52 protein-coding genes (1 of these 52 running past the window's edge) are annotated in these 57671 nt (G+C 70.8%); 37 read left to right on the top strand and 15 right to left on the bottom strand.

Features of this window, described 5'->3' with window-relative positions; genetic code table 11:
* Nucleotides 1–462 carry the 3' end of a FecCD family ABC transporter permease gene (locus Van01_RS07605; RefSeq protein WP_204002678.1) on the top strand. It extends 642 nt beyond the left edge of the window, so the window shows 462 of its 1104 coding nt (coding positions 643–1104); the start codon falls outside the window, past its left edge; its stop codon occupies nt 460–462.
* Nucleotides 463–482: 20 nt separating this feature from the next.
* On the top strand, nt 483–1343 hold the full coding sequence (locus Van01_RS07600; RefSeq protein WP_204003168.1) for an ABC transporter ATP-binding protein: 861 nt from the start codon (nt 483–485) through the stop codon (nt 1341–1343).
* Between the two features lie 53 nt (nt 1344–1396).
* On the opposite strand, the gene Van01_RS07595 is transcribed toward Van01_RS07600, so the two are convergent.
* Both Van01_RS07595 and Van01_RS07590 read right to left on the bottom strand, forming a co-directional pair.
* Nucleotides 1397–2161, bottom strand: coding sequence for a VOC family protein (locus tag Van01_RS07595; RefSeq protein WP_204003165.1), 765 nt, complete (start codon nt 2159–2161; stop codon nt 1397–1399).
* Between the two features lie 123 nt (nt 2162–2284).
* Complete coding sequence (locus tag Van01_RS07590; protein WP_204002676.1) at nt 2285–4360, bottom strand: HelD family protein; 2076 nt, start codon at nt 4358–4360, stop codon at nt 2285–2287.
* Nucleotides 4361–4533: 173 nt separating this feature from the next.
* Between Van01_RS07590 and Van01_RS07585 the strand changes: the two genes are divergently transcribed.
* The 3 genes from Van01_RS07585 to Van01_RS07575 are packed head-to-tail and all read left to right on the top strand — an operon-like array spanning nt 4534 to nt 7383.
* Complete coding sequence (locus tag Van01_RS07585) at nt 4534–5115, top strand: ArsR/SmtB family transcription factor (RefSeq protein ID WP_204002674.1); 582 nt, start codon at nt 4534–4536, stop codon at nt 5113–5115.
* A 42-nt stretch (nt 5116–5157) separates the two neighbouring features.
* The gene (locus tag Van01_RS07580; RefSeq protein ID WP_204002672.1) at nt 5158–6498 is read left to right on the top strand and encodes an MFS transporter; all 1341 of its coding nucleotides are present in this window, start codon (nt 5158–5160) and stop codon (nt 6496–6498) included.
* A 33-nt stretch (nt 6499–6531) separates the two neighbouring features.
* Nucleotides 6532–7383 carry a menaquinone biosynthetic enzyme MqnA/MqnD family protein gene (locus tag Van01_RS07575; protein WP_204002670.1) on the top strand — a complete coding sequence of 284 codons (852 nt, stop codon included), beginning with the start codon at nt 6532–6534 and terminating at the stop codon, nt 7381–7383.
* A gap of 114 nt (nt 7384–7497) precedes the next feature.
* On the opposite strand, the gene Van01_RS07570 is transcribed toward Van01_RS07575, so the two are convergent.
* On the bottom strand, nt 7498–8442 hold the full coding sequence (locus Van01_RS07570) for a serine hydrolase (protein WP_204002668.1): 945 nt from the start codon (nt 8440–8442) through the stop codon (nt 7498–7500).
* Complete coding sequence (locus Van01_RS07565) at nt 8442–9419, bottom strand: hypothetical protein (RefSeq protein WP_204002666.1); 978 nt, start codon at nt 9417–9419, stop codon at nt 8442–8444. Before Van01_RS07565 ends, Van01_RS07570 begins: the two co-directional genes overlap by 1 nt.
* A 358-nt stretch (nt 9420–9777) precedes the next feature.
* Between Van01_RS07565 and paaA the strand changes: the two genes are divergently transcribed.
* The 25 genes from paaA to Van01_RS07440 all read left to right on the top strand — a co-directional run bounded on the left by paaA (nt 9778) and on the right by Van01_RS07440 (nt 36500).
* Complete coding sequence (gene paaA / locus Van01_RS07560; protein ID WP_204002664.1) at nt 9778–10833, top strand: 1,2-phenylacetyl-CoA epoxidase subunit PaaA; 1056 nt, start codon at nt 9778–9780, stop codon at nt 10831–10833.
* Nucleotides 10830–11117 (top strand): 1,2-phenylacetyl-CoA epoxidase subunit PaaB, encoded by a 288-nt coding sequence (gene paaB / locus Van01_RS07555; protein WP_099847919.1) that lies wholly within the window; start codon nt 10830–10832, stop codon nt 11115–11117. Before paaA ends, paaB begins: the two co-directional genes overlap by 4 nt.
* Nucleotides 11118–11172: 55 nt before the next feature.
* Entirely contained in the window at nt 11173–11898 is a 726-nt protein-coding gene (gene paaC / locus Van01_RS07550; RefSeq protein WP_204002662.1) for a 1,2-phenylacetyl-CoA epoxidase subunit PaaC, read from the top strand.
* A 4-nt stretch (nt 11899–11902) separates the two neighbouring features.
* Nucleotides 11903–12379, top strand: a complete 477-nt coding sequence (paaD, locus tag Van01_RS07545) for a 1,2-phenylacetyl-CoA epoxidase subunit PaaD (RefSeq protein ID WP_204002649.1) — start codon at nt 11903–11905, stop codon at nt 12377–12379.
* Nucleotides 12376–13503 (top strand): 1,2-phenylacetyl-CoA epoxidase subunit PaaE, encoded by a 1128-nt coding sequence (gene paaE, locus Van01_RS07540; RefSeq protein WP_204002647.1) that lies wholly within the window; start codon nt 12376–12378, stop codon nt 13501–13503. Before paaD ends, paaE begins: the two co-directional genes overlap by 4 nt.
* Before the next feature lie 138 nt (nt 13504–13641).
* Entirely contained in the window at nt 13642–14832 is a 1191-nt protein-coding gene (mqnC, locus tag Van01_RS07535; protein WP_204002644.1) for a cyclic dehypoxanthinyl futalosine synthase, read from the top strand.
* 474 nt (nt 14833–15306) lie between these two features.
* On the top strand, nt 15307–16491 hold the full coding sequence (locus Van01_RS07530; protein WP_204002636.1) for a hypothetical protein: 1185 nt from the start codon (nt 15307–15309) through the stop codon (nt 16489–16491).
* A 137-nt stretch (nt 16492–16628) separates the two neighbouring features.
* Complete coding sequence (locus tag Van01_RS07525) at nt 16629–17345, top strand: demethylmenaquinone methyltransferase (protein WP_204002634.1); 717 nt, start codon at nt 16629–16631, stop codon at nt 17343–17345.
* A 51-nt stretch (nt 17346–17396) separates the two neighbouring features.
* The gene (locus tag Van01_RS07520) at nt 17397–17606 is read left to right on the top strand and encodes a hypothetical protein (RefSeq protein WP_204002631.1); all 210 of its coding nucleotides are present in this window, start codon (nt 17397–17399) and stop codon (nt 17604–17606) included.
* 132 nt (nt 17607–17738) lie between these two features.
* Entirely contained in the window at nt 17739–19013 is a 1275-nt protein-coding gene (locus Van01_RS07515; protein ID WP_204002629.1) for a geranylgeranyl reductase family protein, read from the top strand.
* A gap of 108 nt (nt 19014–19121) precedes the next feature.
* On the top strand, nt 19122–19487 hold the full coding sequence (locus Van01_RS07510; RefSeq protein WP_169598979.1) for an NADH-quinone oxidoreductase subunit A: 366 nt from the start codon (nt 19122–19124) through the stop codon (nt 19485–19487).
* 13 nt (nt 19488–19500) lie between these two features.
* Nucleotides 19501–20178, top strand: coding sequence for a NuoB/complex I 20 kDa subunit family protein (locus Van01_RS07505; protein ID WP_204002626.1), 678 nt, complete (start codon nt 19501–19503; stop codon nt 20176–20178).
* A complete protein-coding gene (locus Van01_RS07500; protein ID WP_204002622.1) occupies nt 20175–20906 on the top strand; it encodes an NADH-quinone oxidoreductase subunit C in 732 nt (243 codons plus the stop codon). The genes Van01_RS07505 and Van01_RS07500 overlap by 4 nt, the downstream gene beginning before the upstream one ends.
* Nucleotides 20903–22228 carry an NADH-quinone oxidoreductase subunit D gene (locus tag Van01_RS07495; protein ID WP_204002619.1) on the top strand — a complete coding sequence of 442 codons (1326 nt, stop codon included), beginning with the start codon at nt 20903–20905 and terminating at the stop codon, nt 22226–22228. Before Van01_RS07500 ends, Van01_RS07495 begins: the two co-directional genes overlap by 4 nt.
* A complete protein-coding gene (nuoE, locus tag Van01_RS07490) occupies nt 22225–23262 on the top strand; it encodes an NADH-quinone oxidoreductase subunit NuoE (protein ID WP_204002617.1) in 1038 nt (345 codons plus the stop codon). The genes Van01_RS07495 and nuoE overlap by 4 nt, the downstream gene beginning before the upstream one ends.
* Complete coding sequence (gene nuoF / locus Van01_RS07485; protein ID WP_099847906.1) at nt 23259–24575, top strand: NADH-quinone oxidoreductase subunit NuoF; 1317 nt, start codon at nt 23259–23261, stop codon at nt 24573–24575. The genes nuoE and nuoF overlap by 4 nt, the downstream gene beginning before the upstream one ends.
* Nucleotides 24575–27070, top strand: coding sequence for an NADH-quinone oxidoreductase subunit G (locus tag Van01_RS07480; RefSeq protein WP_204002614.1), 2496 nt, complete (start codon nt 24575–24577; stop codon nt 27068–27070). Before nuoF ends, Van01_RS07480 begins: the two co-directional genes overlap by 1 nt.
* Complete coding sequence (nuoH, locus tag Van01_RS07475) at nt 27067–28413, top strand: NADH-quinone oxidoreductase subunit NuoH (protein ID WP_204002611.1); 1347 nt, start codon at nt 27067–27069, stop codon at nt 28411–28413. The genes Van01_RS07480 and nuoH overlap by 4 nt, the downstream gene beginning before the upstream one ends.
* Before the next feature lies 1 nt (nt 28414).
* Entirely contained in the window at nt 28415–29056 is a 642-nt protein-coding gene (gene nuoI, locus Van01_RS07470) for an NADH-quinone oxidoreductase subunit NuoI (protein ID WP_204002609.1), read from the top strand.
* On the top strand, nt 29053–29823 hold the full coding sequence (locus Van01_RS07465) for an NADH-quinone oxidoreductase subunit J (RefSeq protein WP_204002606.1): 771 nt from the start codon (nt 29053–29055) through the stop codon (nt 29821–29823). The genes nuoI and Van01_RS07465 overlap by 4 nt, the downstream gene beginning before the upstream one ends.
* Entirely contained in the window at nt 29820–30137 is a 318-nt protein-coding gene (gene nuoK / locus Van01_RS07460) for an NADH-quinone oxidoreductase subunit NuoK (protein WP_013731028.1), read from the top strand. Before Van01_RS07465 ends, nuoK begins: the two co-directional genes overlap by 4 nt.
* 24 nt (nt 30138–30161) lie before the next feature.
* Nucleotides 30162–32108 carry an NADH-quinone oxidoreductase subunit L gene (gene nuoL / locus Van01_RS07455; protein ID WP_204003162.1) on the top strand — a complete coding sequence of 649 codons (1947 nt, stop codon included), beginning with the start codon at nt 30162–30164 and terminating at the stop codon, nt 32106–32108.
* Nucleotides 32109–32187: 79 nt separating this feature from the next.
* A complete protein-coding gene (locus Van01_RS07450; protein ID WP_204002603.1) occupies nt 32188–33720 on the top strand; it encodes an NADH-quinone oxidoreductase subunit M in 1533 nt (510 codons plus the stop codon).
* A gap of 52 nt (nt 33721–33772) precedes the next feature.
* Nucleotides 33773–35323, top strand: coding sequence for an NADH-quinone oxidoreductase subunit NuoN (gene nuoN, locus Van01_RS07445; protein WP_204002594.1), 1551 nt, complete (start codon nt 33773–33775; stop codon nt 35321–35323).
* 91 nt (nt 35324–35414) lie between these two features.
* Nucleotides 35415–36500: a polyprenyl synthetase family protein gene (locus tag Van01_RS07440; protein WP_204002592.1), complete on the top strand. Its 1086-nt coding sequence runs from the start codon at nt 35415–35417 to the stop codon at nt 36498–36500.
* Between the two features lie 68 nt (nt 36501–36568).
* Here Van01_RS07440 and Van01_RS07435 read toward each other — a convergent pair whose 3' ends face one another.
* Nucleotides 36569–37759: an MFS transporter gene (locus Van01_RS07435; protein ID WP_204002590.1), complete on the bottom strand. Its 1191-nt coding sequence runs from the start codon at nt 37757–37759 to the stop codon at nt 36569–36571.
* A 154-nt stretch (nt 37760–37913) separates the two neighbouring features.
* On the opposite strand from Van01_RS07435, the gene Van01_RS07430 reads away from it, so the two are divergent.
* Nucleotides 37914–38696 (top strand): IclR family transcriptional regulator, encoded by a 783-nt coding sequence (locus tag Van01_RS07430; protein ID WP_099852452.1) that lies wholly within the window; start codon nt 37914–37916, stop codon nt 38694–38696.
* 79 nt (nt 38697–38775) lie between these two features.
* Here the strand turns inward: Van01_RS07430 and Van01_RS07425 are convergent, their stop codons facing one another.
* The gene (locus Van01_RS07425; RefSeq protein WP_204002587.1) at nt 38776–40899 is read right to left on the bottom strand and encodes a PhoX family protein; all 2124 of its coding nucleotides are present in this window, start codon (nt 40897–40899) and stop codon (nt 38776–38778) included.
* Between the two features lie 246 nt (nt 40900–41145).
* Here Van01_RS07425 and Van01_RS07420 point away from each other — a divergent pair, with 246 nt between their 5' ends.
* Both Van01_RS07420 and Van01_RS07415 read left to right on the top strand, forming a co-directional pair.
* Nucleotides 41146–41640: a sigma-70 family RNA polymerase sigma factor gene (locus Van01_RS07420; protein WP_232511229.1), complete on the top strand. Its 495-nt coding sequence runs from the start codon at nt 41146–41148 to the stop codon at nt 41638–41640.
* Nucleotides 41637–42329 carry an anti-sigma factor family protein gene (locus Van01_RS07415; RefSeq protein ID WP_204002576.1) on the top strand — a complete coding sequence of 231 codons (693 nt, stop codon included), beginning with the start codon at nt 41637–41639 and terminating at the stop codon, nt 42327–42329. The genes Van01_RS07420 and Van01_RS07415 overlap by 4 nt, the downstream gene beginning before the upstream one ends.
* 55 nt (nt 42330–42384) lie before the next feature.
* Here Van01_RS07415 and rarD read toward each other — a convergent pair whose 3' ends face one another.
* From rarD to eccE, 4 genes are all read right to left on the bottom strand, one after another.
* Nucleotides 42385–43323 carry an EamA family transporter RarD gene (gene rarD / locus Van01_RS07410; protein WP_204002573.1) on the bottom strand — a complete coding sequence of 313 codons (939 nt, stop codon included), beginning with the start codon at nt 43321–43323 and terminating at the stop codon, nt 42385–42387.
* Complete coding sequence (locus Van01_RS07405; RefSeq protein ID WP_204002570.1) at nt 43320–43817, bottom strand: GNAT family N-acetyltransferase; 498 nt, start codon at nt 43815–43817, stop codon at nt 43320–43322. Before Van01_RS07405 ends, rarD begins: the two co-directional genes overlap by 4 nt.
* 124 nt (nt 43818–43941) lie before the next feature.
* Entirely contained in the window at nt 43942–44328 is a 387-nt protein-coding gene (locus tag Van01_RS07400; RefSeq protein ID WP_204002568.1) for a phage holin family protein, read from the bottom strand.
* Between the two features lie 45 nt (nt 44329–44373).
* A complete protein-coding gene (gene eccE / locus Van01_RS07395; protein ID WP_204002565.1) occupies nt 44374–46263 on the bottom strand; it encodes a type VII secretion protein EccE in 1890 nt (629 codons plus the stop codon).
* A 192-nt stretch (nt 46264–46455) separates the two neighbouring features.
* Here eccE and Van01_RS07390 point away from each other — a divergent pair, with 192 nt between their 5' ends.
* Nucleotides 46456–46776, top strand: coding sequence for a WXG100 family type VII secretion target (locus tag Van01_RS07390; RefSeq protein ID WP_099852445.1), 321 nt, complete (start codon nt 46456–46458; stop codon nt 46774–46776).
* 26 nt (nt 46777–46802) lie between these two features.
* Nucleotides 46803–47096: a WXG100 family type VII secretion target gene (locus Van01_RS07385; RefSeq protein WP_204002562.1), complete on the top strand. Its 294-nt coding sequence runs from the start codon at nt 46803–46805 to the stop codon at nt 47094–47096.
* 50 nt (nt 47097–47146) lie between these two features.
* Here the strand turns inward: Van01_RS07385 and mycP are convergent, their stop codons facing one another.
* A complete protein-coding gene (gene mycP / locus Van01_RS07380; RefSeq protein WP_373306220.1) occupies nt 47147–48385 on the bottom strand; it encodes a type VII secretion-associated serine protease mycosin in 1239 nt (412 codons plus the stop codon).
* 153 nt (nt 48386–48538) lie between these two features.
* Between mycP and Van01_RS07375 the strand changes: the two genes are divergently transcribed.
* Nucleotides 48539–51484, top strand: a complete 2946-nt coding sequence (locus tag Van01_RS07375) for an SseB family protein (RefSeq protein WP_239098918.1) — start codon at nt 48539–48541, stop codon at nt 51482–51484.
* Nucleotides 51481–51846 carry a UCP033725 family protein gene (locus Van01_RS07370; protein ID WP_099847890.1) on the top strand — a complete coding sequence of 122 codons (366 nt, stop codon included), beginning with the start codon at nt 51481–51483 and terminating at the stop codon, nt 51844–51846. The genes Van01_RS07375 and Van01_RS07370 overlap by 4 nt, the downstream gene beginning before the upstream one ends.
* Nucleotides 51847–51861: 15 nt before the next feature.
* Here Van01_RS07370 and Van01_RS07365 read toward each other — a convergent pair whose 3' ends face one another.
* The 4 genes from Van01_RS07365 to acs all read right to left on the bottom strand — a co-directional run.
* Nucleotides 51862–52794 carry an alpha/beta fold hydrolase gene (locus tag Van01_RS07365; RefSeq protein ID WP_099847889.1) on the bottom strand — a complete coding sequence of 311 codons (933 nt, stop codon included), beginning with the start codon at nt 52792–52794 and terminating at the stop codon, nt 51862–51864.
* 95 nt (nt 52795–52889) lie between these two features.
* On the bottom strand, nt 52890–53372 hold the full coding sequence (locus tag Van01_RS07360; RefSeq protein ID WP_204002559.1) for a hypothetical protein: 483 nt from the start codon (nt 53370–53372) through the stop codon (nt 52890–52892).
* Nucleotides 53373–53482: 110 nt separating this feature from the next.
* Nucleotides 53483–55888 carry an immune inhibitor A domain-containing protein gene (locus Van01_RS07355; protein WP_204003126.1) on the bottom strand — a complete coding sequence of 802 codons (2406 nt, stop codon included), beginning with the start codon at nt 55886–55888 and terminating at the stop codon, nt 53483–53485.
* Between the two features lie 267 nt (nt 55889–56155).
* On the bottom strand, nt 56156–57671 hold a 1516-nt coding region (acs, locus tag Van01_RS07350; RefSeq protein ID WP_204002555.1), incomplete at its 5' end, for an acetate--CoA ligase.

The following is a 57671-nucleotide window of genomic DNA, read 5'->3' as shown; positions in this document are numbered from 1 at the left end:
TGGCTGCTCGGGCGGCTGGCCACCGCCGGCTGGCAGGACGTCCGGCTGGTGCTGCCGTACTTCCTGCTGACCAGCCTGATCATCCTGCTGCACCGGCGGGAGCTGGACGTGCTCTCGGTCGGTGACGACGAGGCGGCCAGCCTCGGCCTGCATCCGCAGCGGTCCCGGTACCTGCTGATCGCCGCCGCCTCGCTGGGCACCGCCGCCGCCGTCTCCGCCTCCGGCCTGATCGGCTTCGTCGGCATCATCGTGCCGCACACCGTACGGATGCTCGCCGGGGCGAGCTACCGGGTGATCCTGCCGCTGTCGATGCTGTTCGGCGGTGCCTTCCTGGCCCTGACCGACGTGGTGGCGCGGACCGCCGCCGCGCCGCAGGAGATCCCGATCGGGGTGGTCACCGCGCTGCTGGGTGGCCCGTTCTTCGTGGTGGTGCTGCGTTCGGCCCGGCGGGTGCTGACATGAGCACGCCTGCGCCGACGTCGCTGCCCGCTCCCGCCGTCGACCTGCGCGACCTGCGGATCAGCCTGGACGGTGCGCCGATTCTGACGGGTGTCGACCTGACTGTCGCCACCGGCGAGTGGGTCACCGTGATCGGTCCCAACGGTGCCGGCAAGTCGACGCTGCTGCGTGCCGTGGGTGGCCTGCTGCCCGCGCCGGACGCGGTGCGGCTCTTCGGTACGCCGATCGGTGAGCTGCGGCGCCGGGAACGGGCCCGGGTGGTGGCTACCGTCGCTCAGTCACCAGTCGTACCGTCCGGCATGGCGGTGCTGGACTACGTGCTGCTCGGTCGTACCCCGTACATTCCGCCGCTGGGTCGGGAGTCCGCCGACGACCTCGCCACTGTGCACGAGGTGCTGGACCGGCTGGACCTCGCCGGCTTCCACGCCCGGGAGCTGGCCACCCTCTCCGGCGGCGAGCGGCAGCGGGTCTTCCTGGCCCGGGCGCTGGCCCAGGGCGCCACCCTGCTGCTGCTCGACGAGCCCACCAGCGCCCTCGACATCGGCCACCAGCAGGAGGTGCTCGAACTCGTCGACCAACTACGCCGGACGCACGGCCTGACGGTGCTGGCCACCATGCACGACCTGTCCATCGCCGGCGAGTACGCCGACCGGATGGTGCTGCTGGCCGACGGCCGCATCGTCGCCACCGGCACCCCCGAGCAGGTGCTCACCGAGGACCTGCTCGCCCGCCACTACCGCGCCCACGTCCGCGTCATCCCCGGCCCCCACGGCCCCCTCGTCCTCCCCACCCGCCCCAACCGCCCCAACCGCCCCAACCGCCCCAACCGCCCCAACCGCGCCGATCATGCAGTTGTGGCACCAGATAAAAGCCGCGAAACATAACAAAGCGGCAACCACAACTGCATGATCGGCGAGGCCGGCGGTGGGGTGGGCTGTCAGGGAGTGAGGGCGATCAGGGAGAAGAGGGCGCCGTGGGGGTCGCGGAGGGCGGTGAGGCGGCCGGCGGGGATGTCGCGCGGGGGGACCAGGATCGTGCCGCCCAGTTCGGCGGCGCGGGCGGCGGTGGCGTCCGCGTCGGCGACCGAGAAGTAGAGCGTCCAGTACGCCGGTGAGTCGGCCGGGAACTCGTCGCTCAGTGGGGGCATCATCCCGGCCACCAGGCGGTCGCCGAGCCGCCATCCGGTGTAGGCGAACTGGCCCATCGGCTCCTCCTCCGGCTGCCAACCGAAGACCAGCTCGTAGAAGACCCGTGCCCCGTCCGGATCGGGTGTGACCAGTTCGGTCCAGCTCATCGCACCGGGCACGTCGAACACCTCGGCACCGGCGAAGGTGATCGGCTGCCAGACGCTGAACGCGGCGCCGGCGGGATCGGTGAAGACCGCCATCCGGCCCCTGTCGAAGACCTCGAACGGCGGCACCACCACCTGCCCACCGGCCCGCTCCACCCGGCCGGCGACCAGATCGGCGTCGTCGGTGGCGACGTACGTCGACCAGATCGGCACCTGGTCCGGCACGGCCGGCGGGCCGGCCCCGGCCACCGCCCGGCCGTCCAGCAGGAAAACCGTGTACCCGCCCGCCTCGGGCTCCGGGTCGACCCGGCCGGTCCAGCCGAACAGTTCCGGGTAGAACCGTCGGGCCGCGTCGAGGCCGGGCGTCGCCAGGTCGGCCCAACAGGGCGTACCCGGCGCGACGCTGACCACGGACACCCCTCCCGACCTGGGCGGCCACCGTCTGGCCGCTCTCCCTGGGATGGTGGCACCGGTCCGCCGCCATCCGCTGTGGAAACGGGCGGAACGTCAACTGAACCGGCGAACCTCGCGAAGTCAGCCCAGCGGTGCCGGCAGCGGCTCCGCATGCAGCACGGACAGCCGGGACACCGCCCGGGTGAGCACCACGTACAGCCGGTGCAGGCCGCGTGGCTCGGCGGCCACGATCGCGGCCGGCTCGACCGCTATGACGTGGTCGTACTCCAGGCCCTTGACCAGGGACGCGGGCATCACCGTGACCCGCGCCCCGGCGGCGGGCCCGTCGGCGGTCGCGGTCTCGATCCCCGCGCCGGCCAGCGCCGCCCGCAGCTCATCCACGGCGGCGTCGGCGGCGATCACGGCGATCGACCCTTCGTGGGTGAGCGCCGCCCGCACCTCGGCCACCGTCGCACCGGCAAGATCGGTCACGGTACGCACCTCGAGCGTGCCGTCACCGCGCAGCGACTCGGCCGGCGGCACGTCGACGGCGAGCGCCGGAAGCAGCCGGTTGGCGAAGGCGAGCACGGCGGCGGGTACCCGGAACCCGATTGTCAACGGCACCACAGTCGCGTCCGGCTTGCCCAGGTGGCGCAGGCTCTCCCGCCAGTCGGTGGCCGCCCACGGCGCGGTGGCCTGGGCCAGGTCGCCGAGGAGGGTGAGCGAGCCGTGCTCGCTGCGTCGGGCGATGACCCGGCACTGCATCGGGGAGAGGTCCTGGGCCTCGTCGATCACCACGTGTCCGTAGCCCGTCGACCGTTCGAGCAGGCCGGCTGCCTCGTCGATGAGCACCGCGTCGGCGGCCGTCCACCTGGTCGCCTTCGCCGTCCGCCCCACTCCCGTACCGGTGCGGGTGCGCCCGGTGCCGGTCCCGGTGAGCAGGCTCTGCTCGTCGGGGGTGAGCAGGCCGTCAGCGGCCCGGGCGAGCCGGTCCGGGTCGGTGTACAGCGCGTGCAGCAGGCCGTCCGGGGTGAGCGCCGGCCAGACGGCGTCCAGGAACCCGGTGACCGGCTTCGACCGGCTCATCCGGCGCAGCCACGCGTCACTCGGCGACTCCGCCCGCCGCGCCTCGGCCTGCCGTTGCAGCAGTCCGACCACCCGGGCCCGGACCCGGTCCCGCCCGACGGCGTACGGCAGCAACTCCGCGCGGGTGTCGCGGACCAGCCGGTGCAGCGGTTCCAGCCCGATCCGCCAGCGGAACGAGCCGTCGGAGACGAGCACCGGCTCCGCCGGCTCGCCGACGTACGCGTCGACGGCCCGGCGCAGCACCTCGGCCATTCGCGCGTCGTGCTTGAGGGTGGCCACGGCCGGCGGGTCCACCGCCCGTACCGGCACCCGGTGGACCAGGTCCTCCACTGTGGCCTGCTCCACCTCGACCTCACCCAGCGCGGGCAGCACCGCCGCGATGTAGCCGAGGAAGGCCCGGTTCGGACCCACGACCAGCACCTTCGACCGCCGCAACCGCTCCCGGTGCAGATAGAGCAGGTACGCCGCGCGGTGCAACCCGACGGCGGTCTTGCCGGTGCCCGGCGCGCCCTGCACACAGATCGAGTCGGCCAGCTCGGCCCGGACGAGTTCGTCCTGTTCGGGCTGGATGGTGGCGACGATGTCGCGCATCGGTCCGACCCGGGGACGTTCGATCTCGGCGGTGAGGATGCGGCTGGCGGTGCCGAGTTCCTCGCCCCGGTCCAGGTGCTCGTCCTCGAAGCTGGTCAGCTTGCCGTCGCCGAAGCCGAACCGGCGGCGCACCGCCAGGCCCTGTGGATCGCGGGCGCTGGCCCGGTAGAAGGCGCGGGAGACCGGGGCCCGCCAGTCCAGCACCAACGGTTCGCCCCGCTCGTCGGTGACATGCCGGCGACCGACGTGGTAGCGGCGGCCGGCGTGTTCGGCGTCCGCGTCGCCGAAGTCGAGCCGTCCGAAGAACAGCGGGGTACGCGGGTCGTCGGCGAGTTCGGCGACCCGCCGGGCCAGGTGCCGGCCGAGCTGTTCGGCGGTGTACGCGTCGCCGGCCACCTTGTCGCCGGTGGCGAAGAGCGCCTCGGCGCGTTCCCGCATCCGGTGCAGCGCCGCCCGCGACCTGGTCAGGTGGGCCCGTTCGGCGGCCAACTCGTCGTCAAGTGGGTGCGGCTGGGGGATTTCTTGGGCGTGCAGGCTCATCCACGGACTCCTCGACACGGGGAAGAAGGCTGCCGCTCGCGTTTCCGACTCGTGGGTCGGCGCGGGGACGTCCGCTGCGGTGCTACTCACCGCGGCCGTCGGCGGAACGAACAGCCTACTCCCGGGTGCGCCGTGGACAACCACTTTTCCCTCCAGCCGGGGATCATGGGGGCATGACGCAGGCGCACTCCGAGCCGCCCCGGGTGACGATCAGCGACCCGCAGACGCTGCGGGCGCTCGCCCACCCGGCCCGGCTCGCGATCATGGAACACCTGGCCACGACCGAGGGCGCGGTGACCGCCACCGAGTGCGCCGAGGTGGCGGGCCTGTCGCCGAGCGCGACCAGCTACCACCTGCGGGCACTTGCCAAGTTCGGGCTGGTGGAACAGGCGCCGAGCCGGGGGGACGCCCGGGAGCGACTGTGGCGTGCCGCGATCCAGTCGTGGACCATCGACGCCGGCCGGGACGCCGACCCGTCGGTACGCGACGCCGAGCAGACCCTGGTCGAGGTGTTCCTGGCTCGGGAGCTGGAGCGCAGCCGGGACTGGCTGCGCCGGGCTCCGGACGAGTCCGAGGAGTGGTATCGCAGCGCGATCCTCAGCGAGTCGTTGCTGCTGCTCACCGCCGAGGAGTTGGCGGAGTTGAACGAGGCGGTGATGGCCCTGCTCCAGCCCTACCGCAAACGCACCCGGACCGACCCGCCGCCGGGCGCGCGTCGGGTGGCCGTCCAGTACCGGGCGGTGCCGCTGGCCTGAACCTGCTTGCGCCAGACAGATGTGAAGCATTACTTTCGAAGCATGTCCTTCATATCTGGCGAATCGCGGTGGGCCGACGTCGCCCTGGCCACCTCCGCCCGTGGATTCGCCACCTGCGGGCAGTTCCTCACGGCCACGACCCTGACGCTGAGCCTGCAGACCTCCGGTGCCGGCGGCAGTGCCGTCGCCGGCATGCTGCTGGCGGCGACCCTGCCGCTGGTGGCGCTCGCCCCGCTGACCGGGCGCCTCGCCGATCGGGTGGACAGCCGGGTGCTGCTGGTCGGCGCCGGGCTGGCCCAGTCGGCGATCTGCCTCGCGCTGGCGTACGCCGGGCACCCGCTGCTGGTGGTGGGTCTGGTCGCGCTGCTCGCCTCCGGTCTCGCCGTCGCCCAACCGGTGCTCGCCGCCCTGGTGCCGGCGATGGTGCGCGCCACGGACCTGCCCAGGGCGACAGCCCTCAACCAGACCGCCGGCATGCTCGGCGTCCTGACCGGGCCGGCCCTGGCCGGGTTCCTGGTGGGCGGATTCGGCACCCGGGTACCGCTGCTGATCGCCGCGGTCGGCTATCTGGCGCTCGTCGTCGCCGGCCTGCTCGTCCGGACCCGCAGAGGCGGCGCGCCGCGCGTGGCGGCGACCGGCGGTGGCCCGTCGATGGGCGCGGACGCCGTGGAGCGGGACGGGGACTGGCGGTTACGGCGGGACCCGTTGCTGGTGGCGATGGTGGCGACCCTGGCCGGCGTCATCGCGGCCATCGGCGCGATTAACGTGATCGAGGTCTTCTACGTACGCGAGACCCTCGGCGCTTCGGCCTCCGTCTACGGCCTGGTGACAGGTGCCTGGACGCTCGGGGTGCTCTGCGGTGCGTGGATCTTCGCCCGGGTGGCCGGGCGGCTCACCGACGACGGGGCCCTGGTCCAGGGCGGCCTGCTGCTGCTCGGCGGCTGCTGCGTGGCGGTGTTGCTCTCGGTGACGGTTCCCACGGCTGCGCTGCTGGTGCCGCTCTGGCTGCTCGGTGGCCTCTGCAACGGCGGCGACAACGTCTTCCACAACCTGGTGGTGGCCCGGCGGGTGCCCGAGGCGGCGCGCGGGCGGGCCTTCGCCGCCGTGGGTGCCTCGGTGCAGGGCGCGGCGATGGTGGGCTACCTGCTCGGCGGCCTGCTGCTGGAGCTGACCGAACCGCGTCCGCTGATCGTCGGCTGCGGGGTGGCCGGGCTGCTGGTGCTGCTCGGCTTCGTGGTGCCGGTCCGCCGCGCGGTGCGGACCGAGCGCTCCCGCGCCGGGCGGATTCCGACACCTGTGGAGCGGGCCGGGCCGGCGGGAGCCGGACCGCCGGAGGCGGGGTCTTCGGGTGCGGGGTTGGCCACTTCGACGGCGTCCGGCTGAGCAGGTCACCGGCGGCGGGGATACGGTCGGGGCATGGTCGAGCGCCTTGCCCGCCCCCGCGTCGGGCACATCCAGTTCCTCAACTGCCTGCCCATCTACTGGGGGCTGATGCGCTCCGGCGCCCTGCTCGACGTCGACCTCCGCAAGGACTCACCGGATCGGCTCAGCGCCCAACTCGTCGCCGGTGACCTGGACATCGGGCCGATCACCTTCGTCGAGTACCTGCGGCACGCCGACGAACTGCTGCTCCTGCCCGACCTGGCCGTCGGCAGCGACGGGCCGGTGCTGTCGGTGAACCTGGTGAGCACCCGGCCGCTCGGCGACCTCGACGGTGCGCGGGTGGCGCTGGGCTCGACCTCACGGACCGGAGTGCTGCTCGCCCAGTTGCTGCTGCGCGAGCGGTACGGGGTGCGCCCCGAGTACTTCCGGTGCCCGCCCGACCTGACCCAGATGCTGCTGGAGGCCGACGCGGCGGTCCTGATCGGCGACGTGGCCCTGCGGGCGATGTACGAGGCACCTCGGCAGGGGTTGACCGTGACCGACCTGGGCCAGGCGTGGCGGGAGTGGACCGGGCTGCCGATGGTCTTCGCCGTCTGGGCGGTCCGCCGCGACTTCGCCGCAGCCCACCCCGGTCTGGTCAAGGAGGTGCATGAGGGGTTCCTACGCTCGCGCGACCTGTGCCTCGCCGAACTGGACCAGGTCGCCGAGTCGGCGGCCCGGTGGGAGCCCTTCGACGCGACCACTCTCGCGGAGTACTTCCGGACCCTGGACTTCTCCCTCGGCGACCGTCAGATCGCCGGCATCCGCGAGTTCGCCCGCCACACCGCCGCCCTGGGCGAAACCCCGCCCCTACCCCCCACCGGCCCCACCTTCTTCACCCGCTGACCCGTCCCCCCACAGCTCCCGCGATCTTGCACTTTCGGTCGCCAAAAAGCGGCTTATGCCGGAAATGCAGCGACAAGAAGTGCAAGATCGCGGGAGCTGTGGGGTGGGGGCGGGTCAGGGGGTTTGGGTCAGGAGGGCTTCGGTGATTTTTTCGCAGTTGTCCATGCCGTACTCGTAGCCCTTGTTGATCGGGTACTGGAGCATCACGCCCATCGTCCAGGTGTCGCCGATCGCCAGGCAGTTGACGTGGATCTCCTGCTCGCGGGTGCGGTCGACCCAGCCGTTCTTGATGGCGATCTTCTTTGCCACGGCGGCCGGGAACGCCTTGCGGATGCCGAAGTCGCCGGCACCGCGTACCCGGCGCATCTCGCCGAGCAGCCACTTGGTCCACTTCGGGCCGGCGGCGGTGCCGTCGGCGATGCACTCGCCGAGGCGGGCGGTGTCCCGGGGGGAGAGTTCGGTACGGCTCCACCCGAGGTCGCTCGACACCTTGCTGTCGCTCAGGTCGCAGGTGGACAGCAGCCGCTTGATCGAGGCCGACCGGCCTATCTGGGTGTAGAGCTGCTCGGTGCGGGTGTTGTCGCTGTCCCGGATGATCCGGGTCAGGTCACTCAGCTTCGCGTCGCTCGGGGTCTGCCCGGCGTCGGCCGTACGACGTAGGTAGTCGGCGACGATCCAGGCCTTGATCAGTGAGGCGGTGGTGCTGGTCTCGTCCATGTTGTCCGAACCGATGATCTCGCCCGACCGGCGGTCCAGCACGCTCCACGCGTACCAGCCGTCGATGTCCAGGTCGATCTCCTTCGCCGCGAAGGGGAGCGGTTCCGGCTCCGGTGAGGGGCTGGGTGACGGCGACGGCCGCGCGCCGCGGTCGGTCGAGGTGCCGCCCCGGGCGACCGGGGACTCACCCTGGCCCCACTGGGCGGCGGCTGTGGACTCGAAGGGTGAGCCGGGTAGCAGGCGCAGGGAGACCAGTACCAGCCCGATCAGCACGGCCGCGATCGCGACCAGGCGCAGTGGGGATGTCTCGCCGTTACGGCCACGGCGGCTGCGGTCGGCCATCAGAGCTTCCCGATCGGCTGCTGCGGCACCTTCAAGGCGCCGCCGGGCTGCGGCGTCACCAACTGGCTGGCGACGCTGGCGCAGACGTCCGCTCCGTAGTCGAGCCCGCTCCGCTGGGGGTAACGCAGCATCACCGCGAGGCTCCATTTCTCAGTCACGGCCAGGCAGTTGACGTGCCAGTTGCCGTCGTAGTTGAGGGGGGTCCAGCCGTTCTTGATGCTCACCGGGCCCTGGCTGGTGATCGACTCCGGCAGGCCGTCGATGATGCCCCACCGGCCGCCGCCCTCTCTGGGCTTCTGGTCCTTGGCGGCAGTGCTGCCGCGAACCTTGCTCATCTCGGCGAGCAGCCACTTGGTCCACTTGGGCCCGGCGGCGGTGCCGTCGGCGATGCAGTCACCGAGGCGTACCGCGTCGCGCGGGGACATCCGGGTGAAGCTCCACCAACCCTCGTAGCCCTTGACGTTGCCGGGCTTGGTATCGGTGAGGCCGCACAGCTTGATCGCCGCCTTGAGCACCGGACCGGGCTGCCCGTTGGTCAAGGCTCGGTATGAGCCACCTGCGGCGGCGTAGACCTTGTTGGCCGCGTCGTCGTTACTGTCCCGGATGGCCAGGCTGGCAGCCTTCTTCAGGGACGCGGGCGGCTCCTTGTCGCCGAGTTGACGCAGGTAGTCGGCGACGATCCAGGCCTTGAGCATCGACTCGGTCGAGCTGGTCGCGGCCATGTTCCTGGAGCCGGAGAGCTCGTCGGTCTCCCGGTCGAGCAGCGCCCAGGAGAAGAACTCGCCCCTGAAGTTCACCGAGACCTTGCCTGCGGCCAGGGTCGGTGACGGCGGTGGGGCGGGCGTGGGCGCGGCGACGCTCTCCTGACGGGTCTTCGCCTCGCCAGCGGAGAGCCGGGCGTAGGCGGCCGGCACCAGCATGACGCCGCCGAGCAGTACCGCCGTCGCGGCGAGCACCGTGGTCACGCGAGATCGCATGAGCGGGTGAGCTCCAGATGTCGGGGCCGGGGGGACCGGCTTGTTGCCAGGACTGACCGGTGCCGATCGCCCGGGCCGGGGGAAACGGCCCTGAGCTGGCGATCGTCTTCAGCCGATCGGTGTGACGGGGGAAGTCTACGTGCGGATCGGCGTTATGCCAGGACTCGACACTGGGCAACTCGCGGTGAAGACGGGATAACGAACCGCTATGCGGTCGTTGCGAGGATTTGTCGCTGGTTCGTGACCTAACTCATAGTTACCGGCTCCACCCTTGGCGACCGGTGGGTGAACGGTGGGGAGTCCGGGATTTGTATGACACCCTCTGGTGTCTTCGGCTGGTAGCTGTAACACTGGTGACATGTATGGCAATGACTTCCCGGGTGAGGACCCGCCCGGCGGCCTGCTCGGCGAGGTCGAGGCCGCAGAGGCGGCGCTGCGGGCCGCCGCGGAACGGGGCCGTGGGGCCATCGAGCCGAGCGAGGACCTGGCCGCCTACTTCGCCGAGGTCGTCGCCGCCGACCAAAAGATTGAGCCACGCGACTGGATGCCTGAGGCGTACCGGCGGACGTTGATCCGGCAGATCGCCCAGCACGCCCACTCCGAGATCATCGGCATGCAGCCGGAGGGCAACTGGATCAGTCGCGCCCCGTCACTCAAGCGCAAGGCGATCCTGCTGGCCAAGGTGCAGGACGAGGCCGGCCACGGCCTCTACCTCTACGCCGCCGCCGAGACCCTCGGAGTCAGCCGGGACGAGCTTGTCGACCTGCTGCTCAACGGCCGGCAGAAGTACAGCTCGATCTTCAACTACCCCACGCTGAGCTGGGCCGACGTCGGCGCGATCGGCTGGTTGGTGGACGGCGCCGCGATCGTCAACCAGGTGCCGCTGTGCCGCTGCTCCTACGGCCCGTACGCCCGGGCCATGATCCGGGTCTGCAAGGAGGAGTCGTTCCACCAGCGCCAGGGCTACGAGATCCTGCACACCCTGGCGCACGGCACCCCGGCCCAGAAGGCGATGGCCCAGGAGTCGGTGGACCGCTGGTGGTACCCGTCGCTGGCGATGTTCGGCCCGCCCGACGGCGACTCGACCCACTCCGCCCAGTCGATGGCCTGGAAGATCAAGCGCTTCTCCAACGACGAGCTGCGTCAGCGTTTCGTGGACATGTGCGTGGGCCAGGCCGAGGTGCTCGGGCTGCACATCCCCGACCCGGAGCTGCGCTGGAACGAGGAGCGCCAGGCGTACGACTTCACCCAGCCCGACTACGACGAGCTGATGCGGGTGATCAAGGGCAACGGGCCGTGCAACAGGCAACGGATGGAACACCGCCGCCGCGCGCACAGCGAGGGTGCCTGGGTGCGCGAGGCGGCTGCCGCGTACGCCGCCAAGCGCGCGGAGAAGGAGAAGGTGGCAGCGTGAGCCAGCAACACACCCCGCTCTGGGAGGTCTTCGTCCGGGCCCGGCGCGGACTGGCGCACACCCACGTCGGCAGCCTGCACGCGCCCGACGCGGAACTGGCCCTGCGCAACGCCCGTGACCTCTACACCCGACGGCAGGAGGGCGTGTCGATCTGGGTGGTGCCGGCGAGCGCCATCACCGCCTCCAGCCCGGACGAGAAGGACTCCTTCTTCGACCCGGCCGCCGACAAGGTCTACCGCCATCCCACCTTCTACGAGGTCCCAGAAGGGGTGGCCCACCTGTGAGCGCGAGGAGTGAGCCGGGCCTGCGAGCCCCGCAGTCGCGAACGAAGGAAACCCTGTGAACGGTCCCTTCGCCTTCACTCTCGCTCTCGGCGACGACGCACTGGTCGCGGCGCAACGGCTGGCCGAGTGGACCACCCGGGCGCCGGAGATGGAGGAGGACATCGCGCTGGCCAACATCGCCCTGGACCAGCTCGGTGCCGCCCGCCTCCTGCTGTCGTACGCGGGCGAGCTGGAGGGTGCCGGCCGGGACGAGGACGCGTTGGCCTTCCTGCGCGACGACCGGGAGTTCCGCAACTGCCTGCTGGTAGAGCTGCCGAACGACGACTTCGCGGTGACCATGGCGAAGCTGCTCGTGCTGTCGGCCTACCAGGTGCCGCTCTACACAGCCCTGGCCGACTGTCCGGACGAGCGGCTGGCCGCCATCGGCGGCAAGGCCCGCAAGGAGTCCGCGTACCACCTGGACCATGCCGCGCTGTGGGTGAAGCGGTTGGGCGACGGGACCGAGGAGTCGCACCGGCGGATGCAGGCCGGCGTCGACCAGATCTGGCCGTACGCCGACGAACTGTTCGCGGCCTGGCCGGAAGCTCCTGTCGACCCTGCGACGCTGCGGTCCGACTTCGACCACACGGTGAGCGCCGTGCTGGCCGAGGCGACACTCACCGTGCCGGAGGTCGGCTGGACGCCTGTCGGAGGGCGGGACGGGGTGCACACCGAACATCTGTCGTACCTGCTGGCGGAGATGCAGGTGCTGCATCGCGCCCATCCCGGGGCCCGCTGGTGAACCGATGAGCAGGGCACGGCAGGCCGTGGCGGCGGTGGTGGATCCGGAGATCCGGGTGGTCACCATCGACGACCTCGGCATCCTCCGGTCGGTGCAGGAGGATCCGGCCACCGGCCGGGTGGTGGTGACGATCACCCCCACCTACACCGGCTGCCCCGCGATGGATGTCATCCGGGCCGATATCCGGCGTGCCCTGGCCGCCGCCGGTCACCCGGACGCCGAGGTCCGTACGGTGCACAGCCCGGCCTGGAGCACCGACTGGATAAGCGATGTCGGGCGGGCCATGCTGGCCGCCGCCGGCATCGCCCCGCCCGCCCCGGTCCGGCGTGACGGCGTCGTCCCGCTCACCCTGGCGGTGCGCTGTCCCCGCTGCGGATCGCCGGAGACCGAGCAGCTCAGCCGCTTCGGCTCCACCGCGTGCAAGGCGCTGTGGCGGTGCCGCTCCTGCTCCGAACCCTTCGACCATGTGAAGGCCCTGTGACTGTCACCATCACCCGCCCGGCCCGCCGCCGGCCGGTGTTCCACCCGTTGCCCGTCGTCGCCGTGGACCGGCTCACCGTCGACGCCGTCGCGATCACCTTCGCGGTGCCCGAGGAACTGCGCGACGCCTTCGCCTTCCGCGCCGGCCAGCACTTGACCGTACGCCTGCCGGCCGCCGCCGGTGCGGCGGAGAGTGATGGCGGCGGGGACGTCCGTCGCTCGTACTCGATCTGCTCCACCCCGGTGGAGCTGGCGCGGCACGGACGGTTGCGGATCGGCGTGCGGGAGATCCCGGGCGGGGCCTTCTCCAGCTACGCCTGCGGGGCGTTGCGGCACGGCGACACCATCGAGGTGCTGCCGCCGTTGGGGCACTTCACCACGGCCTTCGCGGCAGAGCGCGCGCGTCGCTACGGCGCGGTGGTCGCCGGCTCGGGCATCACCCCGGTGCTGTCGCTTGTCGCCACCGCGCTGGCCGTCGAGCCGGCAAGCACCTTCACGCTTGTGTACGGCAACCGCACGGCCGGCAGCGTGATGTTCGCCGAGGAACTGGCCGACCTGAAGGACCGCTACCCGACCCGGCTGCACCTGGTGCATGTGCTCTCCCGCGAACAGGGCGATTCGCCGCTGCTGTCGGGACGGATCGACGCGGAGCGGCTGGGTCGGCTGCTGGAGACCATCGTCCCCGGTGAGGCGATCGAGGAGTGGTTCCTCTGCGGCCCGTACGGGCTGGTGGTGGACGCTCGTGCGGTGCTGACCGCGCGGGGTGTCGCGGAGTCGGCGGTGCACACCGAGCTGTTCCACGTCGACGCGCCGCCCGAGCCGGTGCGCCGGACGGACGACGCGTCCGGCGGTACCGATGTGACGATCATGCTCGACGGACGCTCGTCGAGCTTCACCATGCGCCGCGACGAACGCGTGCTGGACGCGGCGCTGAAGGTCCGCGGCGAGTTGCCGTACGCCTGCAAGGGCGGGGTCTGCTCGACCTGCCGGGCCAAGGTCGTCTCCGGTGAGGTGGAGATGGCCCGCAACTACGCCCTGGAGCCCGACGAGGTGGCCGCCGGTTACGTGCTGACCTGCCAGTCCAGCCCGCTCACCGACACCCTCTCCGTCGACTACGACGCGTGACGCTGCTGCGCCTCGATGCCATCCACCTGGCAACGGCGGAGATCCTGGCCCAGCAGGCGGGCGCAGACTTCAGGGTATGGATCACAGGTCAGGTGCGCCCCTGAGAGCTGAGCGGCAGGTCGGCGTACCCTCGGGGACGTGACGGTGAACCGGGAGATCGACGACATCCTGCAGCGTGGTGCCGACGGTGGGCGGATCACGCCCGAGGAAGCTCTGCTGCTCTACACCGACGCCCCCTTCCATGCCCTCGGCGAGGCGGCGGATGCGGTCCGTCGGCGGCGGTACCCGGACAACATCGTCACGTACCTGATCGATCGCAACATCAACTACACGAACGTCTGCGTGACGGCGTGCAAGTTCTGTGCCTTCTACCGGGCGCCGAAGCACAAGGAAGGGTGGACCCACCCGACCGAGGAGATCCTGCGCCGCTGCGGCGAGGCGGTCGAGCTGGGTGCCACGCAGGTCATGCTCCAGGGTGGCCACCACCCGGACTACGGCGTGGAGTACTACGAGGAGTTGTTCTCCTCGGTCAAGAAGGCGTACCCGCAGCTCGCGATCCACTCGATCGGGCCGAGCGAGATCCTGCACATGGCGAAGGTCTCCGGGGTGAGCCTGGACGAGGCGATCGCCCGGATCAAGGCCGCCGGGCTCGACTCGATCGCCGGTGCGGGCGCTGAGATGCTGCCGGAGCGACCCCGCAAGGCGATCGCGCCGCTGAAGGAGTCGGGCGAGCGCTGGCTGGAGGTCATGGAGCTGGCGCACCGGCAGGGCGTCGAGTCGACCGCGACGATGATGATGGGGACCGGCGAGACGGCCGCCGAGCGGATCGAGCACCTGCGGATGATCCGCGACGTGCAGGACCGTACCCAGGGCTTCCGGGCCTTCATCCCGTGGACGTACCAGCCGGAGAACAACCACCTCAAGGGCCGCACCCAGGCGACGACCCTGGAGTACCTGCGGCTGGTGGCGGTGGCCCGGCTGTTCTTCGAGACCGTGCCGCACCTGCAGGCGTCCTGGCTGACCACCGGCAAGGACGTCGGTCAGCTGGCGCTGCACATGGGTGTGGATGACCTCGGCTCGATCATGCTGGAAGAGAACGTCATCTCCTCGGCGGGTGCCCGGCACCGGTCCAACCTGCACGAGCTGATCGGCATGATCCGTTCCGCAGACCGGATTCCCGCCCAGCGCGACACGCTCTACAACAGACTGGCCGTGCACCACACGCCCGACGACGACCCGAGCGACGACCGGGTGGTCTCGCATTTCTCGTCGATCGCCCTGCCCGGCGGCGGTGCCGGCCGCTCGCTGCCCCTGGTCGAGGCAAGCTGACCTACGCCCGGCCCCGACCAGCGAAACTGACGCCGGCCGGCCACCGGGACCGCCCGACCTCGCCGCCGCGAGCGCGAGTTGCGGCATCTTGGCCCTTCCGGTCGAGGGGATGGCGCGACTTGCGGCATCTCGGGCCGCCCCAGTGGCTGTCGGCGGGCGGCAACGTTGGGTGGGGTAAGAACGGTGAGAGATCACTATGGGTCACTGTGACTCGGGCGTTGTGTCACAGTGATGGCTCGGTCGGTTGTCAACCGAACGGCTCGGGTGGATCATCCATCCGGTTCGAAGCGTCGGGCCGCCCTGGCCGGGTGGCAGGGCGCGACCAGGTAGCAAGGCCCATCAATCCGGACAATCCTTAAGTTGCCATTAGCTGAGCAGCTTGTGACGGGTGTGAAGCAGGGTGGCGCGGGTGATCGCTGACCGCTAACGTCCCCGCCCGTACGTTTTCATTCACCCCACGGGGGAGACCATCACATGATCTTCCGAACCCGCCGGGCTGCCAGCCTGGCCACGGCCGCGCTGCTCGCCTCGGGCGCCTTCACCGCCCTTGGTGCGCCGGCCTACGCCGCTGGCACCGAGACGGACCTGGCCCTCACCGCCGCCGGCACCCGCACCACCGACGGCGTCGAGGGCAAGGTCGGCTGGGCCAAGATCGCCAACCAGGGCGAGGGCACGCCGACCAAGCTGCTCGTCAAGGTCGACACCTCCAAGGTGGACGACACCAAGCTCGTGGTGGGCGCGTACACCGAGGGCGGCTGTGACGTCACCGGCGATACCAAGCCCGAGCTGTGGGTCTGCGAGCTCGACAAGAAGGAGATCCCCGGCCCGGGGCAGACGACCGAGGTGCCGATCGTCCTGTTCAAGGCGGCCGAGGGCGTCACCGGCCCGTACACCGCCCCGGTGACGATCAGCATCGAGTCGCCTGACGACACCGACGAGAGCAACAACAGCGTCGACGTCGACGTCGAGTTGACCCCGGAGAGCGGTGTCGACCTGGGGGTCATCGTCCCCGACGTGAAGACCCGTGTCGACCTGGACACCTTCGAGGAGGACGGCCCGGTGCGGCCGGGTGACACCGCCCTGCTCTGGAGCGAGATCGCCAACCAGGGTGACCTGACCGCCCAGGGCATCAAGCTGACCTACCAGCTGCCGAAGGGCGTGACCTTCCTCCCGATCGAGGGTTGCGAGATCAGCTCCGACAAGCGCGGCGCGGTCTGCGAGGACGACACCTTCCTGCTGGAGCGGGACACGGTGCTGATCGTTCCGCTGGCCGTCGAGGTGGGCAAGGGCGTCGAGGCGCCGGTCACCCTGACCGGCGGCTCGCTGGCGGCCGAGGCGTTCGGTGCGCTGTCGCCGGATGCCCGGATCAGCCAGCAGGCCACCAAGCCCGGGTTCGGCAAGGCCGAGGTGCGCGAGATCAAGGAGTCGGAGTTCGCCGACATCGACCCGACCGACAACTCCGACGACTTCGCCGTGGTGGTCACTGCCACCAACGGTGGCGGCGGCGGTGGCGGTGACCTGCCGGTCACCGGTGTGCAGGTCGGCGTGATCGGTGGCGTCGGCGCGGGTGTGCTCGCCGCCGGTGTGGCCATGTTCCTGGTTGCCCGCCGTCGCCGGGTGGTCCTGGTGACCCCGGGTGACGAGAAGACGAACGCCTGAGGTTCGTCCTCTATCGGCCCGCGCGGGCCGTTCACATAACGCACGGCAGTGAGGGCGGGATGGGTGACCATCCCGCCCTCACTGTGTCGTCTCGACCCGGCCCGGGCGGTCGGTGACCAGGCTGGCAGAGTGAAGGGGTGAGCCGTACCCCGCAGGGCCAGCGCGCCAGTCTGGACAAGCAGCCGCACGAGGTCGCCGCGATGTTCGACGGTGTCGCGGCCCGTTACGACCTGACCAACACCGTCCTCTCCTTTGGGCGGGACCGGTTCTGGCGGCGGGCCACCCGAGCCGCGCTCGACCTGCGGCCGGGCGACCGGGTGCTGGATGTCGGTGCGGGCACCGGTGTCTCCACCGAGGAACTCGCCCACTCCGGGGCGTACGCGGTCGGTGCCGACCTGTCCCTGGGCATGTTGTACGCCGGCAAGCGCACCCGCCCGCAGGTGCCGTTGCTGGCCGGCGACGCCCTGCGGCTGCCCTTCGCCGACGCCAGCTTCGACGCGGTGACCATCTCCTTCGCGTTGCGCAACGTCAACGACACCGACGCGGCGCTGCGGGAACTTGCCCGGGTGACCCGTCCGGGTGGCCGGCTGGTGATCTGTGAGTTCAGCACTCCGGTCAATCCCGCGTTCCGCACCGTCTATCTGTCGTACCTGATGCGCTCGCTGCCGGCCGTGGCTCGGACGGTCTCCAGCAACCCGGACGCCTACGTCTACCTCGCCGAGTCGATCCGTGCCTGGCCGGACCAGGCGGCCCTGGCAGAACGGGTGAGGGCGGCCGGTTGGCGGTCGGTGGCGTGGCGCAACCTGACTGGCGGAGTGGTGGCGCTGCACCGGGCAATTCGGATGGATGCCTGAATTCGCACCAATATCACGATCTGACGCCATTGTGGGCGTACGCTGGCCGGCATGACGGATCCGAGAAACGTGGCCACAGGTGATGCCGCGGAGCTGGTCGACCAACTCCGCGAGCTGGCCGGCGCGGATCCCGCCGACGTCCGCCAGGTGGTGACCGAGGTGCTCGCGGCCCTGGACCGGGCCGCTGGTGGCACCCTGCGCGAGCAGTTGCCGGAAACCATCCGGGCCGGCCTGGACGGCGCGGGCCCGACCCGCCGCTGAAGCGACAGGTCGGTCAGGAATCGTTTCCCGCAGGTTAGGCCAACCTAACAAGGCGAGCTTACGGCGTCGGTCATAGACTCGTCCCGGCTGGCTTGTGAAGCATTTCACGAGCAGGGCGGGGAGGAGGCGCTAATGACCGCGGTGGAGAACGACGCCGACGTGATCGTCGTGGGCGCCGGTCCCGGTGGTTCGGCGACCGCGTACCACCTGGCTCGGCACGGCGTACGCGTGCTGCTGCTGGAGAAGACCGAGTTTCCCCGGGAGAAGGTCTGCGGCGACGGGCTGACCCCGCGCGCGGTGCGGCAGCTGATCCGGATGGGTGTGGACACGTCCCCCGAGGCCGGCTGGCTGCACAACCGTGGCCTGCGGGTGATCGGTGGCGGCGTGCGACTGGAGCTGGACTGGCCGGATCTGGCCAGCTTCCCGAACTACGGCCTGGTGCGCACCCGACTCGACTTCGACGACCTGCTCGCCCAGCGCGCGGTGTCCGCCGGGGCCAAGCTGCGTACCAGCGTGAACGTGATCGGCCCGGTGCTGGACGGCGACGGCCGGGTGATCGGGGTGCAGGGGGAGGACGGGCCGGACAAGGCGCCCGTCAGCTTCCACGCCCCGCTGGTGGTGGCCGCCGACGGCGTCTCGGGCCGGTTCCCGCTCGCCCTCGGGCTGGCCAAGCGGGAGGACCGCCCGATCGGTGTCGCCGTCCGGCGCTACTACCGTTCCGAGGCCCGCCACGACGACGACTACCTGGAGTCCTGGCTGGAACTGCGGGCCAAGGGCACGAACGAACTGCTGCCCGGGTACGGCTGGATCTTCGGCCTGGGTGACGGCCGGGTCAACGTCGGGCTCGGCATCCTCAACTCGTCCTCGGCGTTCGGCAAGACGAACTACCGGCGGCTGCTCACCGACTGGCTGGCCAACACGCCACCGGAGTGGGGCATGACCGACGAGACGAACGCCGAGGGGTCGATCCTCGGCGCCGCCCTGCCGATGGGCTTCAACCGGGTGCCGCACTACACCCGGGGGGTCATGCTCGTCGGCGACTCCGGCGGCATGGTCAACCCGTTCAACGGCGAGGGCATCGCGTACGCGATGGAGTCCGGCGAACTGGCCGCGGAGGTCGCGGTCCAGGCGCTCGCCCGGCCGGCCGGCATCGAGCGGGAGCGGGCCCTGATGGCGTACCCGCAGGAGCTGAAGACCCGGTTCGGTGGCTACTACCGGCTGGGGGGGATCTTCGTGAAGCTGATCGGCCGGCCGGAGGTCATGCGCGTCGCGACGAAGCACGGCATGCCCCACCCGACGCTCATGCGCTTCGTGCTCAAGCTGCTGGCCAACCTCACCGACCCGCGAGGCGGTGACGCGATGGACCGGGTCATCAATGCGATGACCCGGGTCGCGCCCGCCGTGTAGGGGCGCGGAACAGGCAAGGTCCACCCCCGCCGGAGGGCGCGGGGTGGGATGTGAATAGTGTGAATTTCGCCAACCACCGAGGGCAGGGAAGGACGAGCAGGAGAAGAAATGTCGCTCTCGCCTTACGTACCCATCATCGGGCTGTTCGCCCTCGCCGCGGGTTTCGCGCTGTTCTCGATAGCCGCTGCCCGGTTCGCCGGCCCCCACCGCTACAACAAGGCAAAGCTCGAAGCCTACGAGTGTGGCATCGAGCCTAGCCCGCAGCCGATCGGTGGCAGCCGCTTTCCGGTCAAGTTCTACCTGACGGCGATGCTCTTCATCGTCTTCGACGTGGAGATGATCTTCCTCTACCCGTGGGCTGTCTCGTTCGACATCCTGCCGGTCTTCGGGTTCGTCGCCATGTTGTTGTTCATTGGTGCCGTCTTCGTCGCGTACGCCTACGAGTGGCGGCGTGGCGGCCTGGACTGGGACTGAGGGAGGAACGGCCATGGGTATCGAGGAGAAACTTCCCGCCGGAGTCCTGCTCACCTCGGTGGAGAAGCTGGTCAACTGGTCACGCAAGTCGTCGGTCTGGGGCGCCACCTTCGGCCTGGCGTGCTGCGCCATCGAGATGATGGCCGCCGGTGGGCCGCACTACGACATGGGCCGCTGGGGCATGGAGGTCTTCCGGGCCTCGCCCCGGCAGGCCGACCTGATGATCGTCGCGGGCCGGGTGAGCCAGAAGATGGCCCCGGTGCTGCGCCAGATCTACGACCAGATGGCCGAGCCCCGCTGGGTGCTCTCCATGGGCGTCTGCGCCAGCAGCGGCGGCATGTTCAACAACTACGCCATCGTGCAGGGCGTCGACCACGTCGTGCCTGTCGACATGTACCTTCCGGGCTGCCCGCCCCGGCCGGAGATGCTCATCGACGCGATCCTCAAGCTGCGCGAGAAGATCGGCCACGAGCCGCTCGGCCCGAACGGCCGCAAGATGCTCGCCGCCCGCGAGGCGCGCGGTGACGTGCCCGTGGTGCCGTACGGCTCGATGCCGTCGTCGTACCGCAGCGACAAGGCCCGGCGGGCCGAGTGGACGAAGGCCGTCCGCGAGGGTCGCGAGGAGCAGTTGCGGATCGAGAACTGGATGAAGGCCCAGACCCACCTCCACCCGTACGGGGGGATCAAGTGACTGACGACAAGCCGACCACCGGTGGCGTACCGGTTCCGGTGACCCCGGCCGGCGCGACGAGTGGCGCGCCCGCCGAGTTCCCGCCGGCCGCCCCCGCAGGTCGGGGCATGTTCGGCAACCAGGGCACCGGTGACGTCTCCGGTTTCGGTGGGCTGGTCCGGCAGCACCGCGCGATCGAGGACTCACCGCGACCGTACGGCGGCTACTTCGACGAGGTCCGGGACGCGCTGGAGGAGGCGTACCCGGCGTTCGGCGAGGCGATCGAGAAGGTCGTGGTCGACCGGGGCGAGCTGACCCTGCACATCCGCCCGGAGCGGATCGCCGAGGTCTGCCAGGTGATGCGGGACGACCCGGCGCTGCGTTTCGAACTCTGCTCCTCGGTGTCCGGAGTGGACTACCTGGGCGCCGATGCCCGCCGGCTGCACGTCGTCTACCAGCTCACCTCGATGACCTACCGGCGACAGGTCCGGCTGGAGGCCGCGGTCAGCGTCGAGGAACCGCACCTGCCCAGTGTCACAGCCGTCTACCCGACCGCCGACTGGCAGGAGCGGGAGACGTACGACATGTTCGGCGTCGTCTTCGACGGCCACCCGGCGCTGACCCGGATCCTCATGCCGGACGACTGGGAGGGCCACCCGCAGCGCAAGGACTACCCCCTCGGCGGCGTGCCCGTGGAGTACAAGGGCGCCGAGATCCCGCCGCCCGACAAGCGGAGGTCGTACCAATGAGCGCGTCCAACTACGCCACCGAGCGCGAGACCACCGAGGGCCGCGTCTTCAACGTCACAGGCGGGGACTGGGACGAGGTCGTCTCCGGCGTCGACCCGATCAACGAGGGTCGGATCGTCGTCAACATGGGTCCGCAGCACCCGTCCACGCACGGTGTGCTCCGGCTGATCCTGGAGCTGGAGGGCGAGACGGTCCGGGAGGCCCGCTCGGTCGTCGGCTACCTGCACACCGGTATCGAGAAGAACCTGGAGTACCGCAACTGGGTGCAGGGTTCGACGTTCGTGACCCGGATGGACTACCTCTCGCCGCTGTTCAACGAGACGGCGTACTCGCTGGCCGTGGAGAAGCTGCTCGGCATCGAGGAGCAGATCACCGAGCGGGCCACCACCATCCGGGTGCTCATGATGGAGCTGAACCGGATCTCCTCGCACCTGGTCTGGCTGGCCACCACGGCGATGGAGCTGGGCGCGATCAACATGATGCTCTACGGCTTCCGGGAGCGCGAGTACATCCTGGAGATCTTCGAGCTGATCACCGGGCTGCGGATGAACCACGCGTACGTCCGGCCGGGCGGGGTCGCCCAGGACGTGCCGGACGAGGCGATCGTCAAGATCCGCGACTTCCTCAAGCTCATGCCGAAGCGGCTCAAGGAGTACGAGGACCTGCTCTCCGGGCAGCCGATCTGGCTGGAGCGGACGCAGAACGTCGCGGTGCTGGACGTGACCGGCTGTGTGGCGCTCGGTGTCACCGGGCCGGTGCTGCGTTCGGCCGGGCTGGCCTGGGACCTGCGCAAGACGATGCCGTACTGCGGCTACGAGACGTACGAGTTCGACGTGCCGACCCACTCCGACGGCGACGTCTGGGGCCGCTACCTGGTTCGCAACGCGGAGATCCGCGAGTCGCTCAAGCTGGTCGAGCAGGCACTCGACAGGCTCAAGCCGGGGCCGGTGATGGTGGCTGACAAGAAGATCGCCTGGCCGGCGCAGCTGGCCATCGGCGTCGACGGCATGGGCAACTCGCTGGAGCACGTCGCAAAGATCATGGGCCAGTCGATGGAGTCCCTGATCCACCACTTCAAGCTGGTGACGGAGGGCTTCCGGGTGCCTCCGGGGCAGGTGTACGTCGGCGTCGAGTCGCCGCGCGGCGAGCTGGGCGTGCACGCGGTCTCCGATGGCGGGACCCGGCCGTACCGGGTGCACTACCGGGAGCCGAGTTTCGTCAACCTCCAGGCCCTGCCGGCGATGGCCGAGGGTGGCCTGATCGCCGACGTGATCGCCGGCGGCGCCTCGCTGGACCCCGTCATGGGAGGTTGTGACCGGTGACTGTCTTCACCGAAGAGACGCGGACCCGGGCGCGGGAGATCATCGCGCGCTACCCGGCGGACCGGTCCCGCTCGGCCCTGCTGCCGTTGCTGCACCTCGTGCAGGCCGAGGAGGGCTACGTCTCCCCGGCCGGCGTGGCGTTCTGCGCCGAGGTGCTCGGCCTGAACAAGGCCCAGGTCGGCGCGGTGGCCAGCTTCTACACCATGTACAAGCGCCGGCCGACGGGTGACTGGCTGGTGAGTGTCTGCACCAACACCATGTGCAACGTGCTCGGTGGCCAGGAGGTCTACGACACCCTCGCCGAGCACCTGGGCGTCGGGCACGACGAGACCACCGCCGACGGCAAGGTCACCCTGGAGCACGCCGAGTGCCTGGCCGCCTGCGACTACGGCCCGGTGATGACGGTCAACTACGACTTCTTCGACGGTGTCGACCCGCAGAGCGCGGTCGGGGTGGTCGACGAGCTGCGCGCCGGTGGCCGGCCCACGCCGAGCCGTGGTGCCCGCCTCTGCACCCTGAAGGAGATGGCGGTCCAGCTCGCCGGCTTCGCCGACGAGCGGGAGGGTGCCGTCGCCGACGGGGTGCCGGGCGAGCCGACCCTGCGCGGTCTGCGGCTGGCCCAGCAGCACGGCATCTCGGCACCGGGCTTCGACCCGAACACCCCGATCCGCAGCGGCAAGGCGGGCGACAAGCCGGCACCGGCGACCCCGGCGAAGGCCGCGCCGACCGGCAGCACCGCGCCCGACGTCGCGGCACCGGACCGCAAGTCGCCGCAGGTGCGTACCGCCGAGACCCGGCAGCCGGACGCGAAGACCGCGGTGCCGGACGCCCCCGGCACCAAGGGCCCGGTCGACGGGCAGCCGCCCGCGTCGGGCGACGCCCGGGCCGCCGAGGCCGCCGGTGTGGCGGCCAACAAGCCGGCGGGCGACGCCAAGCCGGCCGGTGACGACACCGGAGCGCAGGAGCGCAACCTCAGGGAAGCGGAGTCGACGAGCGGTCAGGACTCCGCGCACGACAAGGGGGCTCAGAAGTGACCACGCCTGCGCCGGAGACCCTGGCCAAGTTGACGCCCGTGCTCACCAAGCGCTGGCTTTCCCCTGACGCCTGGCGGATCGACACCTACGAGAAGCTGGACGGCTACGCGGCGCTGCGCAAGGCGATCAAGGCGCATCCGGACGACCTGATCCAGCTGGTGAAGGACTCCGGGCTGCGCGGTCGCGGCGGCGCCGGTTTCCCCACCGGCCTCAAGTGGGGCTTCATCCCGCAGGGTGACGGCAAGCCGCACTACCTCGTGGTCAACGCCGACGAGGGTGAGCCCGGCACCTGCAAGGACCTGCCGCTGATGACCCACGACCCGCACTCGCTCGTCGAGGGCGTCATCATCGCCTCGTACGCGATCCGGGCCAACCGGGCCTACATCTACATCCGGGGCGAGGCCGTGCACGCCGCCCGCCGGCTGCGCAACGCGGTGAACGAGGCGTACGCCAAGGGCTACCTCGGCCGCGACATCCTCGGTTCGGGCTTCGACCTGGACCTGGTGGTCCACTCGGGCGCCGGCGCGTACATCTGCGGGGAGGAGACGGCGCTGCTGGACTCCCTTGAGGGTTTCCGTGGTCAGCCCCGGCTGCGTCCGCCGTTCCCGGCCACCCACGGGCTGTACGCCAGCCCCACGGTGGTCAACAACGTCGGCACCATCGCCAGCGTGCCGTACATCGTGCTGGGCGGCGCGGACTGGTGGAAGTCGATGGGCACCGAGAAGTCGGCCGGCCCGATGATCTACTCGCTCTCCGGCCGGATCGCCAACCCCGGCCAGTACGAGTGCGGCCTCGGCATCACCCTGCGCGAGCTGATCGAGCTGGCCGGCGGGATGCAGCCGGGTCACAACCTGAAGTTCTGGACGCCGGGCGGGTCGTCGACCCCGCTGCTCACCGCAGAGCACCTGGACGTGCCGCTGGACTTCGAGGGGGTGGCCGCCGCCGGCTCGATCCTCGGCACCACGGCCACCCAGATCTTCTCCGACCAGGACTGCCCGGTCTACGCGACCTACCGGTGGCTGGAGTTCTACCACCACGAGTCGTGCGGCAAGTGCACCCCGTGCCGGGAGGGCAACTACTGGATGGTCCGGGTCTACCGGCGCATCCTGGCCGGCCAGGGCACTCAGGACGACCTGGACACCCTGCTCGACACCTGTGACAACATCCTCGGCCGTTCGTTCTGCGGCCTGGGTGACGGTGCCACCAGCCCGGTGACCTCGTCGCTGAAGTACTTCAAGCAGGACTACCTCGACTACATCGAGGGACGGACCGCGCCGAAGTTGTCCGACAAGCAGTTGGTGGGAGCCCACTAATGACGGACGTTGCCAAGCCGACCGAGACGGTCACCCTCACCATCGACGGCGTCGAGGTCACCGCCCCGAAGGGGGCGCTGCTGATCCGGGTCGCCGAGCAGCTGGGTACCGAGATCCCCCGGTTCTGCGACCACCCGCTGCTGGCCCCGGCCGGCGCCTGCCGGCAGTGCCTGGTGGAGGTGGAGGGGCAGCGCAAGCCCGTCGCCTCCTGCACCCAGACCGTCGCCGACGGCATGGTGGTCCGTACCCAGCTCACCTCCCCGGTCGCCAAGAAGGCGCAGGAGGGGATCATGGAGCTGCTGCTGGTGAACCACCCGCTCGACTGCCCGATGTGCGACAAGGGCGGCGAGTGCCCGCTGCAGAACCAGGCGATGTCGACGGGCCGCACCGACTCGCGGTTCCACGAGCACAAGCGGGAGTACCCGAAGCCGCTGCCGATCAGCACCCAGGTGCTGCTCGACCGCGAGCGCTGCGTGCTCTGTCAGCGGTGCACCAGGTTCTCCGAGGAGATCGCCGGCGACAAGTTCATCGACCTGATGAACCGCTCCTCCGCCGAGGAGATCAACATCTACCGGGACGAGGACTACGGGACCGAGGGCGAGGGCGGCGACGTCCCGTTCAACTCGTACTTCTCCGGTAACACGGTGCAGATCTGCCCGGTCGGTGCGCTCACCGGCACCCAGTACCGCTTCCGCGCCCGCCCGTTCGACCTGGTCTCCAGCCCGAGCGTGTGCGAGCACTGCTCAGCCGGTTGCGCCCAGCGCACCGACTGGCGGCGCGGCAAGGTGATGCGCCGGCTGGCCGGCGACGACCCGCAGGTCAACGAGGAGTGGAACTGCGACAAGGGGCGGTGGGGCTTCCAGTACGCCCGCGCCGCCGACCGGCTCACCACCCCGCTGGTCCGCGACGAGCACACCGGTGAGCTGCGGGAGGCGTCCTGGAGCGAGGCGCTCAGCGTCGCCGCCGAGGGCCTGCGGGCCGCCCGGGACACCGGCCAGGGCGCCGGCGTGCTCACCGGCGGTCGACTGACCGTCGAGGACGCGTACGCGTACGCCAAGTTCGCCCGGGTCGCGCTGCACACGAACGACATCGATTTCCGGGCCCGCCCGGTCTCCCGCGAGGAGGCCGACTTCCTGGCCAGCACGGTCGCCGGCAGCACCGACGTCACCTACACCGACGTCGAGAACGCGCCGGCAGTGGTGCTTGTCGGTCTGGAGCCGGAGGAGGAGTGCCCGATCCTCTTCCTGCGGCTGCGCAAGGCGTACCTGAAGAACAAGCTGAAGGTGTACGCGATCGCCCCGTTCGCCACCCGTGGCCTGGAGAAGCTCGGCGCCAAGCTGGCCCGGGTGGTGCCGGGCGAGGAGGCCGGGGTGCTCGCCGAGCACGCCACCGTCGCCGAGGCGCTCAGCGCCGAAGGGGCGATCCTGATCGTCGGCGAGCGGCTGGCCACCGTCCCGGGTGGACTCTCCGCCGCCGCCGAGGTGGCCGCGCGTACCGGCGCGAAGCTGGCCTGGGTGCCGCGGCGCGCGGGTGACCGCGGTGCCGTCGACACCGGTTGCCTGCCCAACCTGCTGCCCGGCGGTCGTCTGGTCACCGAGCCCGGGGCCCGGGCCGAGCTGGGCGAGGCGTGGGACATTCCGGCCGGGGTGATTCCGAGCCAGGCGGGCCGGGACACCGACGCGATCCTCGCCGCCGCCGCCGGCGGTCAGCTCGGCGCGCTCGTGGTGGCCGGGGTCGATCCGGCCGACCTGGCCGACCCGCGCCTGGCCGAGCAGGCCCTGGACGCGGTGCCGTTCCTGGTCAGCCTGGAGTTGCGGGCCGGTGCGGTCACCCGCCGGGCGAACGTGGTCCTGCCGGTCGCGCCGGTGGTGGAGAAGGCCGGCAGCTTCCTGGACTGGGAGGGCCGGCTGCGCCCGTTCGACGCGGTGCTGGAGACGGCCGCGATGACCGATGGCCGGGTGCTCGACGCGATCGCCGCCCAGTTGGACGTGCGGCTGGGCACCGGGGACGTGCTGGCCGTCCGGCGTGAGCTGGGCAGCCTGCCGGTGACCCGGGTGACCCGCCCGGCCGCCCCCACTGTCGCGCCGGGGTCGGTGCCCCAGCCGAGTGCTGGCGAGGCGGTGCTGGCGACCTGGCACCAGCTTGTCGACCTGGGCAGCCTCACCGACGGCGACGAGCACCTGGGTGGCACCGCCCGCCCGCCGGTGGTCCGGCTCGGCAAGGGCAGCGCGGAGGCGCTCGGCGTCGCCGACGGCGACCCGGTCACGGTGGGCACCGACCGGGGTGCCTTGACTCTGCCGGCGGCGATCACCGAGATGCCGGACGGTGTGGTCTGGCTACCCACCAACTCGCCCGGCTCGACCGTGCGGCGCAGCCTCGGCGCGACCTCCGGCGCGGTGGTGCGGATCTCCGCGCCCGGCGTGACGGAGCCGGTCGCCGCCGACGCGGCCGGCCGGCCGGGCCCGCTCCTCAACTCCTCCGGGGGTGTCGCATGAACGTCATCGCCCAGGCACCGTCGCTTGGCGACTTCGGCCACGACCCGTGGTGGCTGATCCTCGGCAAGATCGTCTTCGCCTTCGTCGTGGCCCTGCTCGGCACCCTGCTCGGCGTCTGGTTCGAGCGGCGGGTGGTGGGGCGGATGGCCGTCCGCCCCGGCCCCAACCAGCTCGGTCCGTTCGGTCTGCTGCAGACCCTCGCCGACGGCCTGAAGATGGCCTTCAAGGAGGACATCCTCCCGAAGTCGGCGGACAAGGTCATCTACTTCTTCGCCCCGGCCATCTCGGTGATCTGCGCGGTCACCGCGCTGTCGGTGATTCCGTTCGGCCCGATGGTGAGCATCTTCGGCCACCAGACGCCGTTGCAGGTCACCGACGTGCCGGTCGCGGTGCTCGTGGTGCTCGCTCTCTCGTCGATGGCGGTCTACGGCATCGTGCTCGCCGGCTGGGCGTCCGGCTCGACCTACCCGCTGCTCGGCGGCCTGCGGTCCGCCGCCCAGCTGATCTCGTACGAGGTGGCGCTGGGCCTGTCCATCGTGGCGGTGTTCATGCTCGCCGGCACGATGTCCACGAGTGAGATCGTGGCTGCCCAGGGCAGTACGACCGAGCTGAGCCTGTTCGGTGTCGACATCCCGGCGCCGGGCTGGTACGCGCTGCTGCTCTTCCCGAGCTTCATCGTCTTCTTCATCTCCATCGTCGGCGAGACCAACCGGCCGCCGTTCGACCTGCCGGAGGCGGAGTCGGAGCTGGTGGCCGGCTTCATGACCGAGTACAGCTCGCTCAAGTTCGCGCTGATCATGCTCAGCGAGTACGTCGCGATGGTGACCATGTCGGCCTTCACCGTGACGCTCTTCCTGGGCGGCTGGCACGCGCCGTGGCCGATCACCATCTGGTCGGGGGCCAACTCCGGCTGGTGGCCGATGCTCTGGTTCTTCGGCAAGGTCATCCTGCTGGTCTTCGTCTTCGTCTGGCTGCGCGGCACGCTGCCCCGGCTGCGGTACGACCAGCTGATGCGCTTCGGCTGGAAGGTGCTCATCCCGATCAGCCTGGTCTGGATCGTGATCCTCGCCGGCCTGCGCACCATCGACGACTGGGACACCCAGAGCCGGATGTACGCCATCGGCATCCCGGCCGGCATCGTGCTGCTCGCCGCGCTGTTCTGGCCGAGCCGCAAGGCGGCACCGAAGCCGACCCTCGCCGAGCAGGTCGACAACCGGCCGCCGGGCAGCTTCCCGCTGCCCCCGATGGATCTCCAGGTACCACCGAGCCCGCGCACCCGGCGCATGGTCGCCGAGCGGGAGCCGGCAAACGCCCCCGCCGGCCAGGACTCTGAGGAGGTGTGACGTGGGCGCGATCACCGGAACGTTCAAGGGCTTCGGGGTCACCTTCTCGCACATGTTCAAGAAGGTCGTCACCACCGACTACCCGTTCACCCCGCCGAAGCCGGCGCCGCGCTACCACGGGCGGCACATCCTCAACCGGCACCCGGACGGGCTGGAGAAGTGCATCGGCTGCGAGTTGTGCGCCTGGGCCTGCCCGGCGGACGCGATCTACGTCGAGGGTGGCGACAACACCGACGAGCAGCGCTTCTCGCCGGGCGAGCGGTACGCCAGCATCTACCAGATCAACTACGCCCGCTGCATCTTCTGCGGGCTCTGCATCGAGGCGTGCCCGACCCGCTCGTTGACCATGAGCAACGAGTACGAGCTGGCCCGGGACAACCGCAAGGACCTGATCTTCACCAAGGAGCAGCTGCTGGCGCCGCTGCTGCCGGGGATGGAGCAGCCGCCGCACCCGATGCGGCTGGGTGACAGCGAGAAGGACTACTACATCGGCAGCCTCACCAACCCGGGCACCTCCGCCGGGGCGGAGCGCTCGCCGATGGGGCCGGGCCACTACCAGGTGGACGAGCACCCGGGCGTCACCTTCCCCGGTGCCGAGCAGGCCGCGCAGCGGGCCGAGGCGGAGAAGGGGAACCCGGCATGAGCACCTCGACGCTGCTCGCCGCCTCCGGTGCGGTTTCCGGCGGCGAGGCGGTGACCTTCTGGATCCTCGCTCCGCTCGCGCTGGCCGGTGCGATAGGCATGGTCGCCGCCCGCAACGCGGTGCACTCGGCACTGTGGCTGGTGCTGACCATGCTCAGCCTCGGGGTGTTCTACGTGCTCCAGGCCGGGCCGTTCATCGGCATGGTGCAGATCATCGTCTACACCGGCGCGATCATGATGCTCTTCCTGTTCGTACTGATGCTTGTCGGTCGGGAAGCCTCCGACTCGCTCATCGAGGTGCTGCGCGGTCAGCGGATCGCGGCGATCGGGCTGGGGCTCGGCTTCGCCGGCCTGCTCGGCAGTGGGGTCTACCGGGCCACGCAGGGCAGCACGCCTGTCGGCCTGGAGCAGGCCAACGCGGGCGGCAACGTGGAGGGCATCGCCCGGCTGCTCTTCACCGACTACGTCTTCGCCTTCGAACTCACCGCGGCGCTGCTGATCACCGCCACCATCGGCGGCATGATCCTCGCGCACGTCGAGCGGCGCAAGGAGGACAAGCGCGACCAGGTGGCCACCATGAAGGCCCGCTTCGCGCCCGGCAACTACCCCGGCCCGAAGCCCGGCCCGGGTGTCTTCGCCACCTCCTCGTCGGTCGCCACCCCGGCCCGCCTGCCGGACGGGCGGCTGAGTGACCGCAGCACGCCGGACATCCTGCCGGTGCGGGAGCTGACCGCCGAGGAGACCACGCTGAAGGGCACTGAGAAATGAGTGACTTCTTCTCGGTCGAGCCGAACTACTACCTGGTCCTCGCCGCGGTGCTGTTCACCATCGGCGCCGCCGGGGTGCTGGTGCGGCGCAACGCGATCGTGCTGTTCATGTGTGTCGAGCTGATGCTCAACGCGGCCAACCTGGCGCTTGTCACCTTCAGCCGGATGAACGGTGACCTCAACGGCCAGATCATGGCGTTCTTCGTGATGGTGGTGGCGGCGGCCGAGGTCGTGGTCGGGTTGGCCATCATCATGGCGATCTTCCGCACCCGACGCTCCGCCAGCGTCGACGACGCCAACCTGTTGAAGTACTAGAGGGGCCCACCGGTGGACGAAATCATGACGTACGCCCAGGCTGCTCCGGCCGAGACCGTCTCGTACGCGACGGCGGACGGGCTGCTGAGCAGCGTCTGGCTGCTGGTGGCCATCCCGCTGGTCAGCGCGACCATCCTGCTGCTGCTCGGCCGGCGGGCCGACCGCTGGGGGCACTGGCTCGGGGTGGCCGCGGTCGGTGCCGCTTTCCTGCTCGGCCTGAGCTACTTCCTCGGCCTGCGTGGCCTGGAGAACCGGTCGGTCCAGCTGAGTCTCTGGGACTTCATCGCGGTCGGCGGTCTGCACGTGGACTTCGGTCTGCTGTTCGACCCGCTGGCCGGGGTCTTCGTCCTGCTGATCACCGGTGTGGGTTTCCTGATCCACCTGTACGCGGTCGAGTACATGGCGCACGATGAGCGCCGCCGACTGTTCTTCGCGTACTTCAACCTGTTCATCGCGGCGATGCTGCTGCTGGTGCTCGGCAACAACTACGTGATGCTGTACTTCGGCTGGGAGGGCGTCGGTCTGGCGTCGTACCTGCTGATCTCCTTCTGGTACACCAAGCCGGCCGCCGCCACCGCCGGTAAGAAGGCGTTCCTGATGAACCGGGTCGGCGACGCCGGCCTGGCGATCGCCATCTTCATCATGTTCGCCACCCTCGGCACCACCCAGTACGACGAGGTGTTCAACGGGATCGGCGCGCTGGCCGGGGGCACCGTGCTGGTGCTCGGCCTGCTGCTGCTGCTCGGCGCGGCCGGCAAGTCCGGCCAGTTCCCGCTCCAGGCGTGGTTGCCGGACGCGATGGAGGGCCCGACCCCGGTGTCGGCGCTGATCCACGCCGCGACGATGGTCACCGCAGGTGTCTACCTGATCGCCCGCTCCAACATCATCTTCTCGGCGAACGCCACGTTGCAGCTGGTCGTGGTGAGCGTCGGCGCGCTGACCCTGCTGATCGGCGCGATCATCGGGTGCGCCAAGGACGACATCAAGCGGGTGCTGGCCTGGTCCACGGTCAGCCAGATTGGCTACATGTTCCTCGGTGTCGGACTGGGTGGCGCGGCGTACGCACTTGCCATCGTGCACCTGCTGGCGCACGGCTTCTTCAAGGCCAACATGTTCCTCGGCGCCGGCTCGGTCATGCACGGCATGAAGGACCAGGTCGACATCCGTCGTTTCGGCGGCCTCTCGAAGTACATGAAGATCACCTGGATCACCTTCGGCGCGGGCTGGCTGGCCATCATCGGCATGTTCCCGTTCTCCGGCTACTTCTCCAAGGAGCCGATCATCGCCGCCGCCTTCGAGCGGGAGGGATGGACGGCCTGGCTGTTCGGCGGGGCGGCGGTGCTCGGTGCCGCGCTTACCGCCTTCTACATGACCCGGCTGTTCGTGCTCACCTTCCACGGGCCGAAGCGCTGGACCGAGGACATCGAGCACCCGCACGAGTCCCCGCCGTTGATGACCATCCCGCTGGTCCTGCTCGGCATCGGTTCGTTGGGCGCGGGTTGGCTGCTGGCCACCTCCGTGCCGGACTGGCTGACCACCACCGCCGGGCTCGGCACCGCCGAGGCGCACCACGACGCGGTGCTGCCGCACTGGGCGATCGTGGTGCTGTCGCTGGGCGTCACGGTGCTCGGTGCGGTGCTGGGCTGGTTCCTGTTCCGCAACGGCACGGCGACCTCGCCGCAGCCGGCCGGGGTGCTCGTCACCGCCGCGCGCAAGAACCTCTACACCGACGCGGTGAACGAGGCGGTCTTCGAGAAGCCGGGCATCTTCCTCACCCGGGCGCTCGTCTACCTGGACAACCGGGGCATCGACGGGCTGATCAACGGACTGGCCGCGGGCGTCGGCGGTGGATCGGGCCGGCTCCGGCGGCTGCAGACCGGCTTCGTCCGGTCGTACGCCACCTCGATCCTGACCGGCGCGTTGCTGGTGGTGGCCGCCTTCCTGGCCGTACAGGCGGGGTGGTTGGCGTGATCGACCTCTTGAGGCTGTCGGCCTCTCAGGCGGCCGTCGCCGGCGGACCGCACAGTGACGACGGAGGTAAGGCCGCATAATGTCCGACTTCCCGTTCCTCTCGGTGCTCACCGTGGCGCCGCTTGTCGGCGCCGTGGTCGTCGCCCTCCTGCCGCGCAGCCGGCCGACGCTGGCGAAGCAGGTCGCGCTCGGCTGGTCGTTGCTGGTGCTGGCGCTGTCCGTGGTCATGTGGGTGACCTTCCAGGTCGGTGGCGACCGCTTCCAGTTCCGCGAGTCGTACCCGTGGATCCCGAACTGGGGGGTCAACTTCACCTTCGCCGCCGACGGCATCGCGCTTGTCATGCTGATGCTGATCGCGGTGCTGGTGCCGCTGGTGATCCTCGCCTCCTGGCACGACGCGGAGTCGTCCAAGCGGTCGGTGCCTGTCTACTTCGCGCTGCTGCTCGTCCTCGAATGCACGATGATCGGTGTCTTCGCCGCCGCCGACGTCTTCCTGTTCTACGTGTTCTTCGAGGTCATGCTGGTGCCGATGTACTTCCTGATCGGCAGCTACGGCGGTCACCAGCGGCAGTACGCGGCCGTCAAGTTCTTCCTCTACTCGCTTGTCGGCGGTCTGTTCATGCTGGCCGCCGTGATCGGCCTGTGGGTGGTCGGCGGCAAGACCTTCGACTGGGTGGCGCTGTCGCAGGTGGACATCACCACCGGGGCGGAGCGTTGGCTGTTCCTCGGCTTCTTCGTCGCCTTCGCCATCAAGGCGCCGTTCTTCCCGTTCCACACCTGGCTGCCGGACGCCGGTGGCGCGGCGCCCGCCGGTGCCGCCGCGCTGCTCGTGGGCGTGCTGGACAAGGTCGGTACCTTCGGCATCCTGCGGTACTGCCTGCCGCTGTTCCCGGACGCGGCCCAGTGGTTCGCGCCGTGGGCGCTGGGGCTGGCGGTCATCGGCATCATCTACGCGGCGCTGCTTGCCGTCGGGCAGAACGACCTCAAGCGGCTGGTGTCGTACACGTCGATCGCCCACTTCGGCTTCATCGGCGTGGGTATCTTCGCCTTCACCACGCAGGCAGGCACCGGGGCCGTGCTCTACATGGTCAACCACGGCCTCGCCACCGGACTGCTCTTCCTGGTGGTGGGCATGCTCATCGCGCGCCGGGGCTCGGCGCTGGTGAGTGACTTCGGTGGTGCGGGCAAGCTGGTGCCGGTGCTGGCCGGGGTGCTCTTCTTCGCCGGTCTCGCCTCGCTGGCGCTGCCGGGTACCGCACCGTTCGTCTCGGAGTTCCTGGTGCTGATCGGCACGTTCACGGTCAACAAGCCGGTAGCGGTGATCGCGACGTTGGGCATCATCCTGGCGGCGGCCTACGTGCTGTGGATGGTGCAGCGCACCACGCAGGGCACCCTCAACCCGGCGCTCACCGAGATCGACGCTATGAAGCGCGACCTCAACCTGCGCGAGAAGGTCGTCGTCGCCCCGCTGATCGCGCTGATCCTGGTGCTCGGCTTCTACCCGAAGCCGGTCACGGACGTGATCAACCCCGCGATCCAGGCGACCATGGAGGACGTCGGCCGGACCGACCCGGCCCCGTCGGTAGACACCGTCCAGGAGGCGATCCGGTGAGCGCGAGGAGTGAGCTTGCGAGCCCCGCAGTCGCGAACGAAAGGCTGGTCCAGTGACCGAGCTTGAACTGCCGCCTATCGACTACGCGGCGATCGCGCCGATCCTGATCATGCTGGTCGCGGCGGTGGTCGGGGTGTTGGTCGAGGCGTTCGTGCCCCGGCGGCTGCGGCATCCCGTGCAGTTGCCGCTGGCGGTGCTCGCGGTGCTCGCGGCCCTGACCATGGTGGTGGTCAACGCCGACAAGCGGGTGATCACCATCGGCGTGATCGCCGTCGACGGGCCGACGTTGTTCCTACAGGGCTCGATCCTCGCCCTGTCGGCGGTGGCGCTGCTGCTGCTCGGCGAGCGGGTGGTCGAGCGGGGCGGGGCGTTTGTCGCCCAGGCCGCGGTGACCGCCGACTCGCCGGAGGACCGCCAGCAGGCGGAGAACGCCGGTGGCGCGGGTGAGGTGTACCCGCTTACCACCTTCGCTATCGCCGGCATGCTGATCTTCGTGTCGGCGAACGACCTGCTGACCATGTTCATCGCGCTCGAGGTCTTCTCGTTGCCGCTCTACCTGCTCTGCGCGCTGGCCCGTCGCCGGCGGCTGCTGAGCCAGGAGGCGGCGATGAAGTACTTCCTGCTCGGTGCGTACGCCTCGGCGTTCTTCCTGTTCGGGTTGGCGTTGATCTACGGCTTCACCGCCGGGCTCGGCGACCGGCAGGCGGGCGTCGACTTCGCCACCGTCAACGCGGCAGTGGCTAACTCCACGGCCAGCCCGGTGCTGCTCTTCGCCGGTATGGCGCTCGTCGCCATCGGTCTGCTGTTCAAGGCGGCCGCGGCCCCGTTCCACGTCTGGACGCCTGACGTGTACCAGGGCGCGCCGACGCCGTTGACCGGGTTCATGGCGGCCTGCACCAAGGTCGCCGCGTTCGGTGCCCTGCTGCGGGTGTTCCACGTGGCCTTCGAGGGGGCCCGGTGGGACTTCACCCCGGTGCTGGGCGCTGTGGCGGTGCTCACCATGCTCGTCGGTGCGCTGTTCGCGGTGACCCAGACCGACATCAAGCGGCTGCTGGCGTACTCGTCGATCGCCAACGCCGGTTACCTGCTCGTCGGTGTGCTCGCACCGGGCAGCGAGGGCCTCTCCGGCACCATGTTCTACCTGGTCGCGTACGGCTTCACGGTGCTTGCCGCGTTCGCTGTGGTGACGCTGGTACGCGATGCCGACGGCGAGGCGACCCACCTGTCCCGCTGGGCCGGGCTGGGCCGGCGGTCGCCGGTCTACGCCTCGGTCTTCACCTTCGTCCTGCTCGCCTTTGCGGGTATCCCGATGACCAGCGGCTTCACCAGCAAGTTCGCGGTCTTCGGTCCGGCGCTTGACGGTGGGCAGGTGTGGCTGGTCATCGCGGGTGTGCTGACCAGCATGGTGCTGGCCTTCCCGTACCTGCGGGTCGTGGTGCTGATGTGGCTCTCCGAGCCGGGTGACAGCACGCCGACGGTGGCGGTGCCGGGTGCGCTCACCTCGGCCGCCCTGGTGATCGGGGTGCTCGCCACGCTTGTGCTCGGTGTCGCGCCGGCACCGCTGCTCGACCTGGCCTCCTCAGCCGCCGACTTCGTCAGGTAACGGCCGACCTGCCGTTCGAGGGCCGGCCCACGCGCTGTGGGCCGGCCCTCGCCGCGTATCCCCGGTCCGGTGCAGGTAGAACCTGTGTGGCATGGTTGGAGGCGTGGTGATTAGGGGTGGCGAGGGTACAGGTGTCACCGGCTCCGGTGGTCGCCGGAGCCGCTCCGGCGCGGCTCAGTTCGGCGCGCTCGGCCTTCACCTCGCCGACCCGCACAGCGAGGAGTCCGTCCTCGGTGTGCTGGCGTCGGTGGAGGCGGAGCTGCTGGACAGCATCGCCAGCGCCGACCCGTTCGTCACCGAGGCGGCCCGGCACCTGGTGGAGGCCGGCGGTAAGCGGTTCCGGCCGCTGCTGGTGGCCCTGGGTGCCCAGTTCGGTGATCCGACCCGGGCCGAGGTCGTCTCGGCGGCCGTGGTGGTGGAGCTGACCCACCTGGCCACGCTGTACCACGACGACGTGATGGACGAGGCGTCGGTGCGCCGGGGCGCGCCGAGCGCCAACTCCCGGTGGACCAACTCGGTGGCCATCCTGGTCGGCGACTACCTCTTCGCCCGGGCCGCGGACGTGGCGGCCGAGCTGGGCCCCGAGGCGGTACGACTCCAGGCGCGTACCTTCGCCCGGCTGGTCCACGGTCAGATCGCCGAGACGATCGGCCCTCGGCCCGGTGACGATCCGGTGGCGCACTACCTGCGGGTGATCGCCGAGAAGACCGGCTCGCTGATCGCCACCAGCGTGCACTTCGGTGCCCAGTTCAGTGGGGCCGCGCCGGAGCAGGTGGCGGCGCTGGCCGGGTACGGCGAGACCATCGGGGTGGCTTTCCAGCTCTCTGACGACCTGCTCGACATCGCCAGCGAGTCGACGGAGTCGGGCAAGACGCCCGGCACCGACCTGCGGGAGGGCGTTCCCACCCTGCCGGTGCTCTACGCTCTCGCCTCCGACGACGCGGACGCCGCCTCGGTACGACTGCGGGAGATCCTGGCCACCGGGCCGCTCACCGACGACGCCCTGCACGCCGAGGCGCTCGGCCTGCTGCGGGAGAGCCCGGCACTCAAGCGTGCCCGCGAGACCGTCCGCAGCTACGCCGAGGACGCCCGCGCCCAGCTCGCCCCCCTTCCGCATGGCCCGGCCCGCCGCGCCCTCGAATCCCTCTGCGACCACATCGCCGACCGCACAAGCTGACCGACCTCAGTGGGTTGATCAAGAAGTTCTGGTCGCCATGCGTGCGAATCCAGACCAGAACTTCCTGATCAACTCGGCTGTCGGCGTGGGGTGGGGAGTAGGCGGGTGGCGGTGAGCATGAGGGTGGCGGCGGCGAGCATGGCGGCGGCTGCGGTGAGCCACATGGTCGGGTAGCCGGCCGCAGCGGCGAGCGGGCCCAGGGCGAGTGGGCCGAGGCAGCCGCCCGCGTACACCCCGGTCTGGGTGATCGAGGTGGCGGCGGCCGGGGCCTGCGGATGCAGTTGGACCACCGCGAAGTTCATCAGCCCGGGCCAGGACCAGCCGAAACCGAAGCCGAGCAGCACGCCCACCAGCAGCGGCCCAGGGCCGGCCGCCGCGAGCAGGCCGAGCCCCGCCGCGCCGGCCACCAGCAGACCGGCGATCACCGCGAGGTGCCCGCCGGTGCGGCGGTCGGCCAGCCAGCCGAACCCGATCCGGGCCGCCACGCAGACCGCGCCGCCGAAGGTCAGGGTGAGCCCGGCCATCGCCGGACCGAGACCCCTGTCGACCGAGGCGTCGACCACGAAGGTGCCGAGCGCGTTCGCCGCCCCCGCGGCCAGCGTCGCGGCCACGCCGACCAGGACCAGTCCCGGGCTCGCGCCGCCGCCTCTTCCGGTGCGTCGCCGCACGGGCCGGGTGCCCTGCGAGGGTACGGCCGGCAGAGCGGCCAGCGCGGCGCCGGCTGCCGCCACGAAGGCCCAGCGCCAGCCGACGGTGAGCGCGAGGGTGGGTACCGCTGCGCCGGCAAGCAGGGTGGAGAGCGGGATCGCCGCCTGCTTGACCCCGAACGACAGACCCTGCCGGCGGGGCGGGACGTGCCGGGCGAGCAGGGCGTTGCTGGACAGTTGACCGAGCGCGTTGGCGGTGCCGGCCACGGCCAGCAGACCGACGAGGGCCGGATACGAGCGGGCCGCCACCGCCACGGCGAGCAGGCTGGCGGCGGAGACCACGATGCCGGCCCGGGCCGTCACGGCGGCACCCCACCGTTCGACGAGCACACCGGAGGGGACCGAGGCGAGGGCGCTCACCGCGAAGTTGACGGCCACGACGAGCCCCAGGCCGGCGGGGGAGAAGCCCAACTCCTCCCGCATCTGTACGGCGAGACCGCCGACCAGGAAGACCGGCAGGACGCAGGCGATCGTGACGGTGACCGCGACGGCACTGGCCCGGACGGGCCGTGCGGCGGTCTCCGAAGTACGCGGAGGGGCGATGTGGGTCATGGTGCGGCCAACCTACGCCAGCCGCACCTCGACGACGGAAAGTGCGTTCCACCTCACATCCTGTGTCGGATGATCATCGATCCTCCACCCGATCAGGCATTTCGCGGCGGGCCGCTTTTTCATATGGTGTAAGTCCCCGGTGGCGGAGGTGGTTGTGCGTGACCCCCTGGCGGAACCTTCGGACCTGATCCGAAGTGTCTCCCGCGCGCTTCGAGTGCTCGAGTCGGTCGGTCGTGCCCCACGGGGCCTGACGGTGAAACAGATCGCCCGACGCTGCGAGCTGACCGTGGCGACCACCTATCACCTGGTCCGCACCCTCGCGTACGAGGGCTACGTGATCCGTCGGGAGGACGGCACGTACATCGTGGGTCTGGAGGTGGCCGACCGCTACCGCGAACTGGTTGCCGCGTTCCGCGGCTCACCGGCCATCGGCGAGAGCCTGCGTCGGGCGGCCCTGGAGACCGGCTGGAGCCACTTTCTGGGCCGGTTCGTGGGCGGACAGGTGGCGATCACCGCCGTGGCGGAGGGGAACCGCTCGCCGTACCTGGAGGATCTCGTTCCCGGCTTCGACGAGGGCGCGCACGCGACAGCACTCGGCAAGGCGTTGCTCGCCACGCTCACCGCCGAGCAACGCCACCGCTATCTGCGCGAGTACGGCATGCGTCCGTTCACCAGCGCCACCCTCACCACCCCGGAGGCGTTCGAGGCCGACCTGACGGCCGGGGAGCGACGCGGAATGCAACTGGAACTGGGCCAGTTCCGGCAGGGAGTGGCGTGTGCCGCTGTTCTGGTCAGCCCGGACAAAGACATGGAACGGCGTACGGTGCTGGCCTGCGCGCTGCCGGCCAGCGAGATGATGACCTCCGCCCGGGTGGTCCGAACGAAGCTGCTCACCGCCGCGCGCGCCATCGCCGACGGCCTGGCCGCGGACACCTGATCGCTAGCTGCCGAGACGGCCCCCTCCCTGGTGGGGAGAGGGCCGTCGGAGAGGCGGCCGGCGCGGTGCCGGGGCGGGGTCAGCTACCGACCGGTCCGCCGTCCAGCCGCCAGGTCACCACCACGCCCGGCTTGGCGTAGTCGCCGTCGGGCCAGGTGGAGGCCGGGTTGTCGACAGTGGCACCGGTGATCTCACCCGGGTGCTGCACCGCCACGAAGAGCGAGCGGTTGTCCTCGGTGATGAACGGTCCGCAGGTCTCCGCACCGACCGGCACGGTCAGGAACTGCTTCAGGTGGCCCCGCTCCGGACCCTCGGTGGCCGTGGCGAAGAGGCCGTCGTTGCTGCCCAGCGCGTTACCGTCGGTGGAGATCCAGAGGTTGCCGGTGGCGTCGAACGCCACGTTGTCCGGGCAGGAGATCGGCGACACCTTGGTCTTGTCGTACCCGGCGAAGTAGGTCGACGGGTCCGCCGGGTCGCCGCAGACGATCGGCAGCGACCACCGGAAGGAGTCGGCGGTGTTGTCGCCCCGGTCCTCGACAAGTTCCAGGATCTGCCCGTGCCGGTTGGCGGTACGCGGGTTGGCCTCGTCCGGTGCCGGGTTGCTGCCGACGCCACGGTTCGTGTTGTTGGTCAGCGCCACGTAGACCTTTCCGGTGAGCAGACTCGGCTCGACGTCCTCCGGACGGTCCATCTTGGTCGCGCCGACCTTGTCCCCGGCGAACCGGGTGAACGTCAGCACCTCGGCGGCGGTCATCCCGTCCACGTAGGAACGGTTGCCGCTGACCAGCTTGATCCAGCGGCCCTTGCCGTTGAAGGCGCCGTCGCTGGGCAGGGTGCCGGAGCCGTCGATCTCACCGGCGCTTGTCTGGTCGAGCTTGGCGACGTAGAGGGTGCCCGACTCCAGCAGCGTCAGGTTGTGCTTGCGGGCGACCCAGGAGTCACCCTTCATGAACTTCTTGTCCGACACGAACTTGTAGAGGTAGTCGAAGCGCTCGTCGTCGCCCATGTACGCGACGACGTGCCCGCTGCGCGCGACGATGACGTTCGCGCCCTCGTGCTTGAACCGGCCGAGCGCCGTGTGCTTGCGCGGGCGGCTCTCCGGGTCGAACGGGTCGATCTCCACGATCCAGCCGTGCCGGTTGGCCTCGTTGGGGTGCTTGGCGAGGTCGAAGCGCTCGGCGGCCCGGTCCCACTTGCGGCTGCCACTGGGGTAGCGGGCGGTGGTGCTGATGCCGTAGCGGGCCAGCCGGGCCTTCTCCGACTCCGGCGCCGCGTCGCCGCCGACGAAGTACTGGTTGAAGTTCTCCTCACCGGACAGCACGGTGCCCCACGGGGTCACGCCGCCGGCACAGTTGTTCAGCGTGCCGATGACCGTACGACCCTTCGGGTCGGCGGCCGTCTTCAGGAACGACGAGCCGGCGGCCGGGCCGGTCAGCTCGAACTTGCTGCTCAGCGCGTCGACCCGACGGTTGTACGGGCGGCGGCCGGAGCCGACGACCCGCCACTGGCCGGTCCCGCCGACCCGCTCGATCTCCACCACGGACATGCCGTGCGCGGCCATCGCCACCTTCACCTGCTCGACGCTGAGCGCGTCCTGGCTGGTGAAGCCGGGGAACATCAGGTCCTCGTTCGTGTACTCGTGGTTGACCACGAGCAGGGCCCGCTTGCCGCCCTTGTCCAGCGGCAGCACGCCGACGAAGTCGTTGTTGTAGCCGAACTGCTTGGCCTGCGCGGCGGCGGTCTGCCGGCGCAGGTTGAACTCCGGCGCGCCGGGCACCACCGGGTCGCCCCAGCGGATGATCACGGCCTGGTCGTAGCCGTTCGGGACGACGAACGTGTCGAGGGTGTTCGGCGGGATCGGCTTGAAGCTCAGCGCACCGCTGCCCGGGCGACGGCCGGCTGCCGTCGGTTGACCGGCCGGAGGCACCGGGGGGACCGGGGCCGCGGCGGCGGGCGCCGCACCGGCCAGGGCGCCGGCCGCCGCACCGCTGAAACCGAGCACCAGGGCGCCGACCGCCCCGGCACGGACCACGCCGCGGCGGCTGACCTCGGCGTTCACCACGTCACCGAAGTAGGCGTTGTCGGAGGTGTTGGGTACCGGGTGGTCACAGGCGTTGCCGCAGCGGTAGAGGCAGGTCATGGCGTCGCGGCTGCCGTGGCGGGGGGTGCCCAGCAGCGGGAGCAGCCGGGGACGGTCGCTCATGGGGAGGATCCTCCTGAGGGTCGGTGCACGTCGGTGCAGGTCACCGACGCGTACCCGCCGGACGCTAGGGCGGTGCGGTGAGCGTGGGTCGGCGTCGATGTGAACCAGCGATGAACTCCAACCCGGGAATCCCAGGTTTGAGCTGGGAATGAACCGATAGGCGTGACAGCACGTATCTCAGGTCGTAACACCGCGCCCGCTCGCGCCGAGAGCGAGGAGAACACCATCAGCGACCACGACGCCCACCTGCTGCGCGCCCTGCATGACGAGCATGCCGAGGCGCTGTACGCGCACGCGCTGCGGCTTGTCAACGGCGACCGGCAGCGCGCCGAGGACCTGGTGCAGGAGACGCTGCTACGGGCCTGGCGACATCCGGAGTCGCTCGACCCTCGGCGCGGTTCGGTACGCGCCTGGCTCTTCACCACCGCGCGCAACCTCGCGATCGACGCCTGGCGGCGGCGGTCCACGAGGGTAGGCGAGGTCTACACCGACGAACTTCCCGAGCCGCCGGAGGTCGTCGACGAAACCGAGCGAGCCGTCGAGGCGTGGACGGTCGCGGAGGCGCTGAACCGGCTCAGTCCGTCCCATCGCGATGTCCTGGTGGAGTGCTTCTACCAGGGGCGATCGGTCTCCGAGGCAGCCTCCCGGCTGGGGGTTCCACCGGGCACGGTGAAGTCCCGCACCCACTACGCGCTGCGCTCCCTGCGGCTGGTCCTGGCCGAGATGGGGGTGACCGGATGAACCGTTGCGAGTTCGCGTTCGACGACGGGGCGTACGTGCTGGGCGCGCTCTCCCCAGCCGATCGCGTGAGCTACGAACGGCACCTCGTCGACTGCCCCGCCTGCCAACAGTCGGTTTCCGAGATCGCCGTGCTGCCCGGTCTGCTCGGCCGGTTGGATCCGGCCAGCCTGGAACAGTTCCTCCCGCCGCCGGAGAACCCCCGGGTGCCCGAGCTGCTCACCGCCGCCCGGGAGCGCCGACGCCGCGAGCGGCAGGCGGGCCGGCTGCGGTACGCGGTCATCGGGCTGGCCGCCGCCGCGTTCGCCCTGGTGGTCGGCTTCGGGGTGGCGACCATGCTGCCCGGGCAGCTGCCGAACGGGCCGGGTGGCCAGGTGCGGATGGTGCAGATGCAACCGGTCGCCGGCACGGTGCCGGTGCACGCCGAGATCGGGTTGACCGGCACCAACTGGGGCACCGAGGTGACCATGCACTGCGGCTACGACGAGCGGGCCGGGTACGGCAAGGCGAACGCCTTCCGGCTGGTGGCGCACGCCGGCGACGGTTCGCAGGAGCAGATCGGCTCCTGGCTGGCCGCCCCCGGCGACGACCTGCGGATCACCGGGGCGACCCGGTTCACGAACGCCGAGCTGGTCCGGCTGGAGCTGATCCGTGCCGACGGCACTCCGGTGCTCGCCTACGAGGTTCGCTGAACCGGCACCCGAGCGTCAGGCGACCTCAGTAGCGACGACCTCAGCCCCGGCGATCTCAGCGGCTGCTCGCGACCGCCACCGTGGCTGGCACGGTGCCGTCCAGGCGCAGACGGCGGGTGTGCCGGGCCTGGCGTACCGCGTCGGCGGTGAAAACGATCAGGGCGAGCCAGACCAGGGCGAAGCCGGCCAGCCGGGCCGGCGGCATCGGCTCGTGGAAGATCAGTACGCCGCAGCCGAGCTGGAGGATCGGCGCCACGTACTGGAGCATGCCGAGGGCGGTGAGCGGCAGCCGGTTGGCGGCACCGGCGAAGAGCAGCAGCGGGATGGCGGTCAACGCCCCGGCGAGCACCAGCAGGGCCGTGTGGCCGGCCGAGACGTGGCCGAACGCGGCCTCACCGGTGGCGGCGGCGAGCCAGCCGAGGTAGCCCAGGGCGGGCAGGGACAGCACTGCCGACTCGACGAACAGACCCTCCGCCGCCGGTAGGCCGAGGCGCTTCTTCACCAGGCTGTACCCGCCGAAGGAGAACGCCAGGATGAGCGCGAGGTACGGCAGCCGACCGTAGTCGACGGCGAGTACGGCCACCGCCGTCGCGCCGACGCCAAGTGCCAGCCACTGCGCCCGGCGTAGCCGTTCGCGCAGCACCAGCACCCCGAGCAGGACCACCACCAGCGGGTTGATGAAGTAGCCGAGGGCGGTCTCCACCACCCGGTCGGAGTTGACGCCGTAGATGTAGGTGAACCAGTTGACGGCGATGAGCGTGGCCGCGGCCGCGATCCCCGCCAGTGTCCGGGGCCGGCGCAGCAGGGCCCGGAGGAAGCCGACGTTGCGTAGCGCGATGAGCAGCAGCGCGACGAAGGCGACGGACCACACCACCCGGTGAGCCAGGATCTCCAGCGGGCCGGCCGGGCGCAGCAGCTTGAAGTAGAGCGGAAAGAACCCCCACAGCAGGTAGGCACCAAGTCCGTAGAGGTATCCGAGGCGGAGCGGCGTCACGACTCCACCGTAAGGGGCCGGGGTGGTTGTCGATCCTTGCTGGTGAGCGGGCTCACGGCCTGGTCGCGCTGGTCGAGCTCCATCCACCTGTCGGCGGGTACGCCGCCGAAGCCGACCTTCTGGTACACCCCGTGGGCGTCGTTGGTGGCCAGCAGGATCCGGCGTACGCCGAGCTCGGCCAGGTGGTCCCGGACCGCGCCGGCCAGCCAGGTGCCCAGCCCGTGACCCCGTTCGGCCCGGTCGACGTAGACGTCGCAGAGGTAGGCGAAGGTGGCCCGGTCGGTGATGACCCGGGCGACCGCGACCTGCCGGCCGTCCGCCGACCGGTACACGCCGAACCCGACAGATCCGGCGAACGCCCGCGTCACCGTCTCCCGGTCACGCCCGAGCGCCCAGTACGCGTCCCGGCTGAGCCAGCCGTGGACGAGATCCAGATCGAGTCGGGCCGGATCGGTGCTGATCGTGTAACCGTCATCGCGGGTCAGGGTGAACACCCCGCCGAAGCTAGTGCCTCGGATGAGGGGGATCAGCAGCCAATTCCCGCGATATGGCTGAGCGCGGGGTGCCTCCGGTGGCCACCATCGCGGCGGTGGCCACCGGAGGGCGCGGCGGAACTGGTCAGTCGCGGTCGAGGATGGCGCCGAGGATCCAGGTGACGACGCCGACGAAGAGCGCCCCGAGCACCGCGGCCGGCCAGAAGCCGTCGACGTCGAAGGGCAGCCCCGCCTGGTCCGCGATCCAGCCGGTGAGCAGGAACAGCAGGCCGTTGACCACGAGTGCGATCAGTCCGAGGGTGAGCAGGTAGAAGGCGCAGCCGACGGTCTTGATGATCGGCTGGAGCACGCCATTGACCACACCGAAGATGACCGCGACGAGAATCAGCGTCAGGATCGTCTCGGAGATCGAGTCCGAGTCGAGCGAGATACCGGGAATGAGCAGTGTGGCCAGCCAGAAGGCCACCGCCGTGGCGCCGACCCGGATCAGTAGACCTTTCAGAAAACCCATGGCGGGCATGGTGTCACGGCGGACGCGTGGGCGGAACCCGCGAGATCATCCTGCTCGGCGCAGGGCCGCGGTGCCGATGAGCTGCGACTCGATGGGGGTGCAGGCGAGCAGTGCCCAACGCAGAGCTCGCCGGTTGACCACGGCGACCATGTCGTGGCGGATCCTGGTCAGCAACTCCGCCGCGTCGCCGAGCCCCAGCGCGTAGCCGGCGACAGTGGCCTCCGCCTGGCTGAGCGGTCGCAGCACCGCCAGGTCGGCCCGGCTCAGCGCGTCCGCGTCGGCCGAGGTCAGCACGTCGCGGACCAGCAGCGTGGTCTGCCAGGTGGTGCCTGGCCGTGGACCCGCGAGCGGTGGTGCGTCAAGCACCACGAGCACCGGTTTGAGTGGCGTGCCGGGTTCTCCGGGCACCGGGCGGTCCGGCGGGATCAGCGGAACAGGTCCGTCCGGCCCGCCGACGCCCCGGACGAACCGCTCCCAGACGTACGGCCGGCCAGTTTGGACGATCACCCGGGCACCCAGCGCCATCGCGCGCACGGCTACCAGTTGGGCGACGGGCACCCCACCGACGAGGATCAGCCGGGTGCTCTCCGGCCGGAACAGGCGGACGGTGACGGCGTGGCCGTGCCGGTTGGCACCGAGCTTGAGCCCGGCGGCACCGTAGGGCAGCTCCAACGGTGGGTTTCCGGCGGTCGGCGGCGCTGCCCCGGGCACCGCCAGCGGCAGCGTGCCGGCGAGGCCGGACCACTGCCCGCCGTCGAGCCGTTCCACAGTGGTGCCGTCCGTGGCCACCGTCCGCCGCAACTGTCGAGCCGCGTCCGAGAGCTGGGCGGGTGTCGCCGCGGCCAGCCGTACGATCAGGCCTGTGATTGCCGGGCGCTGCGTCCCGGTGTGCAGCGACACCGTGATCGCGCTCGCCGGCACCGCCCACAGCCGGGGCAGGAGCGTGGTCACCGCATCGCCGTCGGGCCACCGGCGCAGCCGGAAGCTGGTCTGGAGCAGACCGCCGCACCGGACCGCCTGCCAGGACTCCCGAACCGGATGCCCGTCGTGGTGGGCGAACTCGGCGAGCAGCCGCCGGATCGACTGCTCGCCCACCTGTCGCACGGTCAGCGGGCGCAGCCGCCTGACGATGCGCCGGACGGTACCCGCGAGGGCGTGCCGCAGCGCCTCCTCCGGCCAGCCCCACGCCCGCGTCACCCGTACCGTCAGCACCGCCCGTTCCCAGCCGGCCAGCCGCCCGTCGGCGAGCTGACGGTAGGAAACGGCAGCCGCGCCGCCGCCGGCACCGACCGCCGGTGCCGGCGTACCGGTCAGCAGGAGCTGTACGTGTACGGGTGGCGTCTGGTCGGTCTCGGCCGGGAGCAGTGACGCGGGTGACGGTAGGGACCTCCCGCCGTCACCGAGCAGGTCGGCCGGGTCGCCGATCTCCAGCAGCGCCACCAGGCCGTCCGGGTCGTCCACCACCGAGGCGGCACCACCGCCCCACTCGACGGAGCGCACCACCGCGTGCGGGGCCACCAGGCCGAGCAGCTCGGTCGAACCGGAGCGCCGCCGGGTGGCCCGCCGCCGGGCCAGGTAGCCGATGCCGGTGACCAACCACTCGTGCAGCCATCGATGGCGAACCCGGAACCAGGTCACCGCGAGCAGCCCGGCCACCACAAGCGCCGCGGTGACCGTCGTCAGGGGACCTCGACCGGGGACGGCGATCAGCCCCGCCGCTGCCACCTGGGTGGTGACGATCTGCCCGGCCCGAAGCCCGGACGGCCAGCGGCCAGGTCCTCGCCGTGACCCGGTGGGGGTGATCCGACGTCCGGCACCCGGTGACGGATCGCCGGGGCGCGGGTCGTCGGTCGCGGCCGGGTGGGGCGGAGTGAAGGTCGTCGCCACCGCACCCTCCCCGAACCGGTCACCCTTCGCGACCCGACCGCCGCCCATCGTAATCACCGTCGATCGATCGCGTTGTCCACAGGGGAGGACGATGGGGTAGCAGAACCGCGATGGTGTCGCTACTCTCAGCGACGAGTTCTCGTTGGCCCATCCCGCGTCGTGCTCGCCCTCCGGCGTCGTGGGTGGTGCGTTCTTCGCCGTAGGGCCAGCCACGATCGAGGAGACGAGGTGACGTCCCAGGTGTCTCAGACCCAGGCAGAGGCCGCGGTGATGCAGCAGACCGCGGCGAAGTTCGAGCAGACCGACCAGTCGTTGCAGTCGATGCTCAGCGGACTGCTGGTCCAGCTGGAGATCCTCCAGCAGGCCTGGCGTGGCGCTGGCGGCCGGTCGTTCGAGCAGGTCAAACGGAAGTGGGCGGAAGACCAGGCCGGTCTGCAGCAGGCGCTTCGGGAGACGGCGGGTGCGATCCGCACCGCCGGCACGCGGTACGACGCATCGGACACCGAGGCGGCCACCCGGATGGCCGCCACCAACCGTGGCGGCATCCAACTGCCGCTCTAGCCCACGACCCCAGGGAGAAGACTTCGATGGAGCACGGTGTGCTGGTCGTCAACTTCGCCGCACTGCAGCAGGCCAGCGCGGACATCCAGCGGGCGTTGAACACGCTTGACGCACAGCTCGGCCAGTTGGAGCGCGATGCGGCGCCGCTCGTCGCCAGCTGGTCCGGCGCGGCCCAGCAGGCGTACGAGCAGCGGCAGGCGCGGTGGCGCAACGCCTCGCAGGACCTCCAGGTGATGCTGCGGGACATCAAGCTCGCGGTGGACGAGTCCGCGGCGGACTACCTCGACACCGAGAAGCGGAACACCGGCCTGTTCCAGTGAATCTCCACGCCCAGCGGGGTGACGCCGGCTGGCGTCACCCCGCGTCGTGGTCATGGTCGGCCGGGGCGCCACCGTCGGCGGATCCCCCGAGGCAGCACCGCCGCGAGCACCACGACGGCGGCCATCATCGACACCCCCACGCCGCTGAGCAGCAGTGCGCGGTGCCGGGCGTCGCGCCGACGGTCCTGCTGCGCCAGCAGCGCCGGATCGGGTCGGTGGTCGGCCAGCCCGGTCGCCGCCGCCCGGGCGCGCCCGGGCGGCGGTCCGGTCTCGGTCACCGCCCGGTACGGATTGAGCACTCCCGCGCCGTGTCCGCTTCCGGGCGCCGGATCGGCGGTGGCGATGATCCGCCGGGCCACCTGCACCGCGCTGAGGTCGGGGTGGTACTGGCGCAGCAGGGCTGCGGTGGCCGCGACGAACGGTGCCGCGTAGCTGGTTCCGTCGGCGCTGCGGTGACCCTGTCCGGGGGCGGCGACCAGCACGCCGGCACCGGGGGCGAGGAGATCCACGTGGCTGCCGGGGAGCGAGAAGTCGGCAGGCACTCCGTCCGCGCCGATCGCGCCGACTCCGATCACCCCCTCGTAGCTGGCCGGATAGGGGCGCGGTGCGCCCCCGCCGGAGAGGTTGCCGGCGGCGGCCACCACGACCACGTCCCGGCTGACCGCGTAGGCGACCGCCGCGCGGACCGTGGGATGGTCGGTGTAGAGCACGACGGAGAGGTTGACCACGGCGACGCCCCGGTCGACAGCCCAGCGGACCGCCCGGCCGAGGTCCTCGGGCGCTGCCGTGCGCCCCGTGCCACGCCCGTCCACGATCTGCTGTTCGCTGACCCGCACCGGCAGGATCCGGGCCTGCGGCGCCAGCCCACGGAAGCTGGTCCCGTCGCGTGGTGCGGCGGCGATGATGCTCGCCACGCCGGTGCCGTGACCGACACAGTCGAGCCTGCCGTCACCGCCGGCGTCGAGCAGGTCTGTGCCGGCGAGCACCCGTCCGGCGAGTTGGGGGTGCCGTCGGTCGACGCCCGAGTCGACCACCGCCACCGTCACCCCGGCACCTGTGGCCAGCCCTGTGAGTCGCTCCGGGGCGTACCGCTGCTGCGGCCACGGGGACGCGGAGACCGGCCGGGCCGGTGCCGGTGGCGACGGGCATCCCGAGGCCGCTCGGGCCGGCGTTTCCGCCATCACGAACGTCGGGCCGACCAGCAGGGTCGCGGCCAGACCCACCCGAAAGAGGTACGGCCGGCGCCGGTCAATCCGCAGGTGTCGTCGCGCACCTCGCACCCGGGACATCGACGGCCTCCGTATCGTGTCGACACCGCGACGGAATGTTACCGACTGTCCGGAGAACCGGGCCGGCCACCGCCTGCCTGGCATTGTGATCTTGTGATCACCTTGTAGGTTGTATCCGATACCTATGGCCTGTGCCCGGGAGGAGGGGTGGCCGTGACCGACTGGGAGCCGGCCACCGGGGCCGAGGCGGCGATGCGCGACGCGCTGCACGGCAATGACCAGCAGCTTTACTTCCGGATCCTGTCCGGCGTCGAGCTGCTGCTGCCGGTCTCCGCCCAGGCGGCCGCAGGGCGGACTCCGGTGGGCTGGGGCACCTGGACGACCGGCGGCCGGACGCACGTGTTGGCGTTCACCTCCGCCGAGGCGATGCGCGCCTGCCTCGGGGAGCACGCCGGCCCGAGCCGCCGCACCGGGTACGCGGAACTGGCCGCGAGCTGGCCCAATCACGAGTGGTGGCTGGCGGTGAATCCAGGCCTGCCGATCGAGGGTTATCTGCCGGCCTGGTACGTCTCCCAGCTCTCCCGGGGCGACGTCCGGCTGCCCGGGCGTACGGTGGGTGCCCGAGCCCGGCTGGAACGGGTGGAGGCGCTGAACCGGGCCCGTGAGGCCGCCACGACCCCGCCCGCACCGGCGACGCCGAATCCGCCCGCCCCGCCGCGACCGCCCGGCCCGGTCCGACCGACGCAACTCTCCCCGGCACCGCCCGTGGTGCCGGCGGCCTTCCAACTCCCGGAGGTGCCGCTGGCGGCGTCGGGCACGGTCACCGGCCCGCGACCGGGGCCCGCCGACCGGCCACCCGCCCCGGCGCGCCCGACGCAGCCCGACAGCGGCGGCCTGGGCCGTACCGGCGCTGCCGGCGGCGGTGGTCCCGGTGGTGCCCGGCCGGACGGTCCAGCCGCCAGGGACGGTCTGTCGCCACGACGGCCGCCCTTTCCCGGGCGGAACGAGGAGCCGGCGTCCGCCGGGCCGGGCTGGCCCACGGCACCGGAGCGGCCCGGACCCCGCACCAACGGACGTCCGGCCGACACCGGTGCCGAGCAGCCGGGCCAGCGATCCTTCTTCGAACCCGCGAACGGTCGTTCGACGCATCGCGGTGACCGCCTCGCCGATCGGGCCACGCCGCCGTCCCGGTTCCGGGGCGGTCAGCCGTTTCCCCGCCGGGGGCCGGCCGGCGAGCCGCAGTCCGACGGGCCGACCCGTGCCTTCGTCTTCGACGACAACGACCAGGCCACCACTCGTCCGCAGCCCGGGCCGACCGAGGAGGCGACGCAACCGCTGCCACCGCCCGACGGGCCGGTCCGGCCGCTGCTGGTGAGCACTCCCGCTGGCTGGGCGGCACCGGGTGGTGGTGACCCGACAGCCGGCGGCGGTGGTGATCCGACCCAGGCGCTACCCCGCCGCCAGCCGGTGGAGGAAGAGCCGACGTCGGCGGCCGAGCCGGTCTCCGGTCCGCCCGCGCCACGCCGCGGGTTCACCCCTATCGTCATCGAGGGCACCATCATCGAGGCCAGGGACCTCACCCTGACAAACGGCCATCCGGTTCCGCCGGTGGGCGAAGGGCCACCGGACGGCGGAGGAGGGCGCGGGCCCCAGCCGGGTCCGCCGCCGGCCCGTCCGGCACCGGAGCACGCCGAGCCGGCGACCCCGCACGTGCCGCCCGCGCCGGAGCCGCCGCTGCGCTTTCCGGCCGCCGACCCCGAGCCGACGGTACGGTTCCCGGCCCCCCGCCCGGAGCCGACGGCGCCGGGATCCGAGCCGACCGTCCCGGTGCCGACGGCACCGCCTGAGCCGACCGCCGCAGTGCCCACGGCACCGCCGGAGCCGACAGTCCCGGTCCGGACGGTGACGCCCGAGCCGACGGTGGCTCCACCGCCGGCCACCCCGGCACCGCCCAGCCAGGCCCGGACGGACAGCGGCGCTGGCACGGCACCGCCGGCCGAGGCCCACCCGGCTGCCGCCCCGGTCACCGGGACGCCCTCGCTGTTCACACCGGTGTCCGCGCCGCCGTCCGCACCGCCACCCGCGCCCGGGCCGGCCACGCCGCCGATCACCGATGCACCCACGATGCGCGAGTCCCCGCCGCCCGGTCCCGCGTCCGGGGCGACCACCGCGCCCGCCGCCGGTCCGCCCTTCCAGCCCGCGAACGAGGTGGAGGAGGACCTGTACGGTGCCGCCGACGCCGGCAGCACCGACACCTTCCTGTCCACGCTGTTGCTGGCCCGGGTCCTGATGCCGGTCGCGGCCGAGTCCGCCCCCGGTAGCCGCCCCGGCGAGACCGGCTTCGTCTGGCCGACCGTGCAACTGGACGGGCAGACCTTCGTGGTGGCCTACACCTCCCCGCAGCGCCTCGCCGACCACACCGATCCGGCGGCCGAGACGGTCCAGGTCCGCTTCGTTCAGCTCATCCGCAGGTGGCCGGACCCGTCGTGGTCGTTCGCCGTCAACCCCGGCACCCCGGTGGGTGCGAAGCTGCCCGGTGAGCAGATCGTCGGGCTGGCCAACTGGGCGGCCGAACTCGGCCTCGGTGACGACGCCGAGCCCGAGCCCGAGCCGGTTGCCGAGGCCCCCGCTCCGGCGAGCAGCCCACGACAGGCGGCCCCGGCGGGTGACCTGGCCCGGCCGATCGTGATGCAGAAGGCGATAGCGCCGAGCCAGCTCGGCTACTACCTGGAACGGGGCTACGACCGGGTCTCCGGGTTCGTCCACCGGGCGAGCGAGCTGGCGCATCTCACCACCCCGGCCGCCCTCTACCAGGCGCTCGGCCTCGGCCACCCCGAGTCGCCCTTCACGCCGGACGCCGAACAGATCTACGTGCTCCGGTGGCCGGCGTACCGGCCGAGCCTGTACCGGATCCCCTACGGCGGGCAGAACGAGGCGGCCATGCGGGCGATGGAGGGCTGGGTCATCGAACGGCCCCCGTTCCGGGGCAACGGCTTCGCTCCCGGTGAGGGCAGTGACGTGCTGGCGGAGTTCAAGGTGGACAGCGTCCGGCTGCCGCACGGTGCCCAGCTGGTACGCATCGACGCCGCAGGCACCGAGCGGCTGATCGCCGTGCTCGACGCCGACACGCTCTCCTGGCAGGAGGTCGGCGAACGGTGATGCGCGACGGTTACGTGGCGCGCTGGCGCGGCCGGGAGTTCCAGGCCAGCCCGGACGGCAGCGAGGTCCGGCTCTACCAGCCGGAGGCCACCGAGGGTTTCACCGAGGTGCGTCCCGGCCGGCACGTCCGGGTCGTCCCGGCGAACGAGATCGAGGAGTTGGCGTACGTCCGGACGACCTGCACCTGGAAGGGGCAGCCGTTCATCGTGCTGGCCGAGCACGACGGGTGGCTACGGGTCGAGTACACCGGCGGGCGCTGGCCGGTCGCGCAGGCGATGCGGCTGGAGGCCTTCGACTTCGGTGTCTACCAGGGCTGGGCACCCGTCCGCGAGGTCACCGACGTACGCGAGCAGCGGGTCTGAGGCCGTCCGCCCCGGTCAGGACTTCGCCCACCGGAGGATCTCGCCGAGCACCAGATCAGGTGTCTCCAGGTGCGGGAAGTGCCCGACCTCGTCGAGCAGCCGCCACTCGTACGGTCCGCTGACGTAGCGCCCGGAGCCCTGGGCGGTGCGTGGCAGCGCCGCCACGTCCCGCGCGCCGTGCAGTTGCAGGGTGGGGGCGGCCAGCGGGCGCTGCATCAGCTTCACGAACCGGTAGCCGTGCAGCCGCAGTACCGACCGGAACGCCCACCGGTAGCCCTCCAGGGCGCAGAAGGCGGCCTGCGGAATCCGCATCGCCTCCCGGTAGCGCTGGGCGTAGTCGGCGAAGTCCGAGCTGGTCACCCAACGGCGGCCAGCCCAGCGGCGCATGATCTCCTCCACCGCCCGGCCGTCGTCGCGGGTGAGCAGATGTTCGTACCGGGGCAGCTGGAATCTCAGCGCCGGTGTGGACGCGGCGAACTGACCGCGTGGGTCAGCGAAGATGGCGGCCCGCAGCCGCAGCGGGTGCGGGGCACCGAGCACCACCAGCCGGCGTACCAGGTTGGGGTGAAACGACGCCGCAGTCCACGCGATCATGCCGCCGGCACCGGTACCGACAACTGTGGCCGAACGCTCGCCGAGCGCCCGGATCAGTCCGGCCACGTCGGCCGCGAGGGTGTAACCGTCGTACCCCCGGGGTGGTTTGTCGCTGGCGCCGTAGCCGCGCAGGTCCATCGCGACGGCGCGGAAGCCGGCGTCGGCGACCGCCGGCAGCATCCGGTGCCAGGCCCACCAGTGCTCGGGGAAGCCGTGCAGGAAGAGCACCATCGGCCCGGTACCCGCCTCCACGACGTGGAAGCGGCTGCCGTTGGCACCCACGAACCGGTGCGTCCACGGCCCCTCGGTGAGTACGCAGGACTCGTCGACGGCATCGCCACGCTGCTCGGTCATGAACGACAGCCTAGGCCCTGGGTCGAAGTCCCTGGTCGCGCCGAGTCCCGGGTCGATGCGGCGGTCGGCATCGCGGCGGGGTGGCCGGACATCGGTCAGCCGACGGGGCTCATCTTGAGAATGCTGAGCGGGATGCCCGGGCCGCAGTCCATCTCGGTCGTCGCCGGAGCGGTGGTCACCCGTACGAAGGTGCCGGTGGCGAAGGTGCCCTTGTCGAGGCCGTGCAGGGCGTACTCGCGGCCGTCGTCGGTGACGAGCGTGTAGCAGGGCCCGCTGCCGCCCTGGCTGAGCCGGCCGGCCAGGACATTCGCCTTGCGTAGCTCGGTGGGACGGCGTGGCGGTGCCGTCGGGGTGCCGATCAACGGCGGGTCGGTGGGCGACAGCTTTCCACCGGTACGCCCGGAGGGCGGCTGACCGGTGTTGCCGGCGGTGGTGTCGTCGGGGCTGCCCGTCGACGAGCCGCCCGGTTGGCGCTGATCGGCGGTCACGGTGTCTCCGTCCGGCGCACCGCAACCGGCCAGGGCCAGCAGTGCGGCGAGGCACGCCGCCGGCACTCGGATGCGGGTGGTGGTGGGCACAGGGGTACGACGGACGCAACCTCGCATCGGTTCCCGGTGACCCGGTGCCGGAAAGGGTGATGCCCCGGGCAGGTGGCCTGCCCGGGGCATCACGCCTGTTGCTCAGCGGATCAGGAGAAACGGACCTTGGTGTTGATGCCCTTCTGCTCCAGCACCTTGATCTTGGTGCCGGTGGCCGGGAGCTTGACGCCGTGGTTCGGCAGCTCCGGGAACCAGTACTTCTTGGTGTCGTCGAACAGCGGCTGCGCGGCCTGCCCACGGATGTACTGCGGCTGGCTGTTCAGGTGCAGCGTGAACGAGTCCGCCTTCTTCAGGCTGAACGGCGCGTCGTAGACCTGGATGCGGGCCCGCCAGGGCTGCCCGGTCAGGTTGTAGATCGGCCGCGGGTGGGCGTCGATGATCATGTTCCGGCCCTCGCCCGGGTGCGCGAACGTGTCGTTGTCCGCCCACCTGGTGTTCCAGTACGAGATCAGCAGCCCCTCCTGGTACGCGTAGTGGTCCACGTAGTCAGGCTTGGTGTTGGCGTACCCGAAGAAGTAGGGCCCGGTCTTGAGGTACTTGTCGTACGAGATGTACTGCCGGGTGCCCGCGATGTAGTAGTTCGCGAAGCTCCGGGTGTAGGTCTCCTCGACCACCTCGAACCCGCCGGCCAACGTCCAGCCGCCCGCGTCGGACTCCGCACCGTCGGTGAAGACGGTCTCGCCGTCGGCGGTAAGCGTCACCGCGTCGCCGAAGAAGCCGCCCTCGGAGACACCACCGTCGGTCTGGTAGCGCAGCCGGAACGCGACGCTGTCGCCGGCCACCTGGTCCAGCGGGATCTCGATGTCGACCCACTCGTCGTCGGAGCTGCCGTCCAACGCGAACCGGCCGGGAGAGATCTCCTTGAGCGGCTCGCCGTCGACGGTGCCCGGCTGCGACGTCCAGCTCTGCCCGCCGTCGACAGAGGTCTCGAAGAACAGGTAGTCGTAGTCCGCCTCGATGCTGTAGCGGCCCTTCATCGACAGGGTCGCCGACGACTTCCCGGTCAGGTCGAACGTCCGGGTCATCGTGCTGTTGAGGTCGTCCGCGTTACCGGAGAAGAACTGCTTGTCACCCTCGAACGGCGCGCCGTTGTCGAAGGTGTACTCCCGCTCGGGCAACACCACCACGGCGGCCTGGGCCTGCTTGGTGTTGTACTCCTGCGGGCCGAGGGTCAGCGTCCGCTTCTGCCCGGCCACGATCACCTCGTAGTCGAGCCAACCGAGCTGGAGCTTGTTCCAGGCGCCGAGGTCACCGCCGCGTTCGCCGATGCCGCCGTCGTTCTTGGCACCGAGGCGGCTCTGGGCCATCAGCGTCCAGTGTTCGTTGTTGTTGTCACCGCCGCTTATGACGTTGTAGTCGTCCGGCAGGCCGAGGTCGTGGGCGTACTCGTGGTAGAAGACGCTGCGACCGCCGTTCTCCGGCTGGATGGTGTAGTCACCGATCCAGATGCCGGTGCTGCCGATCTGGGTACCGCCCGCCGGGAAGTTCGACGGACCGGTGCGGCCCTGGTCGGATGCGTACGCGTACCAGCGGTGGCTCCAGATGGCGTCCTCGCCCTGGATCGGGTCGCCGTCGGCCATGTCGCCACCGGCGTGCACGATCTGGAAGTGGTCGATGTAGCCGTCCGGCTCGTTGAAGTCGCCGTCACCGTCGTGGTCGTAGCGGTCCCACTGGTCCATCGCCTGGACGTCGGCCGCGATCTCCTCGTCGGTGCGACCGGCCGCCTGCTGGTCCGCGACCCACTTGTTGGCGGCGTCGCGTACCAGCGCCCAGACGTTGTTGCAGACGATCCCGTCGCAGGGGTAGCCGCTGGAACGGCCGTAGCGGGCCTCGTTGTACTGGACCTTGACCCAGTCGGTGACCACACCGTCGACGCTGTACCGACCGGAGGACTGCGCCTCGTAGTACTGCTTCACCGACTCGTCGCCGGGGCCGGTGCCGAAGTAGAGCTTCCGGTAGTGCTCGGCGTCGTAGTCCGCCTGCCAGACCGTGGAGTTGTCCACCGACCGGTCCGGCTCGGGGATCTCGTTGTGCAGTGGCCCGTCGAACTTCGTCGGGCCGGGGATGTCGGGGTCGGTGTCCTGGTCGGGATAGTCGGGGTGCCGGTCGTTGCCGAACTCGGCGAGGATCACGAAGATCTGGTCGGTCTGTTCCCGGGACAACTCGACGTACTGCTTCTCGGTGGGGCCCCGGCCGCCCTTGGTGGCCTTGGCGTTGCGACCGGCCGCACCGCCACGGGTGGCCCGCTCACCGACCTTGACCACCGTGCTGCCGTTGATCCGTTCTGCCTTGGCTCGGCCCGAGAGCACCTCACTGAGGCCCTCCTGACGCAGGGCGCGGCGCTTGGCCTCCAGCGGGTTCGGTAGATCGTGCTCGGCGTGGGCGGGCTCCGCGATGGACGGGGCGGCCGCCGGCGTCTCCGGCTGTGGCGCAGCGGCGGCGGATGAGCCGACCGTCAGTCCTGTTGCCGTCAACGAGAGCCCGAGCAGACCCACTGCGACTTTCCGCACGTGGTACCTCCGGATTGAGGGAACCGGCCCGTCGGGGGTTGTGGGCCGGTGAAAAAGGCCCCCGTAAATGGGGCCAGTGGTGAACATAGGCACCTGTGGGGCTGGTGGGAAGGGTCAGGCCCAGATTTGTTGCAGATAGTTTTTGGCAGGCGTTTTCACTGTCACATCTCGATCCGGTCGCGGCCTGTCGGAACATGACGAAGGGTGGCGGCCCGATCCCGGACCGCCACCCTTCAGGTCGTACGCCTGCCGTCAGTCCTCGTCGGACTTGCCGCCGCTCATCCCGGAGGAGATCAGGTCCATCACTGACGAGTCCTGCAACGTGGTCACGTCACCCAGCGAACGGTTCTCCGCCACATCCCGTAGCAGCCGACGCATGATCTTGCCGGAACGCGTCTTCGGCAACTCCGGCACCAGCATGATCTGCCGGGGCTTCGCGATCGGGCCGAGCGTCTTCGCCACGTGGTTGCGCAGGTCGGCGATGAGCTGCTCGCCGGCCTCGCCGGAGATCTCGGTGCTGCCCCTCGGGATGGCGAACGCGACGATCGCCTGCCCGGTGGTCGGGTCGGTGGCGCCGACCACCGCCGCTTCCGCCACCGACGGGTGCGACACTAGCGCCGACTCCACCTCCGTGGTGGAGATGTTGTGCCCCGACACCAGCATCACGTCGTCGACCCGGCCGAGCAGCCAGATGTGCCCGTCGTCGTCCTTCTTCGCACCGTCACCGGCGAAGTAGATCCACGGGTCGTCGGCGTTGCCGGTGGCTCCCGCGCCGAACCGCGACCAGTACGTCTCGATGAACCGGTTGTCGTCGCCCCAGATGGTGCGCAGCATCGACGGCCACGGCTCGCGCAGCACCAGGTAACCACCACCGCCGTTGGGCACCGACTGGCCCTGGTCGTCCACCACGTCCGCGACGACGCCCGGCAGCGGGGTCATCGCCGAACCGGGCTTGGCGGCTGTCACACCCGGCAACGGCGAGATCATCATGCTGCCGGTCTCGGTCTGCCACCAGGTGTCCACGATGGGCAGCTCACCGTGCCCCACGTGCTGCCTGTACCACATCCAGGCCTCGGGGTTGATCGGCTCGCCGACACTGCCGAGCAGCCGCAGCGAGGAGAGGTTGTACTCGGCCGGGATCTCCTCACCCCACTTCATCATGGTGCGGATCAACGTCGGCGCGGTGTACAGGATGGTCACCCGGTACCTGTCGACGATCTCCCAGAAGCGGCCCTTGTGCGGCGTGTCCGGGGTGCCCTCGTACATCACCTGGGTCACGCCGTTGGAGAGCGGACCGTAGACGATGTAGGAGTGGCCGGTCACCCAGCCGATGTCCGCCGTGCACCAGTAGATGTCGGACTCCGGCTTGAGGTCGAAGACCGCGTGCGAGGTGTACGCCGCCTGGGTCAGATAACCGCCTGTGGTGTGCAGGATGCCCTTCGGGCGGGCGGTGGTGCCGCTGGTGTAGAGGATGAACAGCGGGTGCTCGGCGTCGAACGGCTGCGCGGTGTGCTCGGCCGACGCCTGCTCCACCGCGTCGTGCCACCAGTGGTCCCGCTCTGACCAGCCCACCTCTTCGCCGGTACGCCGGACCACCAGGACATGCTCGACCGAAGGGCAGTTCGCCACCGCCTCGTCGACAGTCGGCTTGAGCGCGGACGGCTTGCCCCGCCGGTAGCCGCCATCGGCGGTGATCACGACCTTCGCCGAGGCGTCCTGGATCCGGTTGGTGAGCGCGTCGGCGGAGAACCCGCCGAACACCACACTG

The organism is Micromonospora andamanensis, from assembly GCF_016863495.1.
Lineage (GTDB): Bacteria > Actinomycetota > Actinomycetes > Mycobacteriales > Micromonosporaceae > Micromonospora > Micromonospora andamanensis.
The sequence above is the reverse complement of the archived record's forward strand: the minus strand, read 5'-3'. Positions and strand labels throughout refer to the sequence as shown.

Bases quoted from the DNA above. Each gene is read 5' to 3' on its own strand.
- nuoL (WP_204003162.1), top strand. From the start codon at position 30,162: ATGACGTACGCCCAGGCTGCTCCGGCCGAGACCGTCTCGTACGCGACG.
- Van01_RS07365 (WP_099847889.1), bottom strand. From the start codon at position 52,794: ATGACCGAGCAGCGTGGCGATGCCGTCGACGAGTCCTGCGTACTCACC.
- Van01_RS07570 (WP_204002668.1), bottom strand. From the start codon at position 8,442: ATGGCCGACCGCAGCCGCCGTGGCCGTAACGGCGAGACATCCCCACTG.
- mycP (WP_373306220.1), bottom strand. From the start codon at position 48,385: ATGTCCCGGGTGCGAGGTGCGCGACGACACCTGCGGATTGACCGGCGC.
- Van01_RS07575 (WP_204002670.1), top strand. From the start codon at position 6,532: ATGGTCGAGCGCCTTGCCCGCCCCCGCGTCGGGCACATCCAGTTCCTC.
- Van01_RS07425 (WP_204002587.1), bottom strand. From the start codon at position 40,899: ATGAGCGACCGTCCCCGGCTGCTCCCGCTGCTGGGCACCCCCCGCCAC.
- Van01_RS07580 (WP_204002672.1), top strand. From the start codon at position 5,158: ATGTCCTTCATATCTGGCGAATCGCGGTGGGCCGACGTCGCCCTGGCC.
- Van01_RS07440 (WP_204002592.1), top strand. From the start codon at position 35,415: ATGGTTGGAGGCGTGGTGATTAGGGGTGGCGAGGGTACAGGTGTCACC.
- Van01_RS07505 (WP_204002626.1), top strand. From the start codon at position 19,501: ATGGGTATCGAGGAGAAACTTCCCGCCGGAGTCCTGCTCACCTCGGTG.
- Van01_RS07590 (WP_204002676.1), bottom strand. From the start codon at position 4,360: ATGAGCCTGCACGCCCAAGAAATCCCCCAGCCGCACCCACTTGACGAC.
- Van01_RS07450 (WP_204002603.1), top strand. From the start codon at position 32,188: ATGTCCGACTTCCCGTTCCTCTCGGTGCTCACCGTGGCGCCGCTTGTC.
- eccE (WP_204002565.1), bottom strand. From the start codon at position 46,263: ATGGGCGGCGGTCGGGTCGCGAAGGGTGACCGGTTCGGGGAGGGTGCG.
- nuoK (WP_013731028.1), top strand. From the start codon at position 29,820: ATGAGTGACTTCTTCTCGGTCGAGCCGAACTACTACCTGGTCCTCGCC.
- nuoH (WP_204002611.1), top strand. From the start codon at position 27,067: ATGAACGTCATCGCCCAGGCACCGTCGCTTGGCGACTTCGGCCACGAC.
- Van01_RS07465 (WP_204002606.1), top strand. From the start codon at position 29,053: ATGAGCACCTCGACGCTGCTCGCCGCCTCCGGTGCGGTTTCCGGCGGC.
- Van01_RS07400 (WP_204002568.1), bottom strand. From the start codon at position 44,328: ATGGGTTTTCTGAAAGGTCTACTGATCCGGGTCGGCGCCACGGCGGTG.
- Van01_RS07385 (WP_204002562.1), top strand. From the start codon at position 46,803: ATGGAGCACGGTGTGCTGGTCGTCAACTTCGCCGCACTGCAGCAGGCC.
- Van01_RS07515 (WP_204002629.1), top strand. From the start codon at position 17,739: ATGACCGCGGTGGAGAACGACGCCGACGTGATCGTCGTGGGCGCCGGT.
- Van01_RS07530 (WP_204002636.1), top strand. From the start codon at position 15,307: ATGATCTTCCGAACCCGCCGGGCTGCCAGCCTGGCCACGGCCGCGCTG.
- paaD (WP_204002649.1), top strand. From the start codon at position 11,903: ATGAGCAGGGCACGGCAGGCCGTGGCGGCGGTGGTGGATCCGGAGATC.
- Van01_RS07565 (WP_204002666.1), bottom strand. From the start codon at position 9,419: ATGCGATCTCGCGTGACCACGGTGCTCGCCGCGACGGCGGTACTGCTC.
- Van01_RS07520 (WP_204002631.1), top strand. From the start codon at position 17,397: ATGACGGATCCGAGAAACGTGGCCACAGGTGATGCCGCGGAGCTGGTC.
- paaA (WP_204002664.1), top strand. From the start codon at position 9,778: ATGTATGGCAATGACTTCCCGGGTGAGGACCCGCCCGGCGGCCTGCTC.
- Van01_RS07495 (WP_204002619.1), top strand. From the start codon at position 20,903: ATGAGCGCGTCCAACTACGCCACCGAGCGCGAGACCACCGAGGGCCGC.
- Van01_RS07415 (WP_204002576.1), top strand. From the start codon at position 41,637: ATGAACCGTTGCGAGTTCGCGTTCGACGACGGGGCGTACGTGCTGGGC.
- Van01_RS07510 (WP_169598979.1), top strand. From the start codon at position 19,122: ATGTCGCTCTCGCCTTACGTACCCATCATCGGGCTGTTCGCCCTCGCC.
- Van01_RS07585 (WP_204002674.1), top strand. From the start codon at position 4,534: ATGACGCAGGCGCACTCCGAGCCGCCCCGGGTGACGATCAGCGACCCG.
- Van01_RS07480 (WP_204002614.1), top strand. From the start codon at position 24,575: ATGACGGACGTTGCCAAGCCGACCGAGACGGTCACCCTCACCATCGAC.
- Van01_RS07435 (WP_204002590.1), bottom strand. From the start codon at position 37,759: ATGACCCACATCGCCCCTCCGCGTACTTCGGAGACCGCCGCACGGCCC.